Below are 45,532 nucleotides of genomic sequence, written 5' to 3'. Positions count from 1 at the left end.
ATGACGGCCCGGTAGTCGTCCATCTCCGGGCTCGTGATGATGTCCTGGAACGTCAGCTCCGTGTCGGGCTGGCTGAACATGTCGGCGAGGACGAGGGTCGAGCCCGGGCGCAGCACGCGCTTGATCTCGCGCAGGACCTTCTCCTTGTCCGGCATGTGGATCAGCGACTCGAAGGCCCAGGCGCCGTCGAACGACGCGTCGGGGAAGGGAAGTTCGGCCGCGTCGGCGTGCTGGAAGGTCACCTGGTCGGCCAGGCCCTGCTCGCGGGCCCGCTCGCCCGCGCGGCCGACCTGGTAGGAGCTGATGGAGATGCCGACGACCTCGACGTCGGCCGCGCCGGCGAGCCGGAAGGCCGGCTGTCCGACGCCGCAGCCCACGTCCAGGATGCGCTGGCCCGGCTGCGGGGCGAGGCGCGCGATCAGCTGGTCGGTGAGCTGGTCGGTGGCCTTCTCGATGGGGGCGTCGTCGGTCTCGTCGAGCCAGTAGCCGACGTGCAGGTTGTCGCCCCAGATGTCCCTGAAGGTCTCGGTGAAGTTGTCGTAGAAGTCGACGACCTTGTCCTCGACCGTCTCCTCGTTCGCCTGCGCTCCGGAAGTCATGCGATCCGTCCTTCGTGTCGTGGTCGTGTCGTGGCCGCGTCGTGGGCGCGGTGATGGAAACGGGTGGTGGTCCTCAGCCGGCCCAGGCCTCGGGCCCCGGGCCGCCCCGGCCGACCGGCGGGAAGATCCGGTCGAGCCCCGCGAGCTGGTCGTCGTCGAGGTGCAGGCGGGTGGCGCGCAGCGCCGATTCGAGGTGCTCGACGGTGCGCGGTCCGATGACGGCACCGGTGACGCCCTGCCGGGACAGCACCCAGGCCAGGCCGACCTCCGCGGGATGGTGTCCGATGCCGCGGCAGAACGCCTCGTACTCCTCGATGGCGGGGCGCAGCGAGGGCAGGAGCGTCTGGGCCCGCCCCTGGGCGGACTTGACCGCGGTGCCGGAGTTCAGCTTGTCCAGTACGCCGCTGAGGAGGCCGCCGTGCAGCGGTGACCAGGCGAGGGTCGCCAGGCCGTGGTGGTGCGCGGCCGGCAGGACCTCCAGTTCGGCGTGGCGGGCCGCCAGGTTGTACAGGCACTGTTCGGAGGCCAGGCCCAGCGTGTTGCGGCGGCGGGCGCTCGCCTGCGCCTCGGAGATGTGCCACCCGGCGAAGTTGGAGGAGCCGACGTAGCAGACCTTTCCGCTGCTCACCAGGTGGTCCATGGCCTGCCACACCTCGTCCCACGGTGCGGCGCGGTCGATGCGGTGCATCTGGTAGAGGTCGATGCGCTCCACGCCCAGGCGCCGCAGGGACTGTTCGCAGGCGGTGACGATGTGACGGGCGGACAGGCCGCCGTCGTTGGCCCGCTCGCTCATCTCGCCGCCGACCTTGGTCGCCAGAACGACGTTGTCCCTGCGGCCGCCCTGCTGGGCGAGCCAGCGGCCGACCAGTTCCTCGGTGTGTCCCTTGTGCACCCGCCAGCCGTAGATGTCGGCGGTGTCCACGCAGTTGATGCCGCGGTCGAGCGCCTCGTCCATCAGCCGCAGGGCGTCGTCGTCCTCGACGCGGCCGCTGAAGTTGACGGTGCCGAGCCACAGCCGGCTCACCCGGGTGGCGAGCCGGCCGAGCCGTACGTACGGCTCGGGGTCCGGCTGAGGGGCCGCGCTGTCCGTCACGGCCGCTTCCCCTCGGCGGGCCGGTCGGTCTGGACGTTCACGCCGAGCGGGACGTCGTCGGACGAGGAGCCGACCAGGACGCGGCGCTCGCCGCCGGCGAGCTTCCAGCCGTCGGCCGACGTGTCCCAGTACTGCAGGGCGCGTTCGGCGACGTGGATGCGCACGCGGCGGGACTCCCCCGCCTTCAGCTCCACCTTCTCGTAGCCGGCCAGCGCCTTGTCCGCCTGGTCGATCGAGAGCTTGGGGCTGGGGCCGAGGTAGACCTGGACCACGTCGCTGCCCGTCCTCTTGCCGGTGTTGCGCACCGTCACCTCGACGTCGAGGCCGTCGGCCGTGCGCTTGACCGTCTGCTTCTCGTAGGCGAAGGACGTGTAGGACAGGCCGTGGCCGAACGGGAAGAGCGGCTTGACGCCCTCGTGGTCGTACCACCGGTAGCCGGTGTAGATGCCTTCGGTCTGCTTCACGACGTTGTCGACGCCGGGGTAGCGCTCGGGGTCGGAGCCGACCGGGGTCGCCTTCTCGGAGGTGGGGAAGGTCTGGCTGAGCCGGCCGCCCGGTTCGGCGTCGCCGAACAGCAGGTCGGCGGTGGCCTCCGCCCCGGCCTGTCCGGGGTACCACATGTCGAGGACCGCCCGGGTCTTGTCGAGCCAGGGCATGGTGATGGACGAACCGGTGTTCAGCACGACGATCGTGCGGGGGTTGACGGCCGTCACGGCCTCGATCAGCTCGTCCTGACGGCCGGGCAGGGACAGGGAGGCGCGGTCGCTGCCCTCGGCTCCGTCGTCGTAGGCGAAGACCACTGCGGTGGAGGCCTTGCGCGCGGTGGCGACGGCCTGGTCGATCGCGTCCTGGGCCTTGGCCGGGGTCACCCAGCGCAGGTCGAGGGTCATCGGCTTGCCGACGACGGCGCCGCCGCTGACCTTGACGGTGTGGGTGCCGGCGGTCAGCTTCAGCGGGACGCTGGTGAGCTTGCCGAACACCTCGCCGATGCTGATCGGTGCGCCGTCGTCGATCTGGATGGCGCCGTTGCCGCCGGTGACGCGGGCCGCGATGCGGTAGAGCCCGTCCTTCTCCACGGTCAGCTTGCCGTCGTAGATGACGCCGCTCTGGGCGGGGTCCAGGACCTTGCCCGCGGTGAAGTCGGGCTCCAGGGCGGACGCCGGGATCGGCTCGCCCTCGAGGGTCTCGCCCTCGGCGTAGGAGACGTTCGCGTCGGCGCCGAGCTTCTTGGTGATGGTCTCCAGCGGCGGGGTGGCCACGTCGGGAACGATGTAGGAGCTGCCGAGGCCAGTCACCTTGGGGTCCTTGGCCGACGGGCCGATCACCGCGACGTCGTCGGTGGTGGCCGGGTCCAGCGGCAGCGTCCGGTCCTCGTTGCGCAGCAGCACCGCGCCGGACTCGGCGATCTTCTCGGCCACCTTGGTGCCGCCCGCGACATCGCGCTCGGGCCGCGGCGCCGGGTTCTCGTCGAGGAGGCCGAAGCGCTCCATCTGTCCGACGATGCGGCTCACCGCGCGGTCAAGGACCGCCATGGGGACGGTGCCGTCCGTGACGGCCTTCTTGAGCGTGTCACCGAAGTACTTGCCGCCGGGGACCTCGCCGCCGGGCGGGATGGCGACGGTCGAGTCGATGCCCAGTTCCTGGTCGAGCCCCTTGGTGATGGCGTCCGTGCTCTGGGTGGCCATCCAGTCGGAGGTGACCCAGCCCTTGAAGTCCAGCTGCTCGCGCAGGATGTCGTTGAGCAAGTGCCCGTTGCCGCAGGCCGCTTCGCCGTTGACCTTGGGGTAGGCGCACATCACCGAGGCGGCGCCGGCCTTGACCGCGGCCTCGAAGCCGGGGATCTCCGTCTCCTGGAGGGTACGTTCGTCCACCTTGACGTCGACACCCATGCGGTTGTTCTCCTGGGTGTTGGCGGCGTAGTGCTTGACCGTCGCCATCAGGCCCTGGCTCTGGATGCCCTTGACCTCGGCGGCCGCCGTGCGTCCGGTCAGGAGCGGGTCCTCGCTGAACGTCTCGAAGTTCCGCCCTGCCTGCGGGACCCGGATGCTGTTGACCATCGGGGCGTAGATCACGTCCACGCCGAAGGCCCGGCCCTCACGGCCCAGGACCTGTCCGTACTGCTTGGCGAGCCCGTCGTCGAAGGACGAGGCGAGGCTGACGGGTGCGGGCATCGCGATCGAGGGCCGGTGGATCGTCGCCCCCGCGGGCCCGTCGGTGGCCCGCACCTGCGGAATGCCCAGACGGGGCACGCCCGGCAGATAGACCAGTGCCGTCGGGTCAGTGGTGGAGTAGTCCCAGTGCACGAACGAGAGTTTCTCGTCCAGCGTCATCTGCGCGACGAGCCGGTCGGTGCGGCTTTCCGCACGGCCGGGAGCCGCCGGTGCGGACCCCAGATTCAGCAGCGCCAGAACCGTCAGAAATACGGAGGGCACCCATATTCGTCTTTTCATTTCCCTCTCCCCGTCATGTGGCGTCTCCGTATCCATAAAGTCGCGACGGCGGCGACGCTAGCGAGATCGCCGTGCGCCCCACAAGGCGCCTCGTCCCCAACTCAAGTCGTTCACTAGCGAGTTACGAATGCGTGGCGAGCCCGGCTCTTTCGGGCTCGGCCTTTCGGGCACAGCCTTTTGTGTACGGCTCTCACGCCCTGCGCGCGGCGGTCATCTGCTCCAGCACACGGACGACTTCCGTCGGCGCGGGCTCGGACAGGATCTCGTCGCGTACTTTCGCGGCGCCCTCACGAAATGCGGGGTCCTCCAGGACGCGGATGACGCTTTCCCGGAACCGGTCGACCGTGAGTTCCCCGACCGGCAAGGACACGGCCATGCCTGCTTCCGCGGCCAGTCGGCCCCGTTCGTCCGTGTCCCATCCGTGGGGCAGCAGCACCTGCGGCACGCCGTGCACCGCCGCGGTGTGCCAGGTGCCGGGGCCGCCGTGGTGGGCGATCGCGTCGCAGGTGGGCAGCAGGGCGTGCATCGGCACGAAGTCGACGGTGCGGACGTTGTCGGGGACGCGTGCGACCGACTCCAGCTGGTGGGCGTCGAGCGTGGCGACGAACTCGGCGTCGATGTCGGCGACGGCCTCCAGCACCTCGCTGGTGGCGATGGCCTCCACCCCGCTGTCGCGGCCCCCGACGCCGAGCGTGAGGCACACCCGGCGCCCGGCCGGCGGCTTCTGCAGCCAGTCCGGTACGACGGCGGGGCCGTTGTAGTCGACGTAGCGCATGCCCACGGTCGGCAGCCCCAGGTCGAGGCGCATGCTGGCCGGTACGGGGTCGATGGTCCACTGGCCGACGGCCATCTCCTCGTCGAAACCCGGCTCGGGCCGCACCCCGTGGCGCTCCAGGGTCCATTCGATCCACTCCGCGAAGGGGTCCTCGCGGTGCTCGGGCTCCTGCCGGCCGAGCAGGTCCTGGAAGGCGCGGCGGGACTTCGTGGTGATGTCCGGGCCCCACAGCAGCCGGGCGTGGGCCGCGCCGGTCACCTTGGCCGCGATCGGGGCGGCGAAGGTCAACGGTTCCCATATCAGCAGGTCCGGCTGCCAGGTGCGGCAGAAGTCGACCATCCCGTCGATCAGTGAGTCGGGGGTCATCAGCGCGAAGAGGTTGGGCGTCAGGGCGGTCTGCATGCCCAGCAGGTGGTCCCAGCCCGCGTTCGCCAACGTGGCGTCGGCGAAGTCCAGGGAGCGCACGTACTTGATCATGTCTTCGCCGACCGCGCTCATGTGCCCGACGAGGTCCACGTCCTGGCCCACGGGCACCGCCGTCAGGCCGGCGGCGGTGGTGATCTCGGTCAACCCCGGTGATCCGACGACCCGGACCTCGTGTCCGGCCGCGCGACAGGCCCAGGCGAGCGGAACGAGCGGGTAGAAGTGGGTCTTGCTCGTCATGGCGGAGAAGACGATTCTCATCAGAAGTCCTTGATCTCGACCGGGCACCTGCTGATGCCCCGCAGTACGGGCGAACGGCGGAGGTGGACCACGGGGCCCGTCAGTGCCGTGCCGGGCAGCACATCGGCGAGGGCGCGCAGGGCCGCGGCGGCGTGCCGGGCGGCGAAGTCCTCGAGGCCGTCCGGGTGGTCGGTGTTCGAGGTCACCGGCGGGGGCGTGAGCGCGCGGTCCACGTCGAACCGGTCGGGGTCGAACCGGTCGGGCTCGGCGAACACCCGCGGGTCCCGGTGGGCCGCCGCGACGGCCACCACCACCTCGTCGCCCTCCGCGATCCGCGTCCCCTCGAGCGTCTGTCCGGCGGTGGCGTGGCGGACTTCGAGGTGGACCGGGGGCGCGGTGCGCAGCGTCTCGGCCACGATACGGTCCGCCAGGTCCGGGTCCTCGGCGAGGCGGCCGGCCAGGCCCGGGGTGCGCAGGGTGGCGAGCACGGCGTTGCCCACGGTGTTGGCCGCCGCCTCGCATCCGGCGCCCGCCAACACGGCTTCGGGGCCCGCCTGTTGACGCAGGTCCGCCAGCGCGGCCACGGTCCGTTCGGTCACGGCCAGCGGCTGCGGGGTCAGCCGGGCGTCCAGTGCCGTGGCGCTCGACCGCAGCAGGGCGGCGACGCGTCGCGCGTCCTCGCCGGTCAGGCCGAGGCGCGCGGTGACGCCGTGGACCGGTGTCTCGCGCGCCAGGTCCCGCATCAGGTCGAAGCGCGCCCCCGTACGCGCCAGCACCTCGCGGTACTCCAGGGCCAGTTCGTCCACCGCTGTGAGAGGCAATCCCGCGGCCGACCGCACGTCCAGGAACGGCCGCGCCCAGTCCGCGGCCGCCTCGCCCGCGGCCCGGGTGAACCCCGGGCCCCGCAGCACCTGAGCGGCCGTGTCGTACCGGGTGACGACCCAGGCTCCGGAGCGGCTGCGAAAGAGCCCGTCGGACGCCGAGCGGATCTGCTCGTACCAGTGGTGGGGTGTGTCGTCCTGCCCGCACAGGAGCATCGCGTACGGGTCGCCGTTCACGCCGAAGGCCCAGTACCAGCCGCGGGCCATCTGGAGCCGGCTGCCGAGCCGGCTTCGGTCTGTGGTTGTCATGCCAGGTTCCCTGTCCATGTGTGGATGCGGTCGGCGACGGCCGCGGCGTGCTCCTGCACCATCGAGAAGTGGTTGCCCGGCACGTCCGCGCAGTCGTGCGGGAAGGGCCACGTGGACTGCCACGACTCGTCCTCGGGCCACTGCCCCAGCGCCTCGGTGGCGCGGACGAGCAGGGTCGGGACGCCGAGGTCCCGCGGCCGCCAGGCGCTGGTGAAGCGGTGGTAGGCGCCCAGCGCGGTGAGCCGGGTGTCGTCCACCCGCACTCCTTCGCGGCCGAACATCGTGTCGGTCAGCTCGGTGAGCCAGCCGTGCACCGCCTGCTGCTGTCCCGGCGGATAGACGTCGATCAGGACGATGCCCAGCGGCGGGCGGCCCCGGTCGGCGAGTTCGGCGCCCAGGGCGTACGCCATCAGGGCGCCCGCGGAGTGGCCGACGAGCACGAACGGGCCGTCCGCCGCCTTGAGTACGGCGTCCGCCTGGGCGCCCAGGACCGCCGCCAGCGACGCGGGCAGCTGCTCGCCCGGCTCGTAGCCGGGCTGCGGCAGCGCGGACACCGGCAACCGGTCCTTGAGGGCGGCGGCGATCCGGAGGAATTCGTGCGGCCCCGCCACCGGCGCCGTACCGGCACAGCAGATCACCTGGACCTGCCCGGGACCGGGCGCCAGATCCACCAGGCCGACCGGGGCGGCCAGGTCTTCGGGGGTCTCGAACCGGTCCCGGTGGCCGGCCAGTTCACCGAGCAGCTCCAGGTAGGAGTCGAGGCGTCCTTCCTGCACGGACCGCTCGTAGAGGGTGCGCAGCATGCCGCCGTCGGCGCTGGCCAGGGCCTGCGATGTGGTGGACGTGAGCAGGGGCAGCAGGTGGGCCGCGACGTCGGTGACGCAGGGGTGGTCGAACACCAGGGTGGTGGGCAGGGCCAGGCCGGTGGCTTCCTGGAGCCGGTTGCGCAGCCCCACCGCCGTCAGGGAGTCGAACCCCAGCTCGGTGAAGCGCTGGTGGGGTTCCACCGCGTCGGGGTCCGGGTGCCCCAGCACGGCCGCCACCTGGGCGCGGACCCATGTGGCGAGCGTCGCCTCGGCCTCGTCGGCGGGCAGGCCGGACAGCCGTTCCCGCCAGGTGGGGCCGTGTCCTGGCCCGTCCGTGGCGGACGCGCCGGGCGCCTGCCGGACGGCGTCGGGCAGGTCCTCGATGAGCGGGCGCGCACGCGCCGCGGTGAATCCGACGGCGAACCGGTTCCAGTCGACGTCCGCGATCGATACGCAGATGTCGCCCTGTTCCAGGGCCTGTTGGAGGGCGCGCACCGCCTTGTCGGGAGCCATCGGGCGCAGCCCGCGCCGGATCAGGCCGGGCAGGTCGGCGTCGGCCATGCCGCCGTCCGCCCAGGCCCCCCAGGCGACGCTGGTGGCCGCCTTCCCCCGGGCCCGGCGCCGGTGCGCGAGGGCGTCGAGGTGGGCGTTGCCCGCGGCGTAGGCGCCGAGCAGGCCGCTGCCCCAGACCCCCGCGTTGGAGGAGAAGAGCACGAACGTCGTGGCGTCGGGGCAGAGTTCGTCAAGGAGCCGGGCGCCGACCGTCTTGGCCCGGGTCACGCGCGCCAGCTCGTCCGGGTCGAGGTCGGCCACGGCCCGTCCGTCGGGGACGCCGGCCAGGTGCATGACCGTGTCGATCCGCTCCCCCTGCCGCTCCAGTGACTCGATCAGGTCCGTCAGCCGTCCGCGGTCGGTGACGTCGCAGGCGGCGAAGGTCACCCGGGCGCCCAGGGCGGTCAGTTCCGCCGCCAGCCCCGCGCTGTGCGGTGCCTGTCCGCCCGACCTGCCGACCAGCACCAGGTGCTCGGTCCCGGTGCGGGCCAGGTGCCGGGCGACGTGGCCGCCGAGGGAGCCGGTGCCGCCCGTGACCAGCGCCGTGCCGGTGGCCCGCCAGGGGGCCGCGCCGGGCGCGAGCGGGGCCCTGACGAGGCGCCGGACGTGGCAGCCGCTCTCGCGCAGCGCGATCTGGTCCTCGTCGCCCGCGCCCGCCAGGCAGGCGGTGAGCTGGTGCAGTACGGGCTCGGTGAGCTGCTCGGGCAGGTCGAGCAGGCCGCCCCAGCGCTCGGGGGCCTCCAGGCCCATGACCCGTCCGATGCCCCAGACCATGGCCTGGGCCGGGTCGGCCTCGTCGGCCTCGCCGACGGCCACCGCCCCGCGCGTCACCAGCCACAGGGGCGCTTCGCTGCCCGCGTCGCCGAGGGCCTGGTGGAGGGCGAGGGTGGCGGTGACGGCCCGCAGGTCGTCGTCGTCCTCCGCCTCCAGGGCCAGCAGGGAGATCACCGCCGTGAGCTCCGCCGCCGACCGGCGCACCTCCTGGGTGAGCCCGGCCCGTCCGGCCGCGACGGCGTCGGTCGTGAGCCGCAGCACCGTGCCGCCGGACTCCTCGACGGCACGTGCCACGGCGTCCTGGCGCGGGTCGGTGCCGGATCCCACGACCAGGTACCGGCCCGGGAGGGGGGCCGCGTCCGGGGAGAAGGGCCGCCACTCGACGCGGTGGCGCCAGTCGGCCACCCGGTCGGGTATCTCGGGCGCCAGCCAGTAACGCTTGTGCTCGAAGGGGTAGTTGGGCAGCCGCACGGGTGCACCGGCGGGGAGGACGGCGGCCCAGTCGACGGGTACTCCCCCCGCGTGGGCGCGGCCGAGTTCGCGGACGAAGTGCCGGCTCCCCGCGTCCCGGTGGAGGCTGCCGAGGACCAGTGCCCCGCTCCCGGAGCGCTCGGCGGTCTCCTGGACGGCGGTGGTGAGCACCGGATGCGGGCTCACCTCGACGAAGGTGTCGTAGCCGTCGGCGAGGGCGGCGTCGATCGCCGCCTCGAAGCGGACCGGGGAGCGGAGGTTGTCGTACCAGTACGCGGCATCCATGACACCGGTGTCGCAGCGTTCGCCGCGCAGCGTGGAGTAGAGCGGCGTCCCGGACGGCCGCGCGCTCACGCCGGCCAGGTCGGCGAGGACGCGCTCGCGGACCCGCTCCATGTGGGGCGAGTGCGAGGCGTAGCCGACGGGGATGCGCCGGGCGCGGATGCCGTCGGCGGCGCAGCGCTCCTCGAACGCGGTCAGCGCTTCGGGGTCACCGGCCACCACGACCGAGGCCGGGGAGTTGACCGCGGCGACGCTGATGCGCTCGGGCCAGTCGGCGATCAGTTCCCGCGTGCGGTCCTCGGGCAGCGATACGGAGGTCATGCCGCCGGCACCGGCGAGTTCCGCCAGGGCGCGGGCGCGCAGGGCCACCACCCGTGCCGCGTCCTTCAACGAGAGTGCGCCCGCCACGCAGGCCGCCGCGATCTCGCCCTGGGAGTGACCCACCACCGCATCGGGCTCCACACCGCACGCCCGCCACAACCGCGCCAGCGACACCATCACCGCGAACAGCACCGGCTGCACGACCTCGACCCGCTCCAAGGACGGCGCACCCTCGACACCACGGACCACATCCACCACCGAGAAGCCCGCCACCTCCGCCAGCGCCGCATCACACTCCGCCAACGCCTCCGCGAACACCGGCACTTCAAGAAGCTCCCGCCCCATGCCCGCCCACTGCGAACCCTGACCCGGGAACACCCACACCACACGCCGCCCCCCACCCCCCACACCGGTGAGGAGGTCGGGGGCCGGCAGCCCCTCCTGCAACCGTCGCAGCAGGTCCTGCGCCGTCTCGGGGTCCTCGGCCAGGAGGACGGCGCGCCGCTCGTGGTGCGTGCGTGCGGTGGCGAGGGAGCGGCCGAGGCCCTCCCATGCGTCCGCGTCCGCCAGCACCGGAGTCAGACGGCCTGCTTGGGCGGCCAGGGCGGATTCCGTACGTGCGGACAGCACCAGCGGCACCACCCCCGCCGCCTCCAGCACACCCACCGAAGCGGCCTCTCCACCGGCCTCCACCTCCGGCGGCTCCTCCACGATCACATGCGCGTTCGTCCCACTCACCCCGAACGCCGACACCCCCGCCCGGCGCGCACGACCCTCCACCCGCGGCCACACACGCCCCTCACGCAACACCTCCACCGCACCCGAGGACCACTCCACATGCGAGGACACCTCACCCGCATGCAACGACGCCGGAAGCCTCCCGTGCCCCAACGCCAACACCATCTTGATCACACCGGCCACCCCCGCAGCCGCCTGCGCATGCCCGATGTTCGACTTCAACGACCCCAGCCACAACGGCAGTTGACCATCCCGGCCACGCCCATACGTCGCCAGCAACGCCTGCGCCTCGATCGGATCACCCAACACCGTCCCCGTGCCATGCCCCTCCACCACATCCACATCCACCGACGCCAGACCCGCAGCAGCCAGCGCCTGCCGGATCACCCGCTGCTGAGCCGGACCACTGGGCGCCGACAGACCATTGCTCGCACCGTCCTGATTCACCGCACTCCCCCGCACCACAGCCAGCACCCGATGCCCATGGCGACGGGCATCCGACAACCGCTCCAGGACCACCAGACCCACGCCCTCGGCGAAGCCGAAGCCGTCCGCCTGCTCGGAGTAGGCCTTGCAGCGTCCGTCGGCGGCCAGGGCGCCCTGACGTGCGAACTCCGTGAACACCTCCGGACCCGCCATCACCGACACTCCACCGGCCACCGCCAGCGACGACTCACCGTCCCGCAGCGACCGCGCCGCCAGATGCAACGCCATCAACGACGACGAACACGCCGTGTCCACCGTCAACGCCGGACCCTCAAGACCCAGCACATACGCCACCCGCCCCGAAGTGACCGCGGGTGAGCCGCCGGTGAGGAGGTAGCCCTCGCTGCCCTCGGGGAGCTCGACGCCGTGGCCGTAGCCCTGGTAGGCGGCGCCCAGGAAGACGCCGGTGGCGCTGCCGCGCAGCGAGCGCGGGTCGATGCCGGAGTTCTCCATCGCCTCCCAGGCGACCTCGAGGACCTGGCGCTGCTGCGGGTCCATCGCCAGCGCCTCGCGCGGCGAGATCCCGAAGAACGCCGGGTCGAAGTCCCCCGCGGCATCGAGAAAACTGCCGTAGCGCGGGCCTGCCGTGCCGTCGGCGGCGGTGTCCGTGAGGCGGTCCAGGTCCCAGCCCCGGTCGGTGGGCAGCTCCGAGACGGCGTCGCCGCCCGCGGTGATGAACTCCCAGAGGTCCTCCGGGGAGTTGACACCGCCGGGGAACCGGCAGGCCATCCCCACGACGACGACCGGATCGTCCTCGCCCCCCGCGACACCTGCACCCGCAGCTGGCCGCGGGTCCGGCACGTCGGCCGGGGGCTGTTCGGAGCCGAACAGCCGCTCGAGCAAGTAGTCGGCGAGTGCTGCGGCGTTGGGCCGGTCGAAGACGAGGGTGGACGCCTCACGCAGGCCGGTCGCCGCGGTCAGCCGGTTGCGCAGCTGCACCGCGGTCATCGAGTCGAACCCGGCGTCCCGGAAGGCCCGGTCCGGGTCGACGGCCGTGGCGTCCGGGTGCCCGAGCACCGCGGCGGCCTCGCCCCGCACCAGGTGCAGCAGGTGGCCCCGGCGCTCCTTGGCCGACAGCGGCAGCAGCTTGTCGTGCAGCCGGGAGCGGCCCTGGCCCGCTTCCTGCTCCGGCGCTTCCGCCAAGGGTGCGGCGGGGGCGAGCTCGTCGAACAGCGGACGGTGGCGTGCGGCGCCCATGAGGTCCAGGAACGCCGGCCGGTCGAGATCGGCGACGGAGACACAGACCTCGTCGCGCTCCAGGCACGTGTCCAGTTCGGCGAGGGCCTGCTCGGGCTGCATCGGCCGTACGCCCTGGCGGCGCAGGAAGTCCTGGCCCGCGTCCCCGGCCATGCCGGGTCCGTCCCACAGCCCCCACGCGACGGACACCGCGGGCAGTCCGCGGTGGCGACGGCGCTGCGCGAAGCCGTCCAGGAAGGCGTTGGCCGCCGCGTAGGCGCCCGCCCGTGCCGCGCCCCACACTCCGGCGTTCGACGCGAACAGGACGAACGTCCGCGCGTCCGGGCACAGTTCGTCGAGGTACGCCGTCCCGGCGGTCTTCGCGGCGGTGACGTGCGTGAACTCCTCCTCGGTGATGTGACCGAGCGGCGTGGACTGCGGGACGCCGGCCGCGTGGAACACGGCGTCGACGCTCCGGCCCGCCTCCCGCTCGGCGGCGAGCAGCGCGGCCAGCGCGGCCCGGTCCGAGACGTCGCAGGCGGCGAGGGTCACTCCGCTGCCCGCCGCGCGTATGTCCGCGGCCAGTTCGTCCGCGCCCGGGGCGTCGGGCCCGCTGCGGCTGGTCAGGACGAGATGTGCGGCGCCCGCGCGCGCCAGGCGGCGCGCGAGATGGGCGCCGACGCCGCCGGTGCCTCCGGTCACCAGGACCGTGCCGTGCGGCGAGCGGCCGGGTGCCGCGGCGGGGGCGCCGGCCGGGGCGGGCACCAGCCGGGGGACGCGGGCCCCGGTCGCGCGCAGTGCCACCTGGTCCTCGTCCCGTGGCCGGGCGAGCACCGCCGCCAGCGGTGCCACGAGGTCCGCGTCGTCCGGCGCGGGCAGGTCGATCAACCCGCCCCAGCGCGTGGGGTGTTCCAGACCGATGACCCGGCCGAGGCCCCACACCGCCGTCTGCGTGGGGTCCGGCTCGCCGTCCTGTTCGCTCACGCTCACGGCGCGCCGGGTCAGCACCCACAGGGGCGCCTCGACGCCGGCGTCACCCAGGGCCTGGGCGAGGGTCAGGGTCCGCCACGCGGGCACCTGCGGCGCGTCGGCGGATCCGTCGTCGGCGTCCAGGGCGAGCAGCGAGACCACGGCCGTCGGTTCACCGGCGGCCGCGTGCAGGAGTGCCGCCGTCGCGGCGCGTTCCTGTCCGCCGCAGTCGACGGGGCCGACCGTGGCACCGGCGCTCTCCAGGGCCGTGCGGACCGACTCGTACCAGGGGCCCGGGACATCAGGGCCCGTCACCAGGAGCACGTGGCCGGTGAGGGGAGCGGCCTGCCACGCGGCGTCCCGCCACTCCACCCGGTAGCGCCGCCCCTGGTCGGCGGGTTCGGTGCGGCGGCCGGGTGCCGTGTGCCAGTACGGGCGGTGCTGGAAGGGGTAGGAGGGGAGTTCGGCCACGGTGCCGTCCGCCAGTGCGGCCCGCCAGTCGACCCGTACGCCCCGCACATGGGCCTCGGCGAGCGCCGCGAGGAACCGGTCCGTGCCGCCCGCGTCGCGCCGCAGGGTGCCGAGGACGGCGGCGTCGGTGCCCATCGCCTCCACGGTCGCCTCGATGCCGGCGGCGAGGACGGGCTGCGGGCTCACCTCGACGAAGGCGTCGAAGCCCGCCTCGGCCAGCAGGCGCGTCCCCGTCTCGAACCTCACCTGTTCGCGCAGGTTCTGGTACCAGTAGTCGGCGCCCATGAGGGCGGTGTCGATCGGCTCTCCGGTCGTCGTGGAGCACAGGGGCACGGCCGCGGACCGGGCGACGACACCGGAAAGGGCGGCCGTCAGCTCCTCGCGCAGCGGCTCGACCATGGGCGAGTGGGAGGCGTAGTCCACGGGGATGTTGCGCGCCCTGACGCCGTCGGCCGCGCAGGCGTCGAGCAGCGCGTCCAGCTCCGCGCGGGGGCCGGCCACCACGACCGCACCCGGGCCGTTGACCGAGGCGATCGACAGGGCGCCGCCGTAGGGCGCGAGCAGGGTTCGGGCCTGTGCCTCGGTGCGGGCCAGGGAGACCATGCCACCGGTGCCGGCGAGGGACCGCAGCGCCTTGGCGCGCACGGCGACCACCTTCGCGGCGTCCTGAAGGGACAGGGCGCCTGCGACGCAGGCGGCCGCGATCTCCCCCTGGGAGTGCCCGATCACCGCGGCCGGTTCGACGCCGTACGAACGCCACAGCGCGGCCAGCGAGACCATCACCGCGAACAGTGCGGGCTGCACGACGTCCACCCGCTCCAGGGGCGCGCCGTCGGCGATCACTTCGGTCAGCGACCAGTCGACGTACGGGGCGAGTGCCTGCTCGCACTCCCGCATGGAGCGGGCGAACTCCGGTGATTCGAGGAGCAGTTCGGCGGCCATCCCCGCCCACTGCGACCCCTGCCCGGGGAAGACCATGGCGACCTTGCGGCCGGGCCGTGCCGTGCCGGTGACGGCCTTGGCGTGCGGCTCTTCCCCGGCCACGGCGCGCAGGGCGGCCAGCGCGTTTGCGCGGTCGCCGACGACGACGGCGCGGTGCGCGAACGCGGTGCGCCGGGTGGCGAGGGTGAGGGCGGCGTCGGGCAGCGGGGCGGCATCGGGCCGCTCCAAGTGGGCGGCGAGGCGCATCGCCTGGTCCCGCAGGGCGTCCTCGGTCCGGGCGGACAGAAGCAGCGGGTAGGGGCCCGCCTTCCGGCTCTCGGGGACCGGGTGGGCTTCCGGGTTCTCGGTGTCCGGGTGGGCTTCCGGTGCCTCCTCGACGAGGATGTGCGCGTTGGTCCCGCTGATGCCGAACGAGGAGACGCCCGCGCGGCGCGTCCGGGAGCCGCTCGGCCACGGCCTGCTCTCCCCGAGCGGGACGACGGCGCCCGTCTCCCAGTCGATGCGCGAGGAGGGCGCGTCGAGGTGGAGGAGGCGGGGCAGCCGGCCGTGCCGGAGGCAGAGCACCGTCTTGATCAGGCCCGCGACACCGGCGGCGGCCTGGGTGTGGCCGATGTTGGACTTCACCGAGCCGATCCACAGCGGGGTGCCGTCGGGCCGTCCGGCGCCGTAGGTCTCCAGGAGGGCGTGTGCCTCGATGGGGTCGCCGAGGGTGGTTCCGGTGCCGTGCGCCTCGACGTAGTCGACGTCGGCGGGGCCGAGCCGGGCGTCGTCGAGCGCCTGGCGGATCACCCGCTGCTGGGCCGGGCCGTTGGGGGCGGTGAGGCCGTTGCTCGCGCCGTCCTGGTTGACCGCCGAGCCGCGCAGCACGGCCAGCACCCGGCGGCCTTCCCGCTGCGCCGTGGACAGCCGCTGCAGTACGAGGAGGCCGACGCCCTCGGCGAGACCGAAGCCGTCGGCGGCCTCCGCGAAGGGCTTGCACCGGCCGTCCGCGGCGAGCCCGCCCTGGCTGTGGAACTCGGTGAACGCGCCGGGAGTGCTCATCAGGGTGGCGCCGCCCGCGAGCGCGGTCGTGCACTCCCCGCGGCGCAGCGACTGCATGGCCAGATGGGTCGCGGTGAGGGAGGAGGAGCAGGCGGTGTCCACGGTCAGCGCCGGGCCTTCCAGACCCAGCGTGTAGGCCACCCGGCCGGAGGCCACACTGGAGGCCGTGCCGGTGCCCAGGTAGCCCAGGACGTCCGGTGACGCCTCGTCGGGGCGCGGCCCGTAGTCGACGGCGCCGACCCCGGCGAAGACCCCGGTGGCGGTGCCGGCCAGCGAGGCGGGGTCGAAGCCTGCGCGCTCCAGGGCCTCCCAGGCGACCTCAAGGAGGAGCCGCTGCTGCGGGTCCATGGCCAGCGCCTCGCGCGGCGAGATGCCGAAGAAGTCCGCGTCGAAGCCCGCGGCGTCGTGCAGGAACCCTCCGCTGCGGGCGTCGGGGGCGGATGTGTCCCAGCCGCGGTCGGCGGGCGGGCCCGTGGCGGCGTCGCCGTCCTGCGTGAGGAAGTCCCACAGGGCGGCGGGGCTGTCGATGCCGCCGGGGAACCGGCAGCCCATGCCGACGATCGCGATCGGTTCGCCCGCCCGGTACTCGGTCTCCCGCAGCCGGGCGCTGACGGTCTCCAGGTCCCCGACCGTGCGCCGCAGATAGCGGCGCAGCTTGTCCTCGGTGGTCTCCTGCTCCCCGTTCATCGTTTCCCCTCACTGAACCGCTGATCGAGAAGTTCGAACAGTTCCTCGTCGTCGACGTCGTCGATGACGTCGACGGCCGTACGGGAATCCCCGCCGCCTGCGCTCCACCTGCCGAGCAGGGCGGTCAACCGCGCCTCGATCGACCTGCGTTGACCGGACGTGTCCCCGGCGTCCTCACCGGACCCGGTGCGCTCGCGCCAGCCGTCCATCGCCGCCTCCAGCGCGTTCAGGTGCTCGATGACCGGGCGGCCCGGATCCGTCCGCGACGCGCCGGGCGCATCCGCGAACAGCCGGCCGTCCACGTAGGCGGCCACCGCCTCGGGTGTCGGGTGGTCGAAGACGAGCGTGCTCGGCAGCCGCAGGCCGACCGCGCTGCCCACGCGGTTGCGCAGCTCGACCGAGGCCAGCGAGTCGAAGCCGAGGTCCTTGAACTGCCGCCCCGGCGCCACCGATTCGGCCGTGTCGTATCCGGCGACGGCGGCGGCCTGGGCCCGTACGGCCTCCGTCAGGGCGGTGAGCCGGTCGGGGCGCGGCAGCGGCGCGAGGCGTGCGGCGAGCCCCTCACCGCCGGACTGCTCCCGGGCGGCCGTGCGCAACGGCGCGTGCATGAGCCCGCGCAGCACCTCGGGCACAGCGTCCGGGTCCTGCGGCCGGGAGGTGTCCAGGTGCAGCGGGAACAGGACCGGGTCGCCGCGCCGGATCGCGAGGTCGAACAGGGCCAGGGCGCGTGCGGTCGGCAGGGGCCGCATGCCCGCCCGCGCCATCCGCCGGGTGTCCCGCTCGTCGAGGGTGCCCGTCAGGCCGCTGGCCTCCTCCCACAGGCCCCAGCCGAGCGAGGTCGCGGGCAGCCCGCGCGCCTGCCGGTGGCGGGCCAGCGCGTCCAGCGCGGCGTTGGCCGCCGCGTACGCGCCCTGGCCGGGGCCGGCCAGGACGGAGGCACCGGACCCCAACAGGACGAAGAAGTTCACTTCCCCCCGCGCAGTGAGGTCGTGCAGGTGCCAGGCGGCGTCGGCCTTCGGCGCGAGGACCTCGGCCAGCGTGTCCGGCTCCACGGAGGCGGCAAGGCCGTCCGCGAGGACCCCCGCGGCGTGGACGACGCCGGTCAGCGGGTGGTCGGCCGGGATGGTGTCGAGCACGGCCGCGAGCGCGGCGCGGTCGGAGACGTCGCAGGCGAGCGTGGTCACCGCGGCGCCCAACTCGCCCAGTTCCGCGGCGAATTGCTCCGCTCCCGGCGCGGCGGGTCCCCGGCGGCCGAGCAGCAGCAGGTGGCGCACCCCGTGCTCGGTCACCAGGTGACGGGCCACGAGCCGTGCCAGGGTGCCTGTTCCGCCGGTGACCAGGACGGTGCCGTCGGGGTCGAGCGGGGCGGGCTGGACGAGCACCAGCTTTCCGGTGTGCCGCCCCGTACTCATGTGCTGCAGCGCGGCCGAGGCCCGCTGCAGCGGCCACGCCGTGACCGGGAGGCGGCTGATCCTCCCGTCGGCCACGAGCGCGGCGACCTCGGCCAGGATGGTGCCGAGCCGGTCGGGACCCGCGTCGGCGAGGTCGAAGGGCAGGTAGCGCCCGGGGAACTGGTCCGGGGAGCGGGGGTCGGTCTTGCCCATCTCGACGAACGCCCCGCCCTGTGCGAGGAGCCCGGCCGACTCGTCGAGCAGCGCGCCGGTCAGCGAGTTGATCACGACGTCCATGCCGCGGCCGTCCCGGACGGACCGGAACCGCTCGCCGAAGCCGGTGACCCGGGAGGAGGCGATGTGGTCGTCGTCGAGGCCGAGTCCGCGCAGGATGTCGTGCTTGGCGGGGCTGGCCGTGGCGAAGACCTCGGCCCCGGCGAGGCGGGCCAGGCGGACGGCGGCCATGCCGACGCCGGTGGCGGCGGCGTGCACCAGGACGGCCTGTCCGGGCCGCAGACCGGCGAGGTCGTGCAGCGCGTAGTGGGCGGTGGTGAAGACGATGGGCAGGGCGGCGGCCTCGGTGCTGCTCCACCCCTGCGGGACGGGGACCACCAGGCGGTGGTCGGTGACCGCCACCGGTCCGAAGGCGCCTTCGAACAGGCCCATGACCCGGTCGCCCACCGCGATGCCCGTGACGTCCGCTCCGGTGGCGGTGACGACCCCGGCCCCCTCGGTGCCCATGACGGCGGCACCGGGGTACATGCCCAGGGCGATCAGGACGTCGCGGAAGTTGACGCCGGTGGCCCTCAGTTCGACCCGCACCTCACCCGGGCCCGGCTGCCGCCCGGCGTCCGGCGTCGCCGCGAACGCCAGGGCGTCCAGGGAGGTGCCGGCGGGCTCCAGGCGGGCGGGTGTCCGGGGCGGCAGCAGGGCCGCGGCGCCGCGGGTGGCGGACAGCCGCGGTACGAGCGCGAGGTCGCCGCGCAGCGCCACTTGCGGGTGGTCGAGCACGGCGGGGAACCGGGTGAGGGCCGCCGGGTCCGTGTCGCTGTCGACGAGGACGAAGTTCCCCGGCGACTCCGCCTGTGCGGAGCGGACCAGGCCCCAGACCGCGGCCTGCGCGGGGTCCGCGTCCGTGTCGGCGGGGCCCGCGCCCACGGCGTGCCGGGTGAGGAACACCAGGCGGCCGGAGCGCTGCGGTGCGTCGAGCCACCGGCGGACGAGTCCGGCCGCGTGCAGCACGCTCTCGCGTACCGAGGCGGCCGGGTCGGCCGCCCGCCACGGAAGGCAGCGCACGAAGACGGCATCGGGTTCCGGCTCGCCCGTGGCGACCGCCGCCGCCAGGGCCGCCAGGTCCGGGTGGTCCTTGCCGAGGCCGGGCAGGCCGCCCCCGACGGTCGCGCAGCGCACGAGGGCGGCGCCGGTCTGCGGCAGGGGCCGCCAGGACAGCCGGTAGAGGTCGTCGGCGCCCGCCTCCTCGCCGTCGTCGTGCCGCGGCGCGCCGCCGGCCGGGCGCACGGTCACGGCGCCGACCTGGGCGATGGGCGCTCCGGTGGGGTCGGTCACCGACAGGCTCATCGCGGCGCCGTCGGCCGGGGCCGCCGTGACGCGGACGGCGGTGGCCCCGGACGCGTGCAGGGTGGTCCCGCTCCAGGAGAAGGGCAGGAACGCCCCTTCCCGGTCGGCCAGGGAACTCAGGCCGAGGGTCTGCGCCGCGGCGTCGAGGAGGACGGGGTGCAGCGGGTAGCCCTCGTCGCCCGTCCCGTCGGGCCGTACGGCGGCGGGGAGTTCGGCCTCGGCGAACACCTCGTCGCCGCGCCGCCACGCGGCGCGCAGCGCCCGGAAGGCGGGTCCGTAGGCGTAACCCCGGTCGGCCAGGCGTGTGTAGGCCGCGTCGAGGTCGATGGGCCGGGCGTCCGGCGGCGGCCAGGCCGCCGGGGCCGCCGGTGGCCTCGCGGCCTCGCCGAGGACTCCGGTCGCGTGCCGGGTCCAGGGCGCGTCGGGGGTGCGCGCGTCGCGGGCGTGCACGTCCACGGTGCGGGTGCCGTGCTCCTGGAGGGCGCCGACGGTGACGCGCACGGCGGTGGCCGGGCCGAGCACCAGCGGGGCGGAGAGCACCAGTTCCTCGACGGCGGGCGTGCCCGCGTGCCGGCCGGCCGTCAGGGCCAGGTCGACCAGCGCGCTGCCGGGCAGGAGCGGACGGCCGCCGACGGCGTGGTCGGCCAGCCACGGCTGGTCGCCGAGCGCGATCCGCCCGGTCAGGAGGTGTCCGCCGTCGGGCGTCTCCAGCGCCGTCGACAGGACGGGGTGGGCCACGGGGTCCATGCCCAGTGCGGCGGCGTCGCCGCGGGTGCGGCGCGGCCGCGGCCAGAAGGAGGTGTGCTCGAACGGATAGGTCGGCAGCGGCGCCGCCGTGCCGCCGGCCCCGACGGCCGGTGTCAGGTCGACGGGCAGGCCGTCGGCGCGGGCCTCCAGCAGGCCGCGCAGGAAGGTGCGCGCGCCGGGGCGGCCCCGGCGCAGGGAGGCGAGGGTGACGACGGCGCGGCCGAGGTCGTCGGCGGTCTCCTCGATGCCGGGGAGCAGCACCGGGTGCGGGCTCACCTCGATGAAGGTGTCGAAGCCCTGGTCCATCAGATGCCGTACGGCCTCGTCGAGGCGGACCGTCCCGCGCAGATTGCGGTACCAGTACGCGGCGTCGAGCCCGGCGGTGTCGAGCGGGCCGCCGGTGACGGTGGAGCAGAAGGGCACGTCGGCGGACCGGGCCTCGACCGTGCCCAGTTCGTCGGCGATCCGCCGCTCGACCTGTTCCACCTGCGGGGAGTGGGAGCCGTAGCCCACGGCGATCCGCCGCGGGGACAGTGCCGCGCCCTGCGGCGAGCGGAGGAACTCCTCCAGGGCGGTGGCCTGTCCGGCGACGACGAGGGAGCGCGGCCCGTTCACCGCGGCCACGCTCAGCAGGCCCTCCCACGGTGCCAGGGCCGCCTCGGCGGCCTCCGGCGTGGCGGTGACCGAGGCCATGCCGCCCTGCCCGTTGAGCTCGCGCAGCACCTTGCTGCGCAGCGCCACGACCTTCGCCGCGGTGTCGAGGGTGAGGGCTCCGGCGACGCAGGCGGCGGCGATCTCGCCCTGCGAGTGGCCGACCACGGCGGCCGGTTCCACCCCGTGGGCCCGCCACAGCCGTGCCAGCGACACCATCACCGCGAACAGCACGGGCTGGACGACGTCGGGCCGCTCGAAGGCGTCCTGGTGCCCCTCGCCGCGCACCGTGGCGAGCAGGTCCCAGTCGGTGTACGGAGCCAGCGCCGCCGCGCACTGCGCCATCGACGCGGCGAAGACCTCCGACTGGTCGAGCAGGTCGCGGGCCATACCGGCCCACTGCGAGCCCTGGCCGGGGAAGACCAGCACGGCCCTGCGGTCGGCCGCCGCGCGCGGCGGCACCACGTCGGCCCCGGCCTCGCCTGCGGCCAGGGCGTCGAGGGCCGCGCAGACCGCTTCCCGGTCGTCGGCGAGCACCCCGGCCCTGATGTCGAACCGGGCCCGGCCCGCCGCGAGCGTGCGTGCGGTGTCGGCCAGGGAGATCTCCGGTGAGGTGCGCAGCACGTGGGCCAGCGCACGCGCCTGCGCGGCCAGCGCGGTCGGCGTCCGGGCCGAGAGCGGGAGCGCCACGGCGTCTGCCACCAGGGCGCAGTCCGTGGGCAGTTCGGCCGGATCGCCGGTGGAGGCCGGGTCGCCGGTGAGGGCCGGGTCTGCCGGGGCCTCTTCCAGGACGACGTGGGCGTTGGTGCCGCTGACGCCGAACGAGGAGACCCCTGCCCGGCGCACCCGCGGACCGCGCGGCCAGTCCTCGTTCTCCCGCTGGACCTCGATCGTCCCCGCCGACCAGTCGATCTCGGGGGAGAGTTCCTCCGCGTGCAGGCTGCGCGGGAGCACGCCGTGCCGCATCGCGAGCACCGTCTTGATCACGCCGGCGACACCGGCGGCCGCCTGGGTGTGGCCGATGTTGGACTTCACCGAGCCCAGCGCGAGGGGCCGTCGACGCTGCTCCACCCCGTAGGTGGCCTGCAGCGCCCCGGCCTCGATCGGGTCGCCGAGCCGGGTGCCGGTGCCGTGCGCCTCCACCACGTCGATGTCGGCCGCCGCCAGCCGGGCGTCGGCGAGCGCCTGGCGGATGACGTCCTCCTGGGCCGGGCCGTTCGGCGCGGCCAGGCCGTTGCTCGCGCCGTCCTGGTTGACCGCGCTGCCGCGCAGCACCGCGAGCACGGGGTGGCCCGACTCCAGGGCCTGGGAGAGGGGTTCGAGGAGCAGCGCGCCGGCGCCTTCGGCCAGGCCGAAGCCGTCCGCCTGCGCCGCGAACGGCTTGCACCGCCCGTCGGCGGCGAGCCCGCGCTGCCTGCTGAAGTCCACGAACGTGTAGGGGTCGGAGATCACGGTGACCCCGCCCGCCAGCGCCATGGCGCACTCGCCGCTGCGCAGCGCCCGCATCGCCAGGTGGATGCCCACCAGGGACGACGAGCACGCGGTGTCCACCGTCATCGCCGGGCCCTGCCAGCCGAAGACGTAGGCGAGCCGGCCGGACAGCACGCTGGCCGAGTTGCCGAGCCCCTGGTAGCCCTCGACCCGGTCGGCCTCGCTCTCCAGGAGGGGCATGTACGACTGGCCGTTGGACCCGACGAACACGCCGACGCGGCTGCCGCGCAGCAGGTCGGGGTCGATGCCGCCCCCTTCCACGGCCTCCCAGGCGACCTCGAGCATCAGCCGCTGCTGCGGGTCCATCGCGAGGGCCTCGCGCGGGGTGATGCCGAAGAAGTCCGCGTCGAAGCCCGCCGCGTCGGTGAGGAATCCGCCACGGTCGGCGTAGCTGGTGCCGGGGTGGCCGGGGTCGGGGTGGACGAGGGCGTCCAGGTCCCAGCCGCGGTCCCGGGGCAGGCCTCCGGTGAGGTCCTGGCCGTCGGCGACGGCCCGCCACAGCGCGTCGGGCGAGCCGATGCCGCCGGGGAAGCGGCAGCCCATGCCGACGACGGCGATCGGCTCCTGCTCGCCGGTCCGCGTGCCGCCGGCCGCCTCGGCGGTGCGCTCCCGGCGCGGTCCGGTGCCCAGCAGGGAGAGCAGGTGGCGGGCGAGGCGGGTGACGGTCGGGTGGTCGAAGACCAGGGAGGCGGGCAGCCGCAGGCCGGTGGCGGCGGCGAGCCGCTTGCGCAGCTGCATCGTGCCCAGCGAGTCCAGGCCCAGTTCGGTGAACGCCCGCCGTCCGTCGACGTCGAGGGCGCTGTCGTGGCCGAGCACGGCCGCGGCGGCCTCGCCGACCACGCCGGTCAGCAGGTCCTCCTGTTCGGCGGGCGGCAGCGCTGCCAGCCGGGCGGCCAGTTCGGTGGCCGGGCCGCTGCCCCCTCCGGCGCTCGCCTCCGCGGGCTCCGGCGTCTCGCGCGCCTGGGCTATCTCCTCGAACAGCGCGGTCGGCCGGACGGCGCGGCGGCCCGCGGCGAAGGCGGGCCAGTCCACGTCGGACACCGCGACGGCGCCCTCCCCCGCGTCAAGGACGGACTCCAGCACGCTCAGGGCGCGTTCGGGCGTCAGGGCGCGCAGTCCGCGCTGCGCCGCGGGCCGCGCGGTGCCGTCCGGGGTGCCGTCCGGGGTGCCGGGCAGGGCCCAGGGGCTCCAGGCCACGGCGGTGCTCGGGTGGCCCCGGCCGCGCCGGTGCGCGGCGAACGCGTCGAGGACGGCGCTGCCCGCCGCGTAGCCGGACATGCCCGCGCCGCCCCAGACGCCGGCCACGGAGGAGCAGTGGATCTCCCGCTCCACGGGCTGTGCGTCGAGGACCCGCGCGAGGGTCAGGGCCAGGCCGGTCTTGGCGTGCACGGTGGCCGCGAAATCCTCCGGGCGGGTCTCGAGGAGCGGCCCGAACTCCAGGCGGGTCGCGGCGTGCAGGACGGTGCTCACGGCGTGCGGGGCGGCTTCGACGGCGGCCCGCACGGCGCTCTCGTCCGCCGCGCAGCGGGTGACCGTCGTCGTACCGTCCCGCAGCGCGCCGAGCAGGTCCTCGTCCGCCTCGCCCACCAGGACGAGGTGGTCGGCGCCGCTGTCGGCCGCCCACCGGGCGAGCCGCTGCCCGATCGGGCTGTCCGCTCCGGTGACGAGCACGGTCCCGTGCGGGCGCGCGGCCGGCCCGTCGGCGGCGGCCGGCAGGTGCGCCCGCACCAGGCGCCGCCCGTACAACGCATCGGCGCGTACGGCGAGTTGGTCCTCGCCCGGTCGTCCGCCCGCCAGGATGCCGGGCACCCGGGCCAGCAGGGTCTCGTCCACGGCGTCGTGCGGCAGGTCCAGTACGCCGCCCCAGCGCTGCCCGAGCTCCAGGGAGGCGACCCGGCCAAGGCCGTGCACGGCGCACTGCGCGTACGACGTGATGCCCTCGTCGCCGGGCGTCCGTACGGCGCCCTGGGTGAGGCACCACAACGGCGCTTCGACACCCGCGTCGCCCAGGGCCTGAAGGAGCGTCAGGGTGGCCACCGCGCCGGCGGGCACGCCCGCCAGGCCGCGGTGGTCCGTCTCGTCGGCCGCGAGCAGCGACACCACACCCCGCAGCCCGGTGGTTCCGGCCGTGGCGGCGGTGACGGCCGCGGCGGCCTCGGCGCGGCCCAGGTCCGGGGCCAGGACGCATGCCAGCGGTGTGCCGCCGGATGCGCGCAGCGCCTCGGTCAGCGGTGCGGCCCAGGAGGGGGCGTCGGCCGCGGTGACGACCAGCCATGTCCCGTGCGCGTCGGACGGTTTGGCGGCGGGCGGCGGCGCGGGCAGTTCCGTCCATGCCTCGCGGTAGGTCACGTCATCGGCGCCGCGGACCGGCGCGGCGGCCGACGTCCAGTAGTGCTTGCGCCGGAAGGGGTAGGTGGGCAGCGGCACGCGCCGCGCGTCGGGGAAGGCGGGCAGCCAGCGCACGTCCACGCCCGCGACGTGGGCCCGCGCCACGGAGGTGAGGAACGACTCCGGGCCCGGGGCGCCCCGCCGCAGGGTGCCGACGGCCACGGCCTCGCCCGGCTCACGGCCCCGCGCGTCGAGCGTCTCCTCGACCGTCGCGGCGAGCACCGGGTGCGGGCTGATCTCGACGAAGGCGTCGTGGTGCGCGTCGTCGAGGAGCCCCACGACGTCGTGGAGGCGCACCGGCTCGCGCAGATTGCGGTACCAGTAGTCGGCGTCCAGCTCCTCGCCCTCCATCGGGCGGCCGGTCACCGTCGAGTAGAAGGGCACGCGCGCGGCGGCGGGGCTCATGTCCCCTATCGCGTCGGCGAGTTCCTCGCGCACCTGGTCCATCTGCGCGGAGTGCGAGGCGTAGTCGACGTCGATGACCCGGGCCCGCGCCCCCTGGTCGGCGCAGGCCGCCACGAGAGCGTGCACGGCCTCGTGCTCACCGGAGACGACGACGGAGGCGGGCCCGTTGACCGCGGCCACCTCGACGGCGTCCCCGTACGGTGCGAGCAGATCGCGTACGGCCGCCTCGTCGAGCGCCACGGCCGCCATCGCGCCCTTCCCGGCCAGGGACCGCAGCAGGCGGCTGCGCAGGACGACGAGCCGGGCGGCGTCCTCGAGCGTGAGGATCCCGGCGACGTGCGCCGCGGCGATCTCGCCCTGTGAATGCCCCGCCACCGCCGCCGGTTCCACACCGTAGGAGCGCCACAGCGCGGCCAGCGACACCATCACGGCGAACAGCGCGGGCTGCACCACGTCGACCCGGTCGAGCCCGGGGGCGCCGGGCTCCTGCCGGAGCACCGCGGCCACCGACCAGTCCTGCCACGGGGCCATCGCCTCGTCGCAGGCCCGGATCGTCTCGGCGAAGAGCGGGGACCACTCCAGGAGGTCGGCGCCCATCCCGGCCCACTGCGAGCCCTGGCCGGGGAAGAGGAACACGGCGGAGCGCCCGCCCGATTCGACGGCGCCCCCGACCCGCGCCCGGCCTGCCGCCACCTCGCTCATCCCCCGCAGGGCCGCTTCCCGGGAGCCGGCCAGGACCACCGCGCGGTGCTCGTGCCGGGCCCGGGTCGTGGCCAACGAGAGGCCGAGGTCGGGAAGTTGGACCCTCTCGTCCGCGACGACGGAGGCCAGCCGCTGCGCCTGGGCGTACAGCGCCTCCTCGGTCCGCGCGGAGACGACCAGCGGCACCGGGCGGCGCTCCGTCACCGGCTGCGGCGCCGCCGTACGTTCTTCCTCGGTCTCCTGGGGCTCCGTTGCCTCCGCCAGGACGACGTGGGCGTTGGTGCCGCTGATGCCGAACGCCGACACGGCGGCGTACCGGGGCCGCTCGCCACGCGGCCACTGCCGTTCCTGGGCCAGCAGCGCGATCGCACCCGACGACCAGTCGACGTGCGGCGAGGGCTCCTGTGCGTGCAGGGTCCGGGGCAGCCGCTCGTGCCGGAGGGCGAGCACCATCTTGAGGATGCCGACCGCGCCCGCGGCGCCCTGGGTGTGGCCGATGTTCGACTTCGCCGATCCCAGCCACAACGGCCGCTGCGGGTCGCGGTGCCGGCCGTAGGTGTCGAACAGGGCGTTGGCCTCGATGGGGTCGCCGAGGGTGGTGCCGGTGCCGTGCGCCTCGACCGCGTCGACGTCGGCGGGTGCGACGCCCGCGTTGGCCAGCGCCTGCTCGATCACCTTGCGCTGCGCCGCTCTGCTGGGTGCCGACAGGCCGTTGCTGGCCCCGTCCTGGTTGATGCCGGTGCCGCGGACGACGGCGTGCACGGTGTGCCCCTTGCTCCGTGCGACCGAAAGACGCTCCAGGAGGAGCACCGCGACACCCTCGCCGAAGCCGAAGCCGTCCGCCGTCGCGCCGAACGCCTTGGAGCGGCCGTCGGACGCGAGGGCGCGCTGCCGGGCGAAGTCGATGAACACCTCGGGACCGGCCATCACGGCGGCGCCGCCCACGATCGCCGCCTCGCACTCGCCGCGGCGCAGCGACGCCACCGCCAGGTGCAGTGCCACCAGGGAGGAGGAGCAGGCCGTGTCCAGCGTGATGGCGGGCCCTTCGAGCCCGAGGGTGTACGCGATCCGGCCGGACGCCACCGACGGCGCCACCCCCGTGACCGTGTATCCCTCCGCGTCCTCGGCGGAGCCCGCCCCGTCGCCGTAGCCGTGCCGGGCGACGCCGAGGAACACGCCGGTGTCCGTGCCGCGCAGGGCGTGCGGATCGAGGCCCGCGTTCTCCACCAGTTCCCAGCACGTCTCCAGCAGGAGGCGCTGCTGCGGGTCCATCGCCGCGGCCTCGCGCGGGGATATGCCGAAGAAGGCGGCGTCGAACTCCCCCGCGCGCTCCAGGAACGCGCCCGTGCGCACATAGGTCGTGCCGGGGTGGTCCGGGTCCGGGTGGTAGAGGCCCGTCAGGTCCCAGCCGCGGTCGTCGGGGAAGCCGGACAGCCGCTCCTCGCCCGCCGCGAGCACGTCCCAGAAGTCCTCCGGGGTGTCGATCCCGCCGGGCAGCCGGCAGGCCGTGCCGACGATCGCGATCGGGTCGGCCTCCAGCTCGTGGATGCGCTGCCGGGCCGCGCGCAGGTCAAGGGTCGCGCGACGCAGGTATGAAGCGACCTTGTCGTTGTCGTTCGTCACCGTGTTGATTCCTTACCTGTTCGCCGTCGGCTGGCCGTTGTCACCGAGCTCGTGCCCGAGGGCCTCCAGCAGTTCGTCGAATCCGGCCTCGGCGAGGTCCGGTTCCGTGGAGGGCGGGGTGCGGGAGATGCCGTCGTGGCCGGGGCCGGTCCGCAGGGCGGTCAGTACGCGGTCCAGGTGCCGGGCCAGTTCGGCGCGCCGCGGCCCGGCCACCTGGGCGAGGTGCGCCTCGAGGCGGTCCAGGCCACCGAGCGCCGCCGTGACGACGTCCTCGTGGTCGGGGCCCGTGAACAGCCGGGAGTGGAGATGGTCCGCCAGAGCGGCCGCGTTGGGGTGGTCGAAGATCAGGGTCGAGGGCAGGGCGAGGCCGGTGGCCCCGCTCAGGCTCCTGCGGATCCGCCCGGCTCCCAGCGAGTCGAAGCCCAGTGCACGGAAGGCCGTGTCCACCCCGACCGTGCGGGTGTCCTCGTGTCCCAGGACCGCGGCGGCGTGGGAGCGCACCAGGTGGGTCAGTTCGCGGTGCTGCTCGGCGGGCGGCCGCCCGCCGAGCCGTTCGCGCAGGGCCGCTCCCGCCTCCGGTGCCTGGGGTGCCGAGGACGCGGCGGTCCGGGCTGCGGGGACCGTGTCGAGCAACGGCCGTCGCCTCAGGGCCTCGTACGTCTCGGTGAAGCGCGGCCAGTCGACGTCGGCGACGACCACGGCGGTCTCGCCACCGGCCAGCACCGTTTCCAGGGCCTCCAGCGCCCGGTCGCCGGGCATGGGGCGCACGCCCTGGTCCCGGAGCCTGGCGACGGCCTGCTCGTCGTCCGTCATGCCGCCTTCCGCCCACAGCCCCCAGGCCACGGAGGTCGCGGCCAGGCCCTGGGCGCGGCGGTGCTGGGCGAAGGCGTCGAGGAAGGCGTTGCCCGCGGCGTACGCGCCCTGCCCGGCGCTGCCCCACACGGCGGCGCCGGAGGAGAAGAGCAGGAAGAGGCTCAGGTCGGGGCAGCTGTCCGCGAGGTTGCGCGCACCGTGCACCTTGGCGGCCAGGATCTCCCGGTACTCCTCGCGGGTCATGTCCCGCAGGCGGGTCTGCTGGTTCAGCCCGGCCGCGTGCACGACCCCGGTGACCGTCGCACCGTCCGCGCGCAACTCGTCGACCAGGGACGTCACCGCCTCTGGGGCGGCGATGTCGCAGGCGTGGACGGTGACCCGGGCGCCCAGGCCGGTGAGTTCGTCGACCAGCGGGGCCACGTCCGGTGCCGCGTCGCCGCGGCGGCTGACCAGGGCCAGGTGCTGGGCGCCCCGGGCCGCGAGACGGCGGGCGGTGAGCGCTCCGAGGCCGCCGGTGCCGCCGGTGACGAGGATCGTCCCCTGCGGCACGACCGCCTCGGCGGCGCCCCGCGCCCGGTCCGCGGCCTGCGGGGCGGGCAGCAGTCGGCGCGCGAGAACGGCGCCCTTCCGGACCGCGAGCTGGTCCTCCGTACCGGTCAACGCGCCGGTGAACAGGGCGCGTTGGGCCTCGGTCGGCTCCTGCGGCAGATCCACGAGGCCGGTGTGCCGCGCCCCGCGTTCGAGGGCGGCGGCCTGGCCGAGGCCCCACACCTGGGCTCCGGCCGGGCACGTCACCGCATCGTCCGCGCCGGTGACGACCGCGCCGCACGTCGCCAGCCACAGGGGCGCGTCGATGTCCGCCGCCTCCAGTACGCGCAGGAGGTCCAGCGTGGCCTCGGCTCCGGCGTCCGCGTCCCCGAGGGCGAGCAGCGAGAGCACCCCCGCGTACGTCCCGGACTCGGCCTGACCGGCGAGGGCTTCGCGTACGGCGCCGGTCAGCGCGTGCGGATCGTCGAGCGGGACGGTGACGGGGTGGGGCACGGCCCCGTGGTCGGTGAGGCCTTGCGCCGCGGCGTCGCACCAGGCGTGTCCGGCGCTGCCGCCGATCGTGGCGGGCAGCAGGAGCAGCCAGCGTCCGGCCGGGCCGCCGGTGGCGGTGGCGGTGGCGGTGGCGGTGGCGGTGGCGGCGATCTCCTGCCAGCCGACGCGGTAGCGCCATGCGTCGGCCGCACGGGCGGGCCCGGTCACGTCGGGCAACAGCCAGAAGCGTTCGTGGTCGAAGGGGTACGTCGGCAGGTCCGCCGGGGCGGCCGGGGCGCCCTCGCCCTGCACGGCCCGCCAGTCCACCGCGACCCCGCCCACGTGCGCCTCGGCGAGGGAGGCCAAGAAGCGTCCGGGAGTGCCGTCGCCGCGCCGGACGGAGCCCACCACGGTGCTCGCGTCGCCGAGCGTGTCCTGCATGCTGCCGCACAGCACCGGGTGGGGGCTCACCTCGACGAACGCGTCGTGGCCCGCCCCGCCGAGCGCCTCGATCGCGGCCTCGAACTCCACGGTGCGGCGCAGGTTCTCGTACCAGTAGACGGCGTCGAGATCGGGCCCGTCGGCGAACGCGCCCCGCAGCGTGGAGTAGAGGGGGATGTCGGGCGTGCGGGGGGTGATGCCGGACAACGGTTCGGTGATCGCATCCCGCAGGCGTTCCACGTGGGAGGTGTGGGAGGCGTAGTCCACGGGGAGCACCCGCGCGTCGATGCCCTCCCCGGCGCAGTGCTCCTTGAAGCGGTGCACCGCCTCGGGGGAACCGGCCACCACCACGGCGTCGGGGCCGTTGACCGCGGCCAGCTCCAGGTCGCCGGACGCGGCGACGCCCAGCAGCTTCTCCGCTTCCGCACGGCCCAGGTGAAGCGACAGCATGGCGCCGCGGCCGCGCAGTTCGGTCAGGGCGCGGGCGCGCAGGGCCACCACCCGGGCCGCGTCCCGCAAGGACAGTGCGCCCGCCACGCAGGCCGCCGCGATCTCCCCCTGGGAGTGCCCCACCACCGCATCGGGCTCCACACCGCACGCCCGCCACAACCGCGCCAGCGACACCATCACCGCGAACAGCACCGGCTGCACGACCTCGACCCGCTCCAAGGACGGCGCACCCTCGACACCACGGACCACATCCACCACCGAGAAGCCCGCCACCTCCGCCAGCGCCGCATCACACTCCGCCAACGCCTCGGCAAACACCGGCACTTCAAGAAGCTCCCGCCCCATGCCCGCCCACTGCGAACCCTGACCCGGGAACACCCACACCACACGCCGCCCCCCACCCCCCACACCGGTGACGGCACGGGACACGGGGTGGCCATCGGCGAGGGCGCGCAGGGTGGCTTCGGCGTCGTCCACATCGCGTACGAGGGCCACGGCCCGCCGGTCGAAGGCCTGCCGTGACGTGGCGAGTGTGCGGGCCACGTCCGGAAGACCCACGTCCTGATGGCGGGTCAAGTAGTCGGAGATCCGGTCGGCTTGGGCGGCCAGGGCGGTCTCCGTGCGGGCGGACAGCACCAGCGGCACCACTCCCGCCGCCTCCAGCACACCCACCGAAGCGGCCTCTCCACCGGCCACCGCCTCCGGCGGCTCCTCCACGATCACATGCGCGTTCGTCCCACTCACCCCGAACGCCGACACCCCCGCCCTGCGCGCACGACCCTCCACCCGCGGCCACGCACGCCCCTCACGCAACACCTCCACACCGCCCGAGGACCACTCCACATGCGAGGACACCTCACCCGCATGCAACGACGCCGGAAGCCTCCCGTGCCCCAACGCCAGCACCATCTTGATCACACCGGCCACTCCCGCAGCCGCCTGCGCATGCCCGATGTTCGACTTCAACGAGCCCAGCCACAACGGCAGTTGACCATCCCGGCCACGCCCATACGTCGCCAGCAACGCCTGCGCCTCGATCGGATCACCCAACACCGTCCCCGTGCCATGCCCCTCCACCACATCCACATCCCCCGCCACCAGACCAGCAGCAGCCAGCGCCTGCCGGATCACCCGCTGCTGAGCCGGACCACTGGGCGCGGACAGACCATTGCTCGCACCGTCCTGATTCACCGCACTCCCCCGCACCACAGCAAGCACCCGATGCCCATGACGACGGGCATCCGACAACCGCTCCAGGACCACCAGACCCACGCCCTCGCCCATCCCGAAGCCGTCGGCGTCATGGGCGTACGCCTTGCAGCGTCCGTCGGCGGCCAGCGCGCCCTGACGTGCGAACTCCGTGAACACCTCCGGACCCGCCATCACCGACACTCCACCGGCCACCGCCAGCGACGACTCACCGTCCCGCAGCGACCGCGCCGCCAGATGCAACGCCATCAACGACGACGAACACGCCGTGTCCACCGTCAACGCCGGACCCTCAAGACCCAGCACATACGCCACCCGCCCCGAGGCGACGCTGGCGGTGTTGCCGGTGAGGAGGTAGCCCTCGACCTCGTCACCGCCTTCGACCGGTCCGGCCGCGTACCCCTGGTGCGACATGCCGACGAAGACTCCGGTGTCGCTGCCGCGCAGGGTCTGCGGCAGGATGCCCGCTCGTTCGAACGCCTCCCAGGCGACCTCGAGGACCTGGCGCTGCTGCGGGTCCATCGCCAGCGCCTCGCGCGGCGAGATCCCGAAGAACGCCGGGTCGAAGTCCCCCGCGGCATCGAGGAAGTTGCCCATGGGGCGCTCCGCACCGGTGCCCGGCGCGCCGCGCCTCTCCCAGCCCCGGTCGTCCGGTGCCGCGCCCGACGCGTCGCCGCCCGCGGTGATGAACTCCCACAGGTCCTCGGGGGAATTGACACCGCCGGGGAACCGGCAGGCCATCCCCACGACGACGACCGGGTCGTCCTCTCCTCCCGCGGCACCGGCACCGGCACCGGCACCCGCAGCGGGCCGCGGGTCCGGCGCGTCGGCCTCCGTCCCGCCGAAGAGTTCGGCCTCCAGGAAAGCGGCGACGGCCCGCGCGTGCGGGTGGTCGTAGGCGAGGGTCGCGGGCAGGCGCAGGCCTGTCGCGGCCGAGAGCCGGTTGCGCAGTTCCACCGAGGACAGCGAGTCGAAGCGAAGCTCACGGAACGCCCTTTGCGGCTCGATCCGTTCCGGGTCCCGGTGTCCGAGCACCGAGGCGGCGTGCTGGCGCACCAGGTCCAGGAGCGCCCGCCCGCGCTCGGCGACGGGCAGGTCCGCCAGGCCGTCGAGCGGTGTCCCGGCCCCGCCGTGTGCACGGCGTACGGCCTCCCGCACGTCCCGGGCCTCCGGCAGCGCGTCGAACAGCGGGGTGTGCCGCTGCGCGGTGTACGCGAGCAGGAAGTGCTCCCACTCGATACCGATGATCACCGGGCAGACCTCTGCCCGGTCCAGTGCCGTCTGCAGGGCGTCGAGGGCCTCTTCGGGAGCCATCTCCACGACTCCGTGCCGGCGGAAGCGCTCCGCCACGGGGCCCTCCGCCATGCCGCTGCCGGCCCAGGTGCCCCAGGCCACCGACGTCGCGGGCAGCCCGTCGGCGCGCCGCTGCCGGGCCAGGCCGTCGAGGTAGGCGTTGCCCGGGGCGTAGCCGCCCAGGCCCGGCGCGCCGAACGCGGAGGCGAACGAGGAGAACAGGACGAACGCGGTCAGCGGCGCGTCCGCCGTGAGCTCGTGCAGGTTCTGCGCGCCCAGGGTCTTGGCGCGTCCTGCCCGTTCGATCCGCTCGCCGGTCAGGGCGTCGAGCGTGCCGTCGTCCAGCGTGGCCGCGGTGTGGAACACCGACGTGAGCGGCTGGTCATCGGGCAGGCTCTCCAGGAGCGAGCGCAGTGCGTCGCGGTCGGTGACGTCGCAGGCCGCGAAGGTCACCTTCGAGCCCAACGCGCCGATCTCCGCGGCCAGTTCCGCGGCGTCCGGGGCGTCGGGTCCGCTGCGGCTGGCGAGGACGATGTGCGGGGCGCCGCGGCGGGCGAGCCACCGGGCGACGTGCCGGCCGATGCCGCCGGTGCCGCCGGTGACCAGCGCCGTGCCGGTGGGCTCCCATGTGTTCGGTGCGGCCTTGGGCGCGGCCCGCTTCCAGCGGCGTACGAACACCTCCTGGTCGCGCAGGGCGACCTGGTCCTCGCCGCTCCCGCCCATGAGCACGCCGGCCAGCGAGCGGACGATCCCGGCCGTGGATCCGGCGGGCACGTCGATCAACCCGCCCCACAGATCGGGGTGTTCGAGGGCGATGACACGGCCCAGGCCCCACAGGGCCTCCCGCGCCGGGTCGACGGGCCGCTCGTCGGCCGAGGTGACCTGGACGTCCTCGGTGAGGCACCACAGAGAGCCGTCGAGACCGGAGTCGGTGAACGCCTGGGCGAGCACGACGGTGCCGCCGAGCGAGGGCAGGCCCAGGGGCGTGCCGGTGCCCTCACCGTTCTCGTCGAGGGTCTGGCCCACGCTCTCGCCCACGCTCTCGCCCACGGCGAGCAGTGACAGCACCCCGACCCGGTCCGCGCCGTCGGCGGCGCTCCGCAGGGCCGCTGTCAGGTCCGCCCGCGTCGGCGCGGCCGTGAGCACCAGGTCCCGCACCGTCGCACCGGCCGCTTCGAGAGAGGTGCGCGCCGCTTGTGCGGCGGCCTCCGCGGCGCCGTCGCCGCGGACGACGAGCCAGGTGCGCGGGCCCGCCGCGGACGGATCCGGGGCGGGCACCCGCTGCCAGTCGATGCGGTAGCGCAGAGCGTCGGCCGCCGCGTCGTGTCCCGCCCCGCCGGGCGTGGCGCCCGCGTCGGGGACGGGCTCCCACCAGAAGCGCTCCGGCAGGAACGCCGAGGTGGGCAGCGGCACCGGGCTCGCCGGGACGCCGAGGAACACCGAGTCCCAGCGCACGGGGACGCCCGCGGCCCACGCCGTCGCCAGGGCACGGGCGAAGTCCTCCGGTCCCCCGTGGCCGCGGCGTACGGTCCCGACCGTGGCCAGGTCGACGCCGGCGTCGAGCCCGGTCTCCTCGACGGCGGTGGTGAGCACCGGGTGGGCACTGAGCTCGACGAAGGCCCGGTACCCCTGTTCCGCCAGCGCCCGTACGGCGGGTTCGAAGCGGACGGTCCGGCGCAGATTGCGGAACCAGTACGCGGAGTCCAGCGTCCCGGGCTCCGCCCAGTCGCCGGTCACCGTGGAGAAGAAGGGCACGGCGCCGGGCAGCGGCTCGATCCGTCCCAGCTCCTCGTCCAGGGCGGCGCGGGCGTCCTCCATGTGCGCGGTGTGCGACGCGTAGTCGACGGGCAGGCGCCTGGCCCGTACGCCCTCTGCTTCGAGCGCGGCGACGAGGTGGTTCAGGTCGTCGTCGGGACCGGCCACCACCACGGAGCGCGGCCCGTTCAGCGCGGCGGTCTCCAATCGGCCGTCGTAGCGGGCGAGTCGGCGCGTCAGGTCGTCCGGGGTGGTGGCGACCGCGACCATGCCACCGTGTCCGCGCAGCCTGCCGATGACACGGCTGCGGACGGCCACCAGGCGGGCCGCGTCGTCGAGGGACAGGGCGCCCGCGACGCAGGCGGCCGCGATCTCGCCCTGGGAGTGCCCGACCACCGCCGCCGGTTCGACGCCGTGGGCCCGCCACAGCGAGGCGAGCGACACCATCACCGCGAAGAGGACGGGCTGCACCACGTCGACGCGGTCGGTGGACAGGCCCGCGTCGGGCCGGCCCTCTGCGGCGGCGGCCTCCGCGCGCAGGAACGGCAGGACACGGAAGTCCAGGTGCGGTTCGAGGGCGGCGGCGCACTCGTCCAGGGCGCGTGCGAAGACCGGTACGGCGTCGTAGAGACGGACCGCCATGCCCGCCCACTGCCATCCCTGGCCGGGGAAGACGAAGACGGGCGAGGCCTGCGGGTGGGCGAGACCCACGACGGCGTCCTGGGGCTCGCCCTCGGCCAGCGCGTCGAGCGCGGCCAGTGCCTCGGCTCGCCCGGGTGCCACGAACGCGGCGCGGTGGCGCGCCGCCGCCCGGGTGGTGGCCAGCGAGAACGCCACATCGGCCGCGGTGAGTTCGGGGTGCTCGCGCACGTGCGCGGCGATGCGGCCCGCCTGTGTCCGCAGCGCGGCCTCGCTGTGCGCCGACACCGTCCACGGCGCCACGGCGGAGCCGCGCCGCCCGTCGGCTCCGGCGGGCTCGTCGCCCACCGCGCCGACGGCGGACTCCGGTCGGGGCGGCGCCTCGACGATGGCGTGCGCGTTGGTGCCGCTGATGCCGAAGGACGAGATGCCCGCCCGGCGGGGGCCCGGCCCCTCGGGCCAGGCGACCGGTTCGGTCGCAAGGCGCACCGCGCCCCGGGACCAGTCGACCTCCGTGGAAGGGCGGTCGGCGTGCAGGGTCGGCGGCAGGGTGCCGTGACGCATCGCGAGCAGCATCTTGATGACGCCGGTCACGCCGGCGGCGGCCTGGGTGTGCCCGATGTTGGACTTCACCGAGCCCAGCCACAGCGGGCGGTCGGCGGGGCGGCCCGTCCCGTACGTCTCGATCACGGCCTGCGCCTCGATCGGGTCGCCGAGCCGGGTACCGGTGCCGTGCGCCTCGACCGCGTCGACGTCGGCCGCGGACAGGCCGGCGTCGGCCAGCGCCCGCCGGATCACCCGGGCCTGCGCCTGGCCGTTGGGCGCGGAGAGGCCGTTGCTCGCGCCGTCCTGGTTGACCGCCACCGCACGGATCACGCCCAGGACGGGGTGGCCAAGGCGCCGGGCGTCGGAGAGCCGCTCCAGGAGGAGCACTCCGGCGCCCTCCGCCATCCCGAAGCCGTCGGCGTCGGCGGAGAACGCCTTGCACCGGCCGTCCGGCGCCAGTGCGCCCAGGCGGCTGAAGTCGACGAGCATGCCGGGCGTCGGCATCACGGTCGCGCCACCGGCCAGCGCCAGGTCGCTCTCCCCCGCGTGCAGGGAGCGGCAGGCGAGCTGCAGGGCCACGAGCGAGGACGAGCAGGCCGTGTCCACGGTGACGGCCGGTCCCTCGAGGCCCAGGGTGTAGGCGATGCGCCCGGAGGCGACGCTGGTGGTGGTGCCGGTCACCAGATAGCCGCCGAGGTCCGTGCCGCCGTCGGCGAGGCGCGGGCCGTACTCCTGGGCGATGACGCCGGTGAACACTCCGGTGGGGGTGGCGCGCACCGACTCGGGGGACAGACCGGCCCGTTCGAGTGCTTCCCAGCTGACCTCCAGGAGGAGCCGCTGCTGCGGGTCCATGGCCAGCGCCTCGCGCGGCGGGATGCCGAAGAAGTCCGCGTCGAAGCCCGCGGCGTCGTGCAGGAATCCGCCGGAGCGCTGCCGCACCGTGCCCGGACGCGTGTGGTCCGGGTGGAAGAGCGCCTCCAGGTCCCAGCCGCGGTCCGTGGGCAGGCCCGCCACGGCGTCGCCTCCGCCCGAGAGCAGCTCCCAGAACTGCTCGGGGGTGCGCACCCCGCCGGGCAGCCGCACCGCCATGGAGACGACCGCGATCGGCTCGTCCGCCGCGTGGCCGTCTCCCGGCTCCCGCTGCTGCGGGGCCGGTCCGGCGTCCGGGCCGGTGTGCTGTGCGCGCGGGCGCAGCAGGTCGTACAGCGCGTCGGTGAGGGCGCGTGGGCTGGGGTGGTCGAAGAGCGTGGCGATGCCGATGTCCTGGCCGATGCCCGCCACGAGGCGGTTGCGCAGCTGCACCGCGAGGACGGAGTCGAGCCCGAGCTCGGCGAAGGTGTGCGAGCGGTCCGCGGCCCGGGCCCCGGCGCCGGTCACCGCGGCGGTCTCCGCGTCGACCAGCCGGGCCAGCCGCTGGCGTATCTCGTGTTCGGGCGCGTGGGGCGCGAAGAGCCCCGGGCGGGCGGGTTCGGCGGGCTGCGCGCCGAGGTCCGTCCCGGCGGGCGGGAGTTCGGGCAGCTCGGCGCCCGGGGCCTGCTCGACGCCGGGGAAGGCAGCGGTCCAGTCGACCTCCACCCCGTGGACGTACGCCTCCGCCGCCGCGGTCAAGAAGCGTCGCAGCCCGCCCTGGCCGCGGAGCAGCGTGGGCAGCACCGCGTGCCCGGCGCCCGCCGCATCGAGGGTCTGCCGTACGGCGGACGCGAGGACGGGGTGCGGGCTCACCTCGACGAAGACGCCCGCGCGGTCGCCCGCGCAGGACCGCACCGAGCGCTCGAACTGCACGCGGCTGCGGAAGTTCTCGCACCAGTAGTCCGCCGTCAGTTCGCGGGGGTCGAGGACGCTGCCGGTGAGGCTGGAGTAGAAGGGGACGGTGCCCGCGCCGGGCGTGAACCAGTCGAGCGCCGCGCGCAGTCCGTCGGTGACATCGTCCATCTGCGGGGAGTGCGCGGCCATCGAGACGCCGATCACCTGGGCGCGGACCCCTTCGGTGGTCAGCTCCGCCACGCAGCGCACGATCGGTTCCGTCGCCCCGGCGAGCAGCACCGAGCGGGGGCCGTTGACACCGGCCAGGACGAGGCCGGGGCCCCAGGAGGCCAGGCGCGGCTCGATCTCGTCGGCGGGCAGGGCCACCGACGCCATGTCCCCGTTGCCGACCAGGGGCATGAGTTCCCTGCTCCACAGCGCCACCGCGCGGGCGCCGTCCCGGAGGTCCACGCTGCCCGTGGCGTGGGCGGCGGCGAGGTCGCCCATGCTGTGTCCCACGACGGCGTCGGGCCGCACGCCGAAGGAGCGCCACAGTTCGGTGAGGGCGGCGCTCACCGCGTAGAGGGCGGGCTGGACGATCTCGACCCGGGGCGTGGTGCCGGCGGCGGCCGCGGTGTCGAGGGCTTCGGTCAGCGACCAGCCCGACTCGGCGGCGAAGACGTCGGCGCACCGCGCGATGGCGCCGGCGAACACCGGTGATCCGCCCACGAGTTCGGTGGCCATGCCCGGCCACTGGGAGCCCTGGCCCGGGTAGACGAAGGTGACGGGCGCCACGGCGTCGGCCGCTCCGCGCGCGACCGCCGGATGCGGTCGGTCCTCGGCGACGGCGGCCAGGCCGTCGAGGAGTTCCTCGCGGGTGGATCCGATGATCACCGCGCGGTGGGGCAGGCGCCGGTCCTGGTGGGCGAGCGCGGCGCCGAACGCGTCGACGCCGAGGTCCGGTCGTGCCTCGATGTGGGCGATGAGCAGGCGCGCCCAGGCGCGCAGCGCGCCGGCGTCCGCTCCCGACAGGGCCCACGGCCGGGCTGCCCCCTCGACAGCTGCGGAAGTGTTCTCACCATGACGGGAACTGCCGTTCACACCTGACTCCTAGTCGTCCGCGCATTACCAGGGAGCGGGCCTCTGCAAGACATGACCCACGGAAATGCCGGCCACACCGACTGCGACCTGACCGACGGGGAGCGTCACCACAGAATTAGCCTGTCGACCGGGACGCGATAATTGATCGACTACCTTTGATCAGTGGCTAGTTGAACGTACACCAGCCAGCCGCACCGACCAAGGTATCCAGGGGCGAACGAACCGGCTCGATTTCAGGAAACCACAGGTCACAGAGGTGAGTTCAGCGATTGAATACGCATATCCCAGCGATGGGATATCGATCCTCTAGCTTCCCTTTAGCTGGTCTCGACCGGCCTGCGCAATGATATGGACGAAGCGATTTTGGCCGGTCGTAAACGGCGATACCAAATCCTGGACAGCGGCAACCAATTGAAGGGCCGGTGAGCCTTGCTACCCGCGGAAAAATCCCACACACTTTCCCCTGCCGATACGGCCGACGACCGGGGAAGTCTGTCCGAACGGCTTCCGTCGCTGACCGGGTTGAGGTTCTTCGCCGCGCTCTTGGTGTTCGTCTGCCATGCGCTCAGCCAGTTCAACCCGCAGGCGGATCCCGCCTCGCACGACCTGGCCTACTTCCTGCTGCCGGCCGGACCGGTCGGCGTCTCCTTCTTCTTCGTCCTGAGCGGGTTCGTCCTGACGTACGCGGCCCGGCCGGGCGACACGGTGCTGCGCTTCTGGCGGCGCCGGGTGGTGAAGATCTACCCGAGCCACGTCGTCACCTGGTCGGCCGGTCTCGTCCTGGCCTGGGTCACCGGCGCCGTGGTGACCACATCGACGACGGCCGCCGCCCTGCTGCTCGTCCAGGCCTGGGTGCCGGACATGATCCTCACCGCCACGGTCAACCCGATCTCGTGGACGCTCGCCTGCGAGCTCTTCTTCTACCTGCTGTTCCCGTTCCTCTACCGGGGCCTGCGGCGGCTGCCGCGGCGCGGGCTGTGGCCGGCCGCGGGCGTCCTGGTGGCCCTGGTCATGGCCGTTCCGCACCTGGCCCGGCTGCTGCCAGGGGACATCGTGCCGGTCGCGGGCTGGACCCAGACCCAGTTCTGGCTGGTCTACACGGCGCCTCCCGTGCGGCTCCTGGAGTTCGCGCTCGGCATCGTGCTCGCCCTGCTCGTACGCGAAGGGCTGTGGCCCCTCCTGAGCGTCAAGCTCGCCGCCGCCCTGTGCGTGGCCGGCTACACGGTGGCCGGGGTGACGACGATGGTCACCGAGATGCCCCACCTGTGGGCGCTGACGAGCGCCACCGTCCTTCCGCTGGCCGTGCTCATCCCCACGGCCGCCAGTCGCGACCGCAAGGGTCTGCCCTCCCTGGCGCGCCGTCCGCGCCTGGTGCGGCTCGGCGAACTCTCCTTCGCCTTCTACCTCGTGCACCACATGATCCTCACGGCCTTCTTCGCCGCGCTGCCGGACGACGTCCGGCCGGGGCTGCCCGCGCTGACCGGCCTGGCGGTCGTGCTGTTCTTCGTCTGCTGGGCCGCCGCCTGGCTCCTGCACACCGCGGTCGAGCTGCCCGCCATGCGCCGCTGGAGCCGCCCGTCGGCCACCCCCCGCGGACCTCTCACGCCCCACCCGGCCACCGGGCGTTCCGAGCCCCTCACCGGTGAAAGGACATCATGAACCAGCCTCAACTGCCCGAGGTCCTCGACCTGAGCGGCGAGCTCTTCCACACCGACCAGTACGCGACGTACCGCGAGATCCTCGAGCAGCGTCCGGTGACCAGGGTGCGCTTCTACGACGGCTCCTTCGTCTGGCTCGTCAACCGTCACGAGGACGTACGCGCCGCCCTGAACGACCCCCGGCTGAGCAACGACCCCACCAAGCAGTCGGACATCGACCTCTCCGCGGCCACCGGCATTCCGGCGGACCTGGTCGAGTACTTCCAGCGGAACATGTTCCGCAGCGACGAGCCGGACCACGGCCGGCTGCGGGGGCTCGTCTCCCGGGAATTCACCATGCGGCGCATCAACGCGCTCCGGCCGCGGATCCAGGAGATCGCCGAGGACCTGGTGGAGAAGTTCGCCGCCACCGGCGGCGGGGACCTGGTGGGCGCGCTCGCCCGCCCGCTGCCGCTCACCGTCATGTGCGAACTGCTCGGGGTGCCCGAGGCGGACCGCGCGGACTTCCAGCTCTGGTCCCAGCACGTCGTGGAGAGCGACCCGGCGTTCGCACAGCGCAACGCGGTGTCGTACCGCAGCCTCTTCGAGTGCATCCGCTCACTGATCCGCCGCCGGCGCGACGAACCGGGCGACGACCTGCTGTCGGCCCTGGTCGAACTGCGCGACTCCGGGGACCGCCTCTCCGAGGACGAACTGATCTCGACGGCGTTCCTGCTGCTCGTCGCCGGGATCGAGACCACGGTCAACGTGCTCGGCACGGGGTCCTTCCTGCTGCTGGCCCACCCCGAGCAGCTCGCCCGGCTGCGCGCGGACGACGGCCTCGTGGGATCTGCCGTGGAGGAGATCCTGCGCTACATGGCGCCCATCGAGATGACCAGCAGGCACACCCTGGAGCCCGTCGAGATCGGCGGGGAGTCCATCGCCGCGCAGAGCACGGTCCTGATCAACCTGGCCGCCGCCAACCGCGACCCGGCACGGTTCCCGGACCCGCAGTCCTTCCGGGTCGACCGCAACGACCGCGGCCACTTCACGTTCGGCCACGGCATCCACTACTGCCTCGGCGCCGCGCTGGCGCGGGCGGAGGCGGAAGTCTTCTTCGACGTGCTCCTGAAGCGCTTCCCCGACCTGGAACTCGCCGTCCCCAGCGCCGAGTTGACGTGGCGGCACGTCTTCATGCGCGGTCCGCTCGAGCTGCCCGTCTCCTGGCGGTGACCCGGTGAAGCGTGCCCTGACCGATCTCGCGCTCTTCGGCGGCCCCGAGGCCTTCCTGCGTCCGCTCCTGGTGGGCATGCCCACCGTGGGCGACCGCGCCCGGTTCCTCGCCCGTCTCGAATGGGCCCTGGACAACGACTGGCTGACCAACGGCGGTCCGCTGACCACGGAGCTGGAGGGCCGCATCGCCGACCTGGCCGGCGTGCGGTACTGCGTGGCCACGTGCAACGCCACCGCGGCGCTCCAGCTGGTGCTCAAGGCCGCGGGGGTCACCGGCCAGGTCATCATGCCGTCGCTGACCTTCGCGGCGACTCCCCACGCGGCGAGCTGGGTGGGGCTCGAGCCGGTGTTCTGCGACGTCGACCCGGTCACCGGCTGCCTCGACCCCGCGCGGGTCGCGGAGCTCATCACCCCCGCCACCGGCGCCATCCTGGGCGTCCACCTGTGGGGCCGGGCGGCGCCGGTCACCGAGCTGGAGAAGCTCGCCGCGGAGCACGGGGTGAAGCTGTTCTTCGACGCGGCCCACGCCTTCGGCTGCACCTCCGGCGACCGGCCGATCGGCAGCTTCGGGAACGCGGAGGTGTTCAGCCTGCACGCCACCAAGACGGTCATGGCCTTCGAGGGCGGGGCGGTGACCACCGACGACGGCGAACTGGCCGAACGGCTCGTGGCCCTGCGCAACTTCGGCATCGACCGGGACAAGTCGGTGACGGCCGTCGGCATGAACGCCAAGATGAGCGAGTGCTCGGCCGCGATGGGCCTCACCTCCCTCGACGCCTTCGACAAGACCCGCGTACGCAACCGTGAGAACCACGCCCTCTACCGGTCGGAACTGCACGGGGTCCCCGGCATCGAGGTGCTGCCCTTCGACGAGAGGGAGCGCAACAACCACCAGTACCTGATCCTGCTCACCGACCGTGCCGTCACCGGCCTGCACCGCGACCGGCTGCGGACCGTCCTGCAGGCCGAGAAGGTCTTCCCCCAGCTGTACTTCTCGCCGCCCTGCCATCTGATGCCCGCCTACCGGACCGATCCCCCGCTCCGGCTCGAGCACACCGAGCGCCTGTCCGAGCGGGTGCTCGCGCTGCCCACCGGACCGTCGGTGTCCTTCGAGGACATCCGTCGGGTGTGCAGCATCATCCGGCTCGCCGCGGAGCGCGGCGAGCAGATCGAGGCGATGTGGGCGCAGGCAGTGCCCGCATGAGCGCCATCGGTCCGAAGCCCGACCCGGAGGTAACAGTTCTCGTGGACACCGCCCAGGCGATCACGCCCGCGCAGGCGATCGAAGACGTGGCACGTCCCGGCGGGGACCGCGCCGCCGCGATCCGCGCCCTGCGCACCCGCCTCGCACTCCTCGGCGACACCGGCGAGGGGGCCCGGGAACGGGCCGGGCACCTCGTCGACCTGGCCGTGCGGTACGGCTCCCAGCCGTTCACCACCCTGGAGCAGGCCCGTCATCAGCTGGACGTGGACCGCGCCGCGTTCGCGACCCTGCTCGGGCTCTTCCGCCGCATCCCCGAACTCGGCGCGGCCGTCCAGCGGGGCCCGGAGGGGAAGTACTGGTCCAACACCATCCTGCCGCTGGAACGGACGGGCGCGCTCGACGCGGTGGTGCACCGGCGCCCGGCCTTCCCCTACAGCGTCGGCCTCTACCCCGGTCCGACCTGCATGTTCCGCTGCCACTTCTGCGTACGCGTCACCGGTGCGCGCTACGACGCATCCGCCCTGGACGCGGGCAACGCCATGTTCGCCTCCGTCATCGACGAGGTGCCCGCCACCCAGCCCTCCACGGTGTACTTCTCCGGCGGGCTCGAACCGCTCACCAACCCCGGGCTCGGTGAACTGGCGGCGCGCGGCGGCGGGCGCGGGCTGGACATGACGCTCTACACCAACGCCTTCGCCCTCACCGACCGGACGCTGGAGCGCCAGCCGGGGCTGTGGTCGCTGCACGCGATCCGCACCTCGCTGTACGGCCTCAACGACGCCGAGTACGAGGCCACCACCACCAAACCGCGTGCCTTCGGACGGGTCAGCGCCAACCTGGCCGCGTTCATGGAGCAGCGGGCGCAGCGAAGCGCCCCGCTCCGGCTCGGCCTCAACTACATCATCCTGCCGGGGCGGGCCGACCGGCTCATGGACCTCGTGGACTTCGTGGCCGACCTGAACGAGAACTCCCCCGACCGTCCCCTGGACTTCGTGACGGTGCGCGAGGACTACAGCGGCCGTGAGGACGGCCTGCTCGCTCCCGCCGAGCGTGCCCAACTGCGCGACGCACTGCGGGACTTCACCGCCTACGCACGAGAGCGGACGCCCACGCTGCACATCGATCTCGGTTACGCGTTGGACAGTCTGCGCAGCGGGGTGGACACCAAGCTCCTGCGCATCAGCCCGCAGACCATGCGGGGCGGCGCGCACGCGCAGGTCGCGGTGCAGGTCGACCTGCTGGGCGATGTCTACCTCTACCGCGAGTCGGGGTTCCCCGACCTCGCGGGCGCGCACCGCTACATCGCCGGGCGCGTCACCCCGACCAGGAGCCTGCACGAGGTGGTCGACGCGTTCGTCGAGCGGCATCCGCACATCGAGCCGCGGCCCGGCGACGAGTACTTCCTCGACGGCTTCGACCAGGCCGTGACCGCCCGCCTGAACCAGATGGAGCAGGACATCGCCGACGGGTGGGAGGCGCACCGGGGCCTGCTGGGTGCGGACACCGCGGGGTGAGCGCGCCGTGCCGGGCTCAGCGGGCGGCCACCCGTTCCTCCAGGGCGGACACCACGTCCTGGGGGCTGTTCTCGGCACGGGCCTCCTCGCGCAGGGCGCGGGCCCGGTCGAGGAACGAGGGGTCGGCGAGCACCCGGGCCACGCTGTCGCGGAGGTCCTCGGCGCTCACCTCGCCCTCCTTCAGGTGCACTCCCGCGCCTGCGGCGGCCGTCTGCTGCGCGCGCAGGATGGTGTCCCACAGGTACGGCACCATGATCTGCGGCACCCCGTGGTACAGGGCCGTCGACCAGGTGCCGTTGCCGCCGTGGTGGACGACGGCGGAGCAGCCCTCGAGGAGTACGTCCATCGGGGCGAAGTCGACGACCCGGACGTTCTCGGGGAGCGGGCCGATCCCGGCCAGAGCGGCGGCGTCGGCGGTGACGACGAGCTCGGCGTCGACCTCCGCGAGAACCCGGAGGTAGGAGTGCAGGACGCCCGGGTCGGCGGTGAAGCTGCTCCCGGTCGACCCGGTCGTCACGCACACCCGGCGTCGCGGCGCGGCCTCCTTGAGCCAGTCCGGCACCACGGCCCGGCCGTTGTAGGGCAGGTACCGCATGCCCACCGTCGGCAGCGACAGGTCGAGCCGGAACCGCTCGGGCAGCATGTCGACCGACCACTGGCCCACCACCAGCTCCTCGTCGTACGCCACCCCGTGGCGCTCGGCGGCAGCGGACAGCCACTCGCGCAGCGGGTCGGGGCGCTGCCCGGCGGGCCGCTGCGCGAGCCGCTCCACGAACTCCTGGCGGAAGTGCGCGTTCAGGTCGCTCGCGCTCAGCACCCGTGCGTGGGCGGCGCCGCACGCCCGGGCGGCTATCGCCCCGGCGAACGTGTACGGCTCCCACAGCACCAGGTCGGGCCGCCACTGGCGGGCGTACCCGACGAGGTCCCGGACGAACGACTCGTCGTTGATCACCGAGTAGAAGTAGGGGACGGACAGGTCGTACAGGTTGAACAGGTAGTCCCAGTCGAACCCTTCGGGCCGGGACAGGTCGATGTCCGCGGAGTACTTCTGGAGTTCCGCGCCCTTCTCCTGCATCGCCTCGAGCAGCCGGTGGTCGTCGCCCACCGGTACGGCGGTCAGCCCGGCCCCGGTGATCGCGTCCGCGAAACCGGGCTGGCTGGCCACGCGCACGTCGTGTCCCGCGGCGCGCAGGGCCCCGGCGAGAGGCACGAAGCCATGGAAATGCGAGGTGTGCGCGAAAGCCGCGATCAGCACACGCATGAACAACTCCCCCAGGGACTGGACCACATGACGGACAGGGGCCGATTGTGCCGCGCCGCCGGGTCCCTGCACACGCGACGCCGTCCCCGCTGGACCCAGAAACGAGTGCCCCTCGAGCGGGCGGGCGGCGTCCCGTCACGAAAAGCAGCGACCCGCCACGAGAAGAGGCACCAGCTATGACCGCTCCCCCATCCTCCGGCGCCGGGCAAAACGCGTCCCGCCGCCCCCTGGTCGTCGTCCTGGGCGCCTCCGGGTACATCGGTTCCGCCGT

At 74.2% G+C, this 45,532-nt stretch carries 13 protein-coding genes; 4 read left to right on the top strand and 9 right to left on the bottom strand.

The annotated features are described in order from the left end of the window. The 8 genes from ABZ833_RS44550 to ABZ833_RS44515 form a co-directional block, all read right to left on the bottom strand. On the bottom strand, window positions 1-599 hold a 599-nt coding region (locus ABZ833_RS44550), incomplete at its 3' end, for a methyltransferase domain-containing protein (RefSeq protein WP_361059505.1). A gap of 73 nt (window positions 600-672) precedes the next feature. Then, complete coding sequence (locus tag ABZ833_RS44545) at window positions 673-1,692, bottom strand: aldo/keto reductase (RefSeq protein WP_361059502.1); 1,020 nt, start codon at window positions 1,690-1,692, stop codon at window positions 673-675. Then, on the bottom strand, window positions 1,689-4,142 hold the full coding sequence (locus tag ABZ833_RS44540; RefSeq protein WP_361059499.1) for a glycoside hydrolase family 3 C-terminal domain-containing protein: 2,454 nt from the start codon (window positions 4,140-4,142) through the stop codon (window positions 1,689-1,691). Before ABZ833_RS44540 ends, ABZ833_RS44545 begins: the two co-directional genes overlap by 4 nt. Window positions 4,143-4,332: 190 nt before the next feature. Continuing rightward, window positions 4,333-5,601 (bottom strand): activator-dependent family glycosyltransferase, encoded by a 1,269-nt coding sequence (locus ABZ833_RS44535; RefSeq protein ID WP_361059496.1) that lies wholly within the window; start codon window positions 5,599-5,601, stop codon window positions 4,333-4,335. After that, the gene (locus ABZ833_RS44530) at window positions 5,601-6,710 is read right to left on the bottom strand and encodes a cytochrome P450 (protein WP_361059493.1); all 1,110 of its coding nucleotides are present in this window, start codon (window positions 6,708-6,710) and stop codon (window positions 5,601-5,603) included. The genes ABZ833_RS44535 and ABZ833_RS44530 overlap by 1 nt, the downstream gene beginning before the upstream one ends. Then, window positions 6,707-16,426 carry a type I polyketide synthase gene (locus tag ABZ833_RS44525; protein ID WP_361059490.1) on the bottom strand — a complete coding sequence of 3,240 codons (9,720 nt, stop codon included), beginning with the start codon at window positions 16,424-16,426 and terminating at the stop codon, window positions 6,707-6,709. Before ABZ833_RS44525 ends, ABZ833_RS44530 begins: the two co-directional genes overlap by 4 nt. Then, window positions 16,423-27,402 (bottom strand): SDR family NAD(P)-dependent oxidoreductase, encoded by a 10,980-nt coding sequence (locus tag ABZ833_RS44520; protein WP_361059488.1) that lies wholly within the window; start codon window positions 27,400-27,402, stop codon window positions 16,423-16,425. The genes ABZ833_RS44525 and ABZ833_RS44520 overlap by 4 nt, the downstream gene beginning before the upstream one ends. Window positions 27,403-27,414: 12 nt before the next feature. Continuing rightward, window positions 27,415-38,412 (bottom strand): SDR family NAD(P)-dependent oxidoreductase, encoded by a 10,998-nt coding sequence (locus tag ABZ833_RS44515; protein ID WP_361059485.1) that lies wholly within the window; start codon window positions 38,410-38,412, stop codon window positions 27,415-27,417. A gap of 522 nt (window positions 38,413-38,934) precedes the next feature. Between ABZ833_RS44515 and ABZ833_RS44510 the strand changes: the two genes are divergently transcribed. Genes ABZ833_RS44510 through desII form a run of 4 tightly spaced genes read left to right on the top strand, consistent with a single transcriptional unit; the run spans window position 38,935 to window position 44,000 of the window. Continuing rightward, complete coding sequence (locus ABZ833_RS44510; protein WP_361059482.1) at window positions 38,935-40,071, top strand: acyltransferase; 1,137 nt, start codon at window positions 38,935-38,937, stop codon at window positions 40,069-40,071. Beyond that, window positions 40,068-41,282 carry a cytochrome P450 gene (locus ABZ833_RS44505; RefSeq protein WP_361059479.1) on the top strand — a complete coding sequence of 405 codons (1,215 nt, stop codon included), beginning with the start codon at window positions 40,068-40,070 and terminating at the stop codon, window positions 41,280-41,282. Before ABZ833_RS44510 ends, ABZ833_RS44505 begins: the two co-directional genes overlap by 4 nt. Window positions 41,283-41,286: 4 nt before the next feature. Further along, a complete protein-coding gene (locus ABZ833_RS44500; protein ID WP_361059476.1) occupies window positions 41,287-42,486 on the top strand; it encodes a dTDP-4-dehydro-6-deoxyglucose aminotransferase in 1,200 nt (399 codons plus the stop codon). Further along, complete coding sequence (gene desII / locus ABZ833_RS44495; RefSeq protein ID WP_361059473.1) at window positions 42,483-44,000, top strand: dTDP-4-amino-4,6-dideoxy-D-glucose ammonia-lyase; 1,518 nt, start codon at window positions 42,483-42,485, stop codon at window positions 43,998-44,000. Before ABZ833_RS44500 ends, desII begins: the two co-directional genes overlap by 4 nt. Window positions 44,001-44,016: 16 nt before the next feature. On the opposite strand, the gene ABZ833_RS44490 is transcribed toward desII, so the two are convergent. After that, window positions 44,017-45,261 carry an activator-dependent family glycosyltransferase gene (locus ABZ833_RS44490; RefSeq protein ID WP_361059470.1) on the bottom strand — a complete coding sequence of 415 codons (1,245 nt, stop codon included), beginning with the start codon at window positions 45,259-45,261 and terminating at the stop codon, window positions 44,017-44,019. Window positions 45,262-45,532: the final 271 nt, after the last annotated feature.

The organism is Streptomyces sp. NPDC047525 (genome assembly GCF_040643025.1).
Taxonomy (GTDB): domain Bacteria; phylum Actinomycetota; class Actinomycetes; order Streptomycetales; family Streptomycetaceae; genus Streptomyces; species Streptomyces durmitorensis.
The sequence above is the reverse complement of the archived record's forward strand: the minus strand, read 5'-3'. Positions and strand labels throughout refer to the sequence as shown.

Bases quoted from the DNA above. Each gene is read 5' to 3' on its own strand.
- ABZ833_RS44540 (WP_361059499.1), bottom strand. From the start codon at position 4,142: ATGAAAAGACGAATATGGGTGCCCTCCGTATTTCTGACGGTTCTGGCG.
- ABZ833_RS44505 (WP_361059479.1), top strand. From the start codon at position 40,068: ATGAACCAGCCTCAACTGCCCGAGGTCCTCGACCTGAGCGGCGAGCTC.
- ABZ833_RS44490 (WP_361059470.1), bottom strand. From the start codon at position 45,261: ATGCGTGTGCTGATCGCGGCTTTCGCGCACACCTCGCATTTCCATGGC.
- ABZ833_RS44530 (WP_361059493.1), bottom strand. From the start codon at position 6,710: ATGACAACCACAGACCGAAGCCGGCTCGGCAGCCGGCTCCAGATGGCC.
- ABZ833_RS44535 (WP_361059496.1), bottom strand. From the start codon at position 5,601: ATGAGAATCGTCTTCTCCGCCATGACGAGCAAGACCCACTTCTACCCG.
- ABZ833_RS44525 (WP_361059490.1), bottom strand. From the start codon at position 16,426: ATGAACGGGGAGCAGGAGACCACCGAGGACAAGCTGCGCCGCTATCTG.
- desII (WP_361059473.1), top strand. From the start codon at position 42,483: ATGAGCGCCATCGGTCCGAAGCCCGACCCGGAGGTAACAGTTCTCGTG.